This window comes from Mesorhizobium sp. B2-3-6, assembly GCF_006442305.1.
Lineage (GTDB): Bacteria > Pseudomonadota > Alphaproteobacteria > Rhizobiales > Rhizobiaceae > Mesorhizobium.
The window spans coordinates 57,672-115,342 of record NZ_VFVW01000001.1 but is presented as its reverse complement, the minus strand read 5'-3'; the positions used below and the strand labels follow the sequence as shown (position 1 = coordinate 115,342).

Sequence of the window (57,671 nt, the reverse complement as noted above, 5' to 3'; positions counted from 1 at the left end):
CGTCATGAACACCTTCTTTGTGCCCCAGCTCGGCAGCATGGTCTATGCCATGAACGGCATGCAGACCGAGGTCAACCTGCAGGCTGATCGCGAGGGCGAGTATTTCGGCCTGTCGGCGCATTTCAGTGGCGATGGCTTTTCGGACATGAATTTCCGTGTCAGGGCAGTCTCGGCTGACGCCTTCGCCAGTTGGGCCTCCTCCTTGCATGGCGGAGGCGGCGTGCTCAACGCCAGCGCCTATCGCCAGCTTGCCAGGCAAAGCATCAACGCGCCGGCATCCTCGTTCGGCCATGTGCAGCCGGGCTTGTTCGATGCGGTCGTGCACCAGACGCTACCTCCGGGGCCGGGACCTGCTGGAACCGCCGCCGGAGAGCCGCAGGTGAGCCCGAAAGCTGAGCCCAAGGCGGGAGCGCCGCCCATGGCTCACCAGCACGATGAAGGAGGATGACGATGCTCGGCAAGCTCGACTGGTCGGCCGTTCCCTTTGACCAGCCTATTCCGCTCGGCGCGGCCCTGATCGTCTTCCTCGCCGCCGCCGCCGTTCTGATCTGGGTAACGATCAAAGGCTACTGGCCCTACCTTTGGCATGAGTGGATAACCTCCGTCGACCACAAGCGGATCGGCGTCATGTATATCGTGCTGGCGGCGCTGATGCTTCTGCGCGGCTTCGTTGACGCCGTCATGATGCGCACCCAGCAGGTGCTCGCCATCCACGGGCCGGGATACCTGCCGCCGGAGCACTACGACCAGGTCTTTTCGGCCCACGGCACGATCATGATCTTCTTCGCCGCGATGCCCTTTGTCATTGGGCTGATGAATTTCGTCATCCCGCTGCAGCTCGGCATCCGCGACGTCGCCTTCCCGACGCTGAACTCAGTGAGCTTCTGGCTGACCGCGACCGGCGCGCTGCTCGTCAACATTTCGCTCGTCGTCGGCGAGTTCGCGCGCACCGGGTGGCTACCTTATGCACCGCTGTCGGAGACGACCTACTCGCCAGGCGTCGGCGTCGATTATTATTTGTGGTCGATCCAGATCTCCGGCGTCGGCACCCTGCTCACGGGCGTCAACCTGGCGACCACCATCCTCAAGATGCGCGCGCCAGGCATGGGCTATCTGCGCATGCCGATGTTCTGCTGGACCTCGCTTGCCTCCAACATGCTCATCGTCGCCGCATTCCCTATCCTTACCGCAACCCTCGCCATGCTAACCCTCGACCGTTATCTCGGCTTCCATTTTTTCACCAACGAAGCCGGCGGTAACCAGATGATGTTCGTCAATCTCATCTGGGCCTGGGGTCACCCCGAGGTCTACATCCTCGTGCTTCCCGCCTTCGGGATCTATTCGGAGATCTTCTCGACCTTCTCGTCGAAACCGCTGTTCGGCTATCGTTCGATGGTTGCGGCGACGATGTTCATCTGCATCGTCTCCTTCATGGTCTGGCTGCACCACTTCTTCACCATGGGCGCCGGCGCTGATGTCAATGCGGCTTTCGGCATCGCCACCTCGGTTATCGCCGTCGGCACCGGGGTCAAGATCTACAACTGGCTCTTCACCATGTATGGCGGGCGCGTGCGCTTCGAAACGCCAATGCTGTGGGCGCTAGGCTTTGTCACCACTTTCATCATCGGCGGCATGACCGGCGTGCTGCTCGCCGTTCCGCCGGCCGATTTCATGCTGCACAATTCGCTCTTTCTCGTGGCGCATTTTCACAACGTCATCATCTCGGGCGTGCTGTTCGCGGCCTTTGCCGGCTTCACCTACTGGTTCCCGAAAGCCTTCGGGTTCCGGCTGCATGAGGGTTGGGGCAAGGCGGCGTTCTGGGTCACGCTTGCCGGCTACATTCTGGTGTTCGTGCCGCTCTATATCGTCGGCCTTCTCGGCATGACCCGCCGCCTTCAGCATATCGACATGGATATGTGGGCGCCGTGGCTTGTCGTGGCGGCCTTCGGAATCGTGGTGATGATCGTCGGCGCCGCATGCCAGATCACGCAGCTCGTCGTCTCGATCAGGCATCGCGACGAGTTGCGCGACGAGACCGGCGACCCTTGGGACGGGCGCTCGCTGGAATGGTCGACATCCTCGCCGCCGCCCGTCTTCAACTACGCGCGGCTGCCGCATGTCGAAAACGAGGAGCCCTACTGGACCATCAAGCAAAGGGCAATGGACGAGCAGAGTCAGGAGACCGAAGAGGACTACGAGGCGATCGAGATGCCGCGCAATAGCCCCACAGGCTTCGTCACCGCCTTCTTCAGCACTCTGATTGGCTTCGCGCTCATCTGGCACATCTGGTGGTTGGCGGTTGTCGGCTTCATCGGGGCCTATGCCACCTTCGTTGTATTCGCCTGGCGCGAGCATGGCGATTACGAGATCCCTGCCGACGAGGTCGGCCGCATCGATCTTGACCGCAAGGCAGCCCAGCTTGCCTGGATGCGTAGACGCGAGCGTGTGGCATGAGCGACATCCCCGCCGGCACCGCAACGCGCGATCCCTACCGGCTGGGCCGCACCGCAGGGCATGGCCATCACGTGTTCTCGGCGACCGGCCACGGCGAGGGAGGCCCGGCCTCGAAGTTCGTCACGGTTGCCTACGGCTTTTGGATCTTCCTGTTGTCGGACATCATAATGTTCTCGGCTTTCTTCGCCGCGTATGCCGTCCTGTCCAATTCGGCGGCGGGCGGGCCAACAGGCAAGGAGCTGTTTGAGTTGACGCGCGTCGCGGCACAGACGGCGCTGCTGCTCACCTCGAGCTTCACCGGCGGCCTTGCGATGCTCGCGACCCACCGCCGGTCAATGGCCGCCACCCAGTTCTGGTTGCTGGTGACCGGCCTGCTTGGTGCAGCCTTCCTGTTCCTGGAGGTGCAGGAATTCGCGGCCATGGTGAATGAGCAGGCGGGCCCATCACGCAGCGCCTTCCTGTCCGCGTTCTTCGCCCTTGTGGGCTGCCACGGAACTCATGTTGGACTTGGCCTGCTTTGGCTCGGCACCATGATGGCGCAGCTCTGGATAAAAGGCTTTCTTCCCGACATATTGCGCCGGCTTCACTGCTTCAGCCTGTTCTGGCACGCGCTCGACATCATCTGGATCGCCATCTTCACCCTGGTCTATCTGCTGGGAGCGTCATCATGAGCGAAATGGACAGCCGGAACGAGGACATGCTTGACCGCCGCGATTCCGCACCAGGCGAAGAACGCAGCGAGGAACACGAGGTGGCGGGAGGCCTTTCCGGCTATCTGCTGGGCTTTGGCCTGGCAATCCTGTTGTCAGTGGCGTCCTTCATTGCGGCACAAACCGATCTAATTTACCAGCCGGCCGTGATCTCGGCCCTGACGGTGCTTGCCATCGCACAAATGGGCGTCCATCTCGTCTTCTTCCTGCACCTGACGACAGGACCTGACAACACCAACAACGTGCTCGCGCTCGCTTTCGGTGTGCTGATCGTGACCTTGGTCGTTTTGGGCTCGGTGTGGATCATGAATCATCTCAGCCAGAACATGGGAGCGATGGATGCGCAACAGGCTCACATGATGCCATAACGCGGTTCCAGGTCTGTGGCCTGGGCGCAAAACCGCCTGTCCGTCGGTTCGGTTACCTTGCGCATAGCGTCTGCACTTTCAGGCGTCGAAAATCCATAGGTGCGGAGAGCGGTGAGGAGCTGGTCGAGCTGTTTGGCCCGGCAATGTCTATATCGGCCCGCTCACGGTCGGCGGCAGAATGAGCTGCTGCCCATGGTCGCAACGTCTGTGCCTTCCATCATAATTTCAGGAACTAGGAACATAGGGGCCTCGTCCGAGTTCCATTGAAAGTGTGGGAACATAGCTCAGTTTGCCAAGGGATCGGGCGAGGATTCCTTGCTCTGTGAGCGCTCCCACTTTCCACATTGTGTTCAACGAATGCTCCGGATCATGGGTCGCCCACAGCTTTCCTCCCTGGCTTTCAGCCTCCTGGTACTCGTTAATTGTGCATTGCTGCAAAGCAGGGCCTGGGCACAGCTACCCTGCCCCGCCGACCACGCCAAGCTCCTGGCTGCCCTCAAGGCAAACGTCAAAGCAAGCGGAGGCCCCGCCAATGGCGGCTTCGAGACCAATGAATGGGCGGCGATCGTTACGCGTGACGGGACAGTTTGCGCCGTTGCTTTCAGCGGCCCCACCAGCGATGCGCAGTGGCCCGGCAGCCGGCTGATCGCAGCCGAAAAGGCCAGCACGGCCAACGGGCTCAGCGTTGCCCAGATGGCTCTCTCGACGGCGAATCTATATGCTTCTGTTCAGCCGGGTGGCCCCTTGTTCGGCTTGCAGCTTACCAATCCTGTCAACCAGGCAGCCGCTTATGCCGGCGACAGCAAGAACTTTGGGAGTGCGAGCGATCCGCTGATTGGCAAGCCGATCGGCGGCGTCGTGGCATTTGGCGGCGGCCTTGCTCTCTACGACGGCAAAACGATTGTCGGCGGGCTTGGCATCAGCGGCGACTCCTCCTGCGCCGATCACAATGTCGCTTGGCGCCTGCGTGCGGCCCTGGGCCTGGACAAGGTTCCGGCGGGCGTCAACCCCAACGCCAAGGACGCCATCGTCTACGATCTCGATCCTGGCGGAAAGAGCGCCTCCGGCTGGGGTCATCCGTTGTGCGCGGGAACCGAGGCGGACGTCGCGGCCGAACTCGGCGCCGGAGTGGGAGGTTCGATCCGCAAATGAGGGGATCTCTGAAAGTGGCGGGGAAATACGCATCTGCGACACCAGACGGCCGAGGAGCGGAAAGGGGCCGCGGTTTCGACTTTAGGCCGTTGAAGTGGCTGGTGCTGGCCGCAGGCTGCTCATTGCTGAACGCCGCGGCCGCGCAGTCCGCGGTGACACCTGCCATCACACCGCCCGCCGCGGCCGCGCCACCTGATGACGGCCAATGGACAATGCCGGCTAAGAATTATGCCTCGACGCGCTACAGCGAACTGGCGGACATTAACGAGGACAATGTCAAGAACCTTCAAGTTGCCTTCACTTTTTCGACCGGAGTGAACAAGGGTCAGGAAGCGGCGCCACTCGTCGTCGGCAACACGATGTATATCGTGACACCTTTTCCAAACATCGTCTACGCGCTCGATCTTTCCAAACCGGGCGCGCCGATGAAATGGAAGTACGAGCCAAATCCTGAGCCTGCCGCGCAGGGCGTTGCCTGCTGCGACGTGGTCAACCGCGGTGCGGTCTTCGCCGACGGGCGCCTCTTCTTCAACACGCTGGATGGTCACACGATCGCGCTGGATGCCGCCACTGGCCAACCGGTCTGGAACGCGCATGTCGGCAACATCAATATCGGCGAGACCATAACCATGGCGCCGCTTGTGGTGAAGGGCAAAGTGCTGGTCGGCAATTCCGGCGGCGAGATGGGTGTGCGCGGCTGGGTCAAGGCGCTGGACGCGGGCGACGGACATGTCGTCTGGACGGCTTACGGCACCGGACCGGACAAGGACGTGCTGATCGGGCCGGATTTCAAGCCGCATTACGACATGGACAAGGGCAAGGACCTTGGCGTGACCACATGGCCGCCGGAAGCCTGGAAGATCGGCGGCGGCAACATGTGGGGCTGGATCTCTTACGATCCGGACCTCAACTTGATCTATCACGGGACCGGCAATCCAGGGCCGTGGAATCCGGACCTTCGGCCCGGCGACAACAAATGGACCTCCGGGATTTTCGCGCGCGATCCCGATACCGGAGCCGCGAAATGGTTCTACCAATGGAGCCCGCACGACCTGCACGACTACGACGGCATCAACGAGCAGATCCTGCTCGATATGAATTGGCAGGGTAAGCCGCGCAAAGTGCTCGTCCGCCCGGAGCGCAACGGCTATCTCTACATTCTGGATCGGACCACCGGGGAAGTCCTGTCAGCGACACCCTATGGGGTCGTCAATTCCAGCAAGGGCGTCGATCTGAAAACCGGGCGCCTGATCGAAAACCCGGACAAGAAAACCGGCACCGGCAGGGTGATCCGGGATATCTGCCCGACAGCATCCGGGCTCAAGGATTGGCAGCCATCTGCGTTCTCGCCGAAGACAGGACTGCTCTACATCCCACACAACAATCTGTGCATGGACGAAGAAGGCCTCGAGGTGAACTACATCGCCGGCACCCCCTATGTCGGCATGAATGTGCGCATGATCCCGGGCCCGGGTGGCAACCGCGGTGCCTTCACCGCCTGGGACATCGCGGCCGCAAAGCCGGCTTGGAACCTTAAAGAGAATTTTCCGGTGTGGAGTGGCGCGGTCGCCACCGCCGGCAACGTCGTGTTCTACGGCACAATGGAGGGCTGGTTCAAAGCTGTGAGCGCAAGGACAGGGGAATTGCTTTGGCAGTTCAAGACCTCGTCCGGGATCATCGGCCAGCCGGTCACCTATCGCGGCCCCGACGGGCACCAATACGTCGCGATCCTGTCGGGCGTCGGCGGTTGGGCCGGCGCGATCGTATCGGGCGACCTCGACCCGCGCGACGCTACCGCCGCGCTCGGCTTCGTCAATGCGATGAAAGACCTGAAGAACGCGACCACGGCGGGAGGCACGCTCTATGTGTTCCGGCTCCCCTGATGCTTTCGAGTTGAAGGCAGTTCGAAGACGCGAGGCGAACGGGCGTCTTGTGGTCGCGGTGGTAGCGTTTGCCTCGCTGCTCTTCGCGGTTGCCGCCGACGCACGTGAACTCAAGGTATGTGCCGACCCTAACAACATGCCGTTTTCAAACGCCGCTGGACAGGGCTTCGAAAACAAGATTGCCCAGATCATCGCCAAAGAGCTGGATGCAAGACTTTCCTATACCTGGTGGGCCCAACGCCGCGGTTTCGTTCGCAACACGCTCAAGGCAGGCCTGTGCGATCTCATACCTGGCACTCCCGCCAATCTCGAAATTCTCCGCGCCACCGCTCCCTATTACCGCTCGACCTATGTCTTCGTGACGCGGCGGGACAGTCCCGAGATCACGTCTTTCAACGATCCACGCCTGCGCACTCTGCGCATCGGCGTGCAGCTCATCGGCGATGACGGGGCCAACTCCCCACCGGCCCAGGCACTCGGCCGCCGCGGCATTGTCGGTCATCTCGTCGGCTATCCAGTCTATGGCGACTATTCGGCTCCCAACCCGCCCGCGCGCATTGTCGAGGCGGTGGCCAGCGGCGAGATCGATGTTGCCGTCGTCTGGGGCCCGCTCGCTGGTTATTTCATCGCCAAGCAGAAGACACCGCTGCGCATCACGCCCGTGACACCTCGAATCGACGGGCCTCAATTGCCAATGGTCTACGACATCTCCATGGGCGTCCGACGCGGGGACGACGCGCTGCGCGACGAAGTGGATGCAGCCCTTGCCAAGCACAAGGCTGAGATCGACGCGACCCTGGCCCGATACGGTGTGCCGCGCCTTGATACCGGCGGGAGCGCGGACCGATGAGGCGGAACCTCACCGTGCTCTTGTCGGCGATGCTGGCCCTTGCCGCTTGCCAGCGGGAAGAGCGCGACACACGTCCGCAATCGGCCCTTGGGTCCGGCCAACAGCCAACGCCGGTGACTGCGCTGGAGCCAGGCGGCCAAAGGCCGCTCCCGAGCGACAACAAGGCGGCCAGCTTCGAGGCCAACGCCTTTCATCTCAGCGAGGGCAAGCGCCTGTTCAGCTGGTTCAATTGCTCGGGGTGCCATGCCAATGGCGGCGGCGGCATGGGACCGGCGCTGATGGATGAGAAGTGGGTTTACGGCGGCTCGATCGAGAGTATCCACGCAACGATCCGGGACGGGCGGCCTAACGGCATGCCTAGCTTCCGAAACAAGATACCCGATGATCAGATTTGGGAGCTTGCAGCCTTCGTACGTTCGCTGAGCGGCAACGCCCCCTCCTCCGCCGCACCGCAGCGTAACGACGACATGATGGTCCATCCGTCGGAAAATCGCCTCCCCGATGCCGCGACGCTGGGGAAATCGCCGTGAAACGATTTTTTCCCAAAGCGTGTTGCGCAGCCGCTCTCCTGGCGCTTTCAGGTTGCTGCGGCTGGCAGTCCGCTCTCGATCCGAAAGGCCCGGCCGCGGGCGAGCTAGCCTGGCTGATCTGGTTTTTCACTGCCCTGTGCGCGGCCGTGTGGATGCTGGTGATGGTCGTGCTGGTCGCTACCCTGTTCCAGCGAGTTCGAACAGGAAAAGATCCGCTCGTGCTCGACCTCGCCTCCGAACATCGCAAAATGCGCGTGGTCTTGACCGCGGTTGGGGTGACTGCGGCGATTCTAGTTGGGCTGACCCTGTTGAGCTTTTTCGCCAACAGGACGCTTGCCGGGATCGGCTCGGACGAGGCGCTGACGGTCCGCGTGACCGGCCACCAATGGTGGTGGGAAGTGCGCTACGAGAATGCTCAGCCAAGCCGCATCCTGACGACGGCGAACGAGATCCATATTCCGGCCGGCGAGCCGGTTCGGCTTCTTTTGACTTCAACAGACGTAATCCACTCCTTCTGGGTGCCGAGCCTTGCCGGCAAGCTCGACCTCATCCCCGGACATATGAATGTGCTGGACATCAGGGCTGACAAGCCAGGCGTCTATCGTGGTCAATGTGCTGAGTTCTGCGGCGCGCAGCACGCCAACATGGGCACCTTCATCATTGCCGAGCCGCGGCCGCAGTTCGATGCCTGGCTGGACGACCAGTTGCGGCCTGCCGCCGCTCCGACCAATGCCGAAGCCAAGGCCGGCGCGGATCTTTTCCTCCAGCGGCCCTGCGTGATGTGCCACAGGATCGGCGGCACACCCGCAGGCGGCACGGTAGCGCCCGATCTTACCCATATAGCCAGCCGGCAAACTCTCGCAGCCGGAACGCTGACGATGAGCCGCGGCAATCTCGCCGCTTGGATCACCGACCCGCAAGGCATCAAGCCCGGCTCCCACATGCCTGTAACGGCTCTCAATGGCGACGAGCTCAATGCCATCATTGCCTACCTCGAGGGGCTGAAATGACCAGCGCCGACCTGACGAGCGGACGTGACCTGCGGGCGGAGGCGCAAGCAAAGGGAGATCTCGCTCCCGAGCATGACGGACCGCGCGATACCGGCATGGAGCAAGCCGATCTCCAGCGGTGGCTGGAGCGCACCTGGCGTACGCCCCCGGGCATCATCGGCGCGCTGTCGAGCGTCGACCACAAGGTGATCGCCAGGCGCTATCTGATCACTGCCTTTGTCTTTCTGTGTCTGGGCGGGCTCAACGCAGTGGCTATGCGTGTTCAGCTCTCGGGACCACAGCGTGGGCTGATCGGGCCGGACCTCTACAACCAGCTGTTTACCATGCACGGCGTCACGATGATGTTCCTGTTCGCGGTACCGATCGTGCAGGCGACCGGCATTTATCTCGTGCCGCTGATGGTCGGCACCCGCAACATCGCGTTTCCGCGGCTGAATGCGTTCAGTTATTGGGTCTATGTTTCGGGCGGCCTGTTCGCCTGGGTGTCTTTCGCTCTCAACATGGCGCCGGACGTCGGCTGGTTCGCCTATGTGCCGCTGTCCGGTCCCGAATTCGCCCCTGGCAAGCGCGCCGACGTCTGGGCGCAGATGATTACCTATACCGAGGTGTCTTCACTGGCTGTGGCAGTGGCGACGATCGTCACGATCTTGAAGCAGCGTGCTCCCGGCATGTCGCTGGACAAGATCCCGCTATACGTCTGGGCGATGCTGGTCACCTCCTTTGTCATCGTCTTCGCAATGCCGGCGGTGATGATCACCTCGACATTCCTGATCCTCGACAGGCTGGTCGGCACACACATCTTCAACCCGGCCGAAGGCGGTGATGCCTTGCTGTTCCAGCATCTGTTCTGGTTCTTCGGTCACCCCGAGGTCTACATCATCTTCCTGCCGGCGACCGGCATGGTCTCCTCGATCATCCCGGCTTTCGCCCGGCGACCGGTGTTCGGCCATCTCGGCATGGTTCTGTCGTTGATCGCGGTCGGCTTCCTGTCCTTCGGCCTGTGGGTCCACCATATGTTCGCGACAGGCCTGCCCAAGCTCGGCGCCAGCTTCTTCACCGCTTCCAGCATGATGATCGCTATTCCCAACGGCGTACAGATCTTCTGCTGGCTGGCAACGATGTGGGACGGCAGACCGGTGATCCGCACGCCAATGTTGTTCGTGTTCGGCTTCTTCTTCATCTTCGTCATCGGCGGTCTCACCGGCGTCATGCTGGCCTCCGTACCGCTGGATCTGCAGGTGCACGACACCTACTTCGTCGTCGCGCATTTCCACTATGTGCTGATCGGCGGATCGGTATTCCCGCTGCTGGGTGCGGCCTATTTCTGGTTTCCTAAAGTCACCGGCCGAATGATGAGCGAGCGCCTGGGCCGCTTGCATTTCTGGCTGGCCTTCATTGGCTTCAACGCCGCCTTTTTCCCGATGCACATCGTGGGGCTGTGGGGCATGCCGCGACGGGTCTACACCTATCCGGCCGAGCTTGGCTGGGGGAACATCAACCTGTTCATAACAGCAGGCGCGGTGGTCTTCTTCCTGAGTTTCGTCCTGTTCACCTTCAATCTTGTGCATGGCGCGTTGAAAGGCGCAGCGGCAGGCAACAATCCCTGGGAGGCCGGCACCCTGGAATGGGCAACGCCCTCGCCGCCGCCGAGCTATAATTTCGCGCGCATTCCGGTCGTCACCAACGCGGAGCCACTCTGGGCCGAGCGCGACGCTCTTCCCGTAGCGACCGGGCTTCGCGTCGACGCGCGCGAGCTGCTGGTCTCGACAGTCGCTGAAGCCCATCCCGACATTCGCGAGAAATCGGCGACACCGTCGATCTGGCCGCTCTTTGCAGCGTTCGCCGTAGGCGGCACGTTTCTCTATTCGATCTTCACCCCCTGGGCCATCGTGTGGGGCGCCCTGCCAATCGCCGTCACCTTGATCGGCTGGTTCTGGCCAAAAGGTGATCCGGAGGACGAGGAATGAACGAGCGTCCCGTCACAGATGTTTCCGGTCTCCCCACCTTTGGGCATGGTCCGCGCAGCCCGACCTGGTGGGGCACGCTCGCTTTCATGGCTCTGGAGGGCACCGGCTTTGCGCTCGCCGCAGCCGCCTATCTCTACTTGGCGGTCTCTTGGCCTGAATGGCCGTTGAGTGCACCGCAGCCGAACCATTGGCCAGGAACGATCGTCACGCTGCTGCTGATCGCCAGCCTGGTGCCGAACCACATCCTCGATCGCTATGCCAAGCAATGCGCCATCGTGCCGGTGCGGATCGGACTGGTTGTCATGTCGCTGCTCGGCCTCGCCCCGCTCCTTGTGCGCTGGTTCGAGTTTCCGGCCTTGAACGTTTACTGGGATACGAACGCCTACGGCTCGATGCTTTGGGTGCTGCTCGGGCTCCACACCACGCATCTGATAACAGATGTCGGCGATACGATCGTGCTGACGGTGCTGATGTTCACGCGCCATGGCTATAGCGGGCGACGCTTCGGCGACGTCGGCGACAATGTTTTCTATTGGGATTTCGTGGTCGCAACCTGGCTTCCGATCTATCTGCTGATCTACTGGGTACCGAGGCTCGGCTGACATGCGCGCGGTCCGGTTGGGAACTTCCTGGGGTGGGCTTTTGTCGGGCCCGTTGGCTTGGGCGGTCTCGACGCAACTGAACTACTCGCTGGTTCCCTGGCAATGCAATCACCAGGTGCCGGTCGTGCTTCCCTTAGCGTTGCTGCTCGCCTTGTTCTCGCTTCTGGGCGGTGCTCTGTCCTGGCAGGCAAAGCGGCAAGGCGGCGCTGCTTTCAAAGCAGAACGCACGCGCGGTACCGAGCATTTCGTCGCCGATCTCGGCATGCTGGCGGCTCTCCTGTTTGCACTGGTCATCATCATGCAGGGAAGCGCCGCACTTATCCTGGACGAGTGTCTGCGATGAACCTGGCCACGCTCTTCTCCACCTCGATCTGCTATGGCTCCGGCGCGCCCGAGGCCGGATGGACACTTGCGCTTCCCATCACGGCCCCGCTGACGGCCGTCGCGCTCATCTACATGGCCGGTGCGATGCGGCTGTGGCGCCGCAGCACTCGCGGCCGTCCGCTACGGATGCGTCAGGCGCTGCTGTTTGCCGCCGGCTGGAGCGTACTGACGGCAGCGTTGGTCAGTCCGATCCATGCTCTCGGCGAGCGGCTGTTTGTCGCGCACATGATCGAGCACGAGTTGCTGGTGGCAGTGGCGGCGCCGCTGCTGGTCATCGCCTGCCCCGCCCCTGCTCTGCTGTGGGCATTTCCCGTAACGTTTCGGCGTGCCCTGGGTATGGTTGGGCATGGCAAATCGCTGCGAGCGCTCTGGACCTTTGCGAGCCGGCCTGTCACCGCAACGATTGTTCACGGGATCGCGATATGGGTGTGGCACATTCCGGTCCTGTTTGAGGCAGCGCTCGAGCATGGCGTGCTGCACTATGCCCAACATGCGAGCTTCCTCGGCACAGGCCTGCTCTTCTGGTGGGCGTTGCTGCCGCGCCCAAGCCAACAGCAGACCTATGGAAATGCCGTGATGCATCTTTTCTTCACCTCCCTGCACACCGGCCTGCTCGGCGTCCTGCTTCTTCTATCGCCGAAGCTCTGGTACCCGGAGAATGCTGCCGGGGCGGCAGTGTGGAATTTAAGCCCGATCGAGGACCAGCAGCTTGCCGGGCTCGTTATGTGGGTCCCGGCCGGCCTTATCTATGGCGGGGCAGCGCTATTGCTGGCCGGCCTCTGGATAACGACGAGCGGAACCAGGAAGGTCGCGCATGCGCCCTGGCCCATCTAAATTGATCATCGCCGTGTGCATTCTGCTGGTCGTCGCGGGCGGCGCGCTCGCATTGTGGGCCGACCGAGCCCGTCGGGTGCAGCAAGAGGCGGATGCCGCTACCGGCGGCGTCGGTGCACGTGCGATACCGATCATGCTGGCGAATGGCTGCGCCGGCTGCCACACCATCACCGGTGTACCCGGTGCGGTAGGCCACGTCGGCCCACGCCTGGACGCCAGTCTATCTGACAGGATCTATGTTGGCGGTGTGCTGGCTAACAATCCGGAGAACATGATCCGCTGGATACGGTCAGCAAGGGACATTAATCCGCACACCGCCATGCCATCCACCGGCATCACCGAGCAGCAAGCGCGTGACATCGCCGCCTATCTCTATGCTTTGAGATAGACCGCCGCTTCGGCGGGACCACGGGCTGCGCCCAGGACCATAGCCGACGACGGGGAACAAAGCTGCCCGATCACGGTTTGGACAGCAGCCGGCGCAGTACAAATTCAAGTCCGCCGTGCTGCTGGGCCATAAGCCCCAGCCAAGAGCCCGCTTCCCCCTCCCTCAAGAGCGGGCTCTTTCCTTGTGGATCGGATGCGGAGCGATCAGGGGCGAGGACTGAGGCGACATGAAGCAACTTCTGTCAGATCTCGCCGCAATGGCCGAACCCGGCTTCTGGATCGCCTTGGGGCTTTTAGCCCTGCCTTACTCCGTGGGAGTAATCTTCCTGATCAAGACATGCCACTGCCTCTGATCGCCCAGCCGTCCGGTCGTACGGGCTTTATTACCTGCCAGCGCAAGATGTGAGTGACCATCACGAACTGGGATCGTCGCCAAGGCCATCCGCGCCGCTCGAACACCCATAAGGTTGCCGACCATGCGTTGGAGGAAGCATGCATTGCCGCGGGAGGAGCCTCCCGCACTTGTATGTCGCCTTCGGTGGCCCTGAACGATGCACAGAAGCGCGCGTTCACAGCATCGAACTGGCCGGTTGAACATACCGCGACGTTGGTCGAAGGAACCGGATTGCGGCGAGCACATTTCTCCCCTTTTTCGGTCACATTTTATCGGGCGGATCCCACTCACACCGATGCGGCAACCATCGAGTCTGAGGACACACTGGACAAATCGTTCTGTTGCTGGCGGCGAAACCAGTCCAGGGTGAGGCGCACACCCTCTTCAAGAGGTATTTGACAGGCCCAGCCGGGGATGATCCTCCGCGCTAGAGTTAAGTCCGGACAGCGGTTCGTCGGATCTTGGGGGATCGGATCAACATGCACGATTTTGGTGCCTGGCACCAAGCCCGCGACGTAACGGGCAACATCGACAACGGAAATCTCGCGATCGTTTCCGATGTTCAGGGGACCAATATAACCATGCTCCTCCCCCCAGAAGAATTGTTCTAGGCCGTCCACGATATCGCTGACGTATCCCCAACTCCGCGACTGCAAGCCGTCGCCAAAAACGACTATAGGTTTGCCGAACAGCGCATTCGTGATGAAATTTGATACTGCACGTCCATCGTCAGGTCGTGTCCTAGGTCCGTAGACGTTGAACAATCTTGCAACTCGAATGTCGAGCCCGCTCAATCGGTTACTCTCAAAAAGCAGGGCCTCGGCGCAACGCTTACCTTCGTCATACGATGAACGCGGCCCCGTGCAATCAACGGAGCCCCTGTAAGTTTCCGGTTGCGGCGTTACCAGCGGATCGCCGTAAACCTCAGACGTGGACGTGAAACAGAAACGGCCCCCGGCGCGAAGAAGGGTCAGAAGCCGCATAGTTCCTATTACGTTGGCCGAGATGGTTCGTACCGGATCTTGCATATACCAGGGAGGCGAAGCAGGCGAGGCGAGATGATAGATCTCGTCAAAAAGGCTCCCCTGCTGAAAATCTTCAACAGCCACATCTACCACGACCAAGCGAGGGTCGGCGATATGATCCAGATTGGCACGCGTACCAGTCCAGAAATTGTCAACAGCAACAATTCGATTGATTTCTTGCCTTAACAACAGTCGATCAACCAAGTGGGATCCGATGAACCCGGCTGCTCCCGCGACAAGAACACTTTTCATTTCCGACCCAAAGCTTTGCAGCTTGCTCAGGAGCTATGAACGCTGACTCGTCAAGCCGTCTGAATTGCCAATGAGATGTCACTCCCTCCACGCAATGATGGTTCGCGCAACGCGCATCGCCCGAACAACCCAAATCCGCGCAAATAGTACCACCCCATTGGACAATGGCACATCTTAAGGACCCTGTCACCAGCGGTGCAGTGCATACACTACACTGTAAAAACGAAAGATTTCTGTAGCCTGACTATCTTCGATGGGCATAACATCACCACAAGTTCAATAGGGAAATGTATCCTCGACAACCCAGCACAGGTGGGAGAATAGCGGTAGAAACTCAGACGGCCCGGGCAGGTGTTCGTTCGCATCCGGATCGAACGTAAAGTCCGTGTGCGAGAAATGCCCTCCGTCTGGTTGGACTTATCGAACAACGGGGATATGCGGCGCGATCTCGCGCCTCCGGAGGATCTGGTCGAGCATTGAGGGCGGCTGCTATGCGCTCTCGAATGGTGAGGCTCGTGAACGGCAGGCACCATCAAAAGTGCTGATTGCACTGCGCGGAAATGTAAGCCTCAATGGGGCTGTCAAGGGAGGCGGACGCCATCATCGTGTCGGACCAGACAGGCGCGCAATCAGCTGTCGTGACAATCATCGATCCGTCCCGCAAGCGAGGACTGTTCGAACCTTCCGAGCTTTGGCGATATCGGGAAGTTGTGTTCTTCCTGGCCTGGCGTGATTTCAAGGTCAAATACCGGCAGACTTATCTGGGCATCCTTTGGGCAATGCTGCAGCCGCTCGTTGCTATGTCGGTCTTCAGCATCTTCTTCGGCAAGCTCGCAGGCATTTCGTCCAACGGCGCGCCATACCCGCTATTTGTTCTGTGTGGGCTTGTGCCATGGAGTTTTTTTTCGCGAGCCGTCGCCAGCATGACGGGCAGCCTCGTCAGAAACCAGGAGCTGGTGAAACGCGTCTATTTCCCGCGTCTGATCATTCCCATCTCCACGATGGCCTCATGCCTGACCGATATGCTCGTCGGCTTCGCTCTTTTGTTCGCCGCCATGCTGGCATTCGGAAGCTGGCCGGCACCACAAGCAGTCTTCTTGCCGCTGTTCGTGCTCGTAATGGCTGCGTCAGCGACTGGAGTGGGCGTGGCATTGTCGGCGATCAACGTTCGCTTTCGCGATGTGGGCTATCTGTTGCCGTTCAGCCTTCAGATACTTCTGTTCATGACCCCGATCGTGTATCCAGCCAATCTCGTCCCTCAATTGTGGCGGCCGCTCTATGGTCTGAACCCAATGGTTGGGACAGTCGAAGCCATCCGCTGGAGCGTGCTGGGCACGCCTGCGGACTGGCTCATGATCTCGATATCAACGCTCTCCTCGCTAGCCCTTCTCGTTGCCGGACTGACTATCTTCTCAAAATCCGAACGCGCGTTTCCGGACCTGATCTGAGTGATGACCGACATCGTGATCCAGGCTGCCAATCTCTCCAAGGCGTATAGACTTGGTGTGGCGAACAACAGCTTCCCCACGCTGCGAGACGCGCTCGCCAGCAAAAGGCGGGGTCTTCGCGGGGAGGCCGATACAAGCCACCGCAAAGGTGCGGACGAGCCGTTCTGGGCGTTGAAAAACGCCTCCTTCGAGGTGCACGCAGGCGAAGTCCTTGCCGTGATCGGTCCCAACGGTGCAGGAAAGAGCACCATTCTCAAGATACTGGCGAAGATCGTGGAGCCGACTTCCGGCCGCGCGACGATACATGGACGGCTGGGAGCTTTGCTGGAGGTCGGCACGGGGTTCCATGCCGAACTGACCGGCCGTGAGAACATTTATCTCAACGGGGCCATACTCGGCATGCGGCGCATCGAGATCAATTCCAAGCTTGACGAGATCGTGGATTTCTCCGGGGTCGAGCCGTTTCTCGATACGCCTGTCAAACGATACTCAAGCGGCATGTACTTGCGTCTGGCCTTCGCGATTGCCGCCCACGTCAATCCCGACATTCTGGTGGTCGATGAGGTCTTGGCCGTCGGCGATGCCACGTTCCAGAAGAAATGCATCGCCAAGGCAGCGAGCATCGCCGGGACAGGCCGCACCGTGCTGATCGTCAGTCACCAGATGCCGGTTCTGCAGCGACTTTGCACCCGCGCAATCCTTATCGACGGCGGGACGATCCAGGCGGACGGTCCGACTCAGGACGTGGTCCGGGATTATCTCCAGACGCTTGAGGCCCGCGCAGGAACCGATCTGAGTGTGCGATCCACGCGCACCGGGCGCGGCCGCCTCCGTGTGGTCGGCATCGAAGTTTTCAATGAAATGGGTCCCGTCGCGTCCGGGCAGCCGGCAACTTTTCGGCTTCAGGTTGATGGGCCGCGCGAAACATTGCAGTGCCTTGTGACTATCATTGATGATCTGGGGGATCCTGTGACCTCCTTTGATAGCCGGGAGCATTCCCTGCATGACCGTCACGGCGAAGTCTACACGGTACATGTGGACAGCCTTATGCTGAGACCAGGGCGCTACAGGATTGACGTAGCGCTGGTGGCGGACGACAGGGTGGTCGAAGACCATGTCGAGACGGCCGCTGTGTTCGATGTCATGCCCGGTTTGCTCGACGATCGACCGGTCAGCGCCCAGCCTGGCTTTGGCAATGTCAGCTTCCCGCATCGATGGGTGGTCAGGAAGTGACGCCTGTTTTCACCTGGCCACGTGCGCAAGCTGTCGCCAAACCCTGCGCCGCTGCTTTGCTGTCCACATCATGATCTTCAGGGCAAGCCGTTCGGCTTTGCTTCCGATCGTTGCAGGCGTGACATAGGGCGCGCGTGCCAGCCGCAGCGCCAATTGGAGGCGGAAATCCCGCGTTCCACTTTCCATCATATGCTCCGCGATCCAGTCCAGAAAAGCGGCGCGGGCGGGGTGTTTCCCCATCCGATCGTAGAGCCCTCGCTGAGTGGCAATCGCCGAGGCCGAACAGGAATGCTGCCGGTAACGTGCGAGAGTTACAGGAGTGATAAAGGCTGGGAATCGCAGGAATAGCTTCGCCCACAGAGCCTGGTCTTCATAGAGCTCAAAGTGCTCCTCAAAGCCACCAACCGTGCTAATCGCGCTTCTCCGCAAGAGCACGGAACAGGTGCACGGCACGTGGCCGTCCTGCATCAGCAGCAGCCGACCCAAAAGCCGGGGAGGCTGATGTAAGCGTGCGGCAAGTCCATCCGTCGGCTCGACCCAGTCGGAGCGCGCTCCATCCGGGTACCACCATTTGGTCGGCCCGAAAATCATTGCGGCATCCGGGTTGGCATCGGCTGCCGCCAGGACCGTCTGCAGCATATGCGGCTCGTACAAATCATCTGCATCCAGGAAGGCAAGCAAATCGCCGCAGCTGGCCGCTATTCCGGCGTTTCTCGCTGCCGCGGCGCCACGCTTGGATCCGGGAGGCCTGCGCAGCACCTTAATTCGAGGATCGATTGCCGCGGCATCATTGGCGATCCTGATACTGTCGTCCGTCGAATTGTCGTCAACCAGCAAGAGCTCCCAATCTGCAATCGTCTGGGCCCGGACGCTGGCGATCGCTTCACCCAGATTTGACGCCGCATTGAGGAAGGGGGTTATGATCGTCACCCGCGGCACGGAAGTCATCGCTGCAGCCGTCTTACGATGCTTCGCTTGCTCGTCTTCCAGGTTTCGCGCGCGAGCACTTTCCAGATTGCGGAACGAATGCGGAAGGAGGCGCCCTGATCCGCCATCACCCCATTCAGCCATCTCAGAAACGTGATACGCGCGGCTTCGTCAGCGCCTGCCCTGGCAGAAGCGGCAGAGCAGCTTTCGACGTGCTGGCGGTATCTCGCCCAGGTCTGGCCGGACACGTAGACGGGCGCGAATGCGAGCGCCTTCGCAAAGAAGGTCTGGTCTTCGAACATCAGGCGGAAGCTGTTCTCGAATCCCCCGAGCGTTGCCAACAAACTTGAACGCATCAGGGCGTTGCAAGTTGTCGGCGTCTGGGCTTGGTTCTGCAGCAGCAGTTCCAGCAGCACGGGCGGATCGTATCGGGCGTTCGGTTCGACTCCGAGCGGGTAATAGTAGTCCGCACGACCAGCAAGCTTTGCCCAGCTATGCCAGATCAACGTCCGGCCGTAGATTAGACCGAGCGCCGGATCGTTTTCCATGATGGAGACTTGTTCGGACAGCTTTTCGGGCAGCCATGTATCGTCTGCATCGAGAAACGCGACATAGGCGCCCCGCGCCTCGGCCAGCCCGCGGTTGCGCGACGCGCTGATACCATGATTGCCCTTGTCGGGATGGGAGAGTAGTCGCACCTTGCCTGGCAAGCGCTGCGCATAGTCGCGCACGATGACAGATGACCGGTCCGTCGAGCCATCGTCGACGACGAGGAGTTCCCAGTCGGTGAAGCTTTGACCTACAACGCTGTCAATAGCTTCTCGGAGATATTTCTCGCCGTTGAACACGACGATGATTCCCGTGACGCGCGGTTCTCGGCATGCATGGTCAGCCATGGCAAAGGACCGCGCGCCGGAACTCTATCTCACCCCAATCAGCGACCGTGACCCGCGGCAGTCGGAAAGGGTCGACCCTGAGCCCAGCTTCACGCGGCAGGGTGGTTACTGCATAGTCCATGCCAGCAGATCTTACCGCTTCGGCGGTGCTGTCGTCGAAGTCTCCGAAGGGGTATGCGAATCCCGCCACCCTCCGCCCTGTAATCTCTTCGCATTGTTGACGGCTAGCAGAGATCTCGCGTTCAAGACTGTCCCGTTTCAGCAACGGCAGGGATGGATGCGTGCAGGTGTGGGCACCGATCGAAACGCCATCGGTGTCGGCGAGATGCCGCAGCTCCGAATGAGTCATGGCGCGGTCACGCCTTCGGGGGCTGGCGTCGGTTCCTGCCCATCTTGCCAGCTGCTGCAGCGCCCTCCTCCGTTCGTGTACTCTCAACGGCTTCAGCAGTGCGTGCAAGCCGAAATGGAGCGCCGTGCGGCTGATGACGAGATTCGATTTCGCGCGCGTGGCGTCCTCCGTCACGAGCCAATCATAGTTTCGGCCTGCGATCTGGATCGCGAGCCTCTCCGGGAGAGCAGGCGTTTCCAAAGTGATGCGCGACAGAATATCCCACCAGAACACTGAGGGGTCGCTGAGCGCGTGGGTAGTGACGAAGACGGTCACAGGAGCGTTCATGCGTAGCATGACCGGCACGGCATTTTGCACGACATCCGCATAACCGTCGTCAAAGGTAACTGCCGCGGCATTTCTCGCTGGCTTTCCGTCCCGAAGCCGTTGTGCCAGCCATTGCAGGGGAACAATATCGCGCGCCTTTGTCAGGATTTCGATTTGGCGTGCGAAATTTTGTGGCGAGACCGAGAGTTCCCAAGGATCGACGCGTGGTTCTCCGACGCGATGATACATCAGCACGAGCGGCCGGTTGTAACCGGCAAGCAATCGGCCCCGTCGCAGGAGCTTGCTAAGAGCTTGACGCACTGTCACGCCGCTCGTCGCCTGAAAGCGCGCGCGGCGACAATCACCGGGCAACATGGGTCATGCACATCGAGCATTGCCGAATTCAGCTCATGCTCCGCCAAGCCATAGAGAAACCCGGTAGCCGAATAGGCGTTTCCATAGTGGCGGACTTCGACATTCTCCACCCCGAATCTGTCTGAGAGAAGCCGGCCCAGCGCCGCCGGGGTTATCGACCAGAACCAGCTCTCGCCCCATTCTCCTCGGTCAATCGGGCTTACCCAAGGGACCGTGACCAGAAGCACGCCTCCCGGTTTCAGCATCCGCCATAGGGTTGCAACCGCGACAGGCATGTTGAAAAGGAGGTGCAGGGTCTGGGTGAGCACGATGCAGTCAAATGTCTCGAGCGGCAGGTCGTCGCCGTTGGCCAGATCGCCAACGAAGGTCGTCAGCGGGTGGCCTTCATATCGGTTTAGAACGTCGCTCCTGGCAACTCGACTGCCTCCGAAGCGGGTCGTATAGGCGTTGTCCCCGATCTCCAGAACCCTGCCGGATATGTTCAGCGAACATGATGCGAGGAAAGTCTCGACATAGCGGCGGTCCACTGGCTTGCCGCGATCAAAACCGAAATTTGTACTGAAGGGCAGCGGGCGGCTGAGGTCACCGAACCGGACGCCCGATCGGCGCCGACTTGACCAGCCCTTGAAACGCTGCCGCAGCATCATGGTGGTCTGCAATGGCGCTGCGAGCGAAACGGCAATGGTGTTCAGGAGCTGACCGCCGAGCGAAGAACGGGATCGAACCGCTGTACTAAGCTGTCCCAGTTGCATGTGCGCATAATAGCGTTTCCAATTTTCGACGCCCTGATGGTAGGCGGCCGTCCAGTCTGGATTGGTCCGCGCAAGATTCCTCTGCCGGCCAAGGACTTTGAGCGCCGCGCGCAACATCATCGGATTGCTGTTGGACATATTCGTTGCGTGCCTGCGGTAATCTGCGAGACACTCCGGGGTGCATGCGGCCTTGTTTGCCCGAGACAGGCGAAGGTAGACGTCGTAATCCTCGCAAGCCCGCAGGGATCGGTCAAATCCGCCAGCAGCCTCCAATGTGCTACGCCGATAGAGCACTGTCGCATGCATTCCAATCAGGTTGCCGGTCAAGAATCCGGCATACGGGTCCTCTCCCACCGGCCTCAGCGGAACTGAATTCCTGACTGCGCCGGCCTCATCGATGTAGCAATAGGCTCCATAGACAAAGGCGCAATCCGGACTGTCATGGAACAAAGCAAGATTGGTAGCGAGCGCCGTCGGGCGCAGCCTGTCATCGGCATCCAGGAACGCGATGAATTCGCCACGTGCTGCCTTCATTCCCGTATTGCGGGCAGCGGCTAAACCCTGGTTTTCTTGGCGGATGTAGTGGACGTCGACATACCGGCGAACAACATTTTCGGGATTGTCCAACGAACCATCGTCCACAACGATGATCTCATCGGGCCGCACGCTCTGGTTCCGGACACTGTCGATCGCTTCCGCGAGAAATCGAGCATGGTTATAGGTCGTAATGACAACCGAGACACAGGCTGCGGCGGGTCTGACGGTCATCTTTCGCCCACTTGGCTCTGCGCAGTCGGGTAGCCGGCAAAGGTTAGCCATGCGACTGAGCGCCGACATGCCTCCTCGAAGCCGACCACCGGCTGGTATCCGAGCTCGCGCTCGGCCTTAGCCGACGGGAGTTTCACCCGACACCGGTGCAACAGCGCACGTTCTTCAGATACCTTGATCTTTGGAGCCATAGGCGGCCTCTGATCGAGCCCTGATTTCCGCCACTCGGCATAGCCTACCTTTAGTCCGCTACGAACGGGTCTCGGGAGGCTTCGGACAAGCCGCCGGTAAAGGTCGCCATCTCTCAGCCATTGTGTCCAGTTCGGCGCGAATGACAATGGCGCGGAAACCGAAATCGCAGCCAGGTCGAAGCCCAATGCCTCGGCTATCGGGCGGCAAAGATCTGCCCAACTTATCCTTTCGCGGTCCCCGACCAGATAAGTTCGCCCAGCCGCCTCGGGCACTTCGATGGCAAGCTTGATCGCATGAACGACATTGTCGACATAAGCGCTGTTGCAGATGCCATGGCCGCCATCCACCAGATAGGCAGAGCCGTCGAGGAGATCGTTGGCGAAGCCCCCCGTCCAGCTGGAGCGCGGGCCAAAGACAATTCCGGGCCGCAGCACCACCACCTGGACTGCACCGTCCCGTGACAATTCCCCGAGACGACGTTCAGCACGAACCTTGGCATTGTTGTACTCGACCGTCTGGCCGTCGTGCAGCGCGCTCGTTTCGTCCGTTCCGGGCAGCGGCGATTGGCCATGAACGGATGCGCTACTGAGGTAGACCAGGCGAACGACGCCCGCAGCGGCGGCGGCAAGATAGACAGGCTCGACGGCATCGACGATCGTGCGACTATCACCGGCAACTGCATGAACAACGGACTGACAGCCAAGAAGGGCCGCAGTAAGAGCCGGAACGTCATGCGCGTCCGCCACCCTTCCATCGATCGCAAAGCGGGACAGGCTGGCGAAAGCACTCGGCCTGCGAACGATCGGCCTCACCTCAGCCCAGCCGGAAAGATGCAGCAACTCCACTGTCCGGCAACCTATGAAGCCGTTGGCGCCAAGCACGGCAACAGTGCCGGTCATTGTCTGGTCTCGGCGGAAGCAATGACGTGGCGAAAGTCTTCTGCTCCGAGCCAAGGCATGTCCAGCCGTTTCCGTCTGGCATAGCATTCCTCGATTCGCTTGAGCACGTTGCGCCCCGCTGTGGCTGACCCGGAAAGGAGGGTTCCATTTCGGACCGTGTCGACCAAGTCCGAAATCTGATCGCAGAACGCGTCGACGAAATCGCGCGACCGGTCGTCGGTGTTGGTGAAGGAGGCGGTGGCTGCCGTGCGGCATCCTTTCAAGGCGATCTCTACAAGCTCCGTCTCATTGACTGCCCAAGAAATCGAGCCACGTTCGCCCTCAAGACGGTAAAGGTTCGGACGAGCCCAATCACGGCTCAGCCGGACCGTTGCCTCGAAGCCGCCAAAACCTAACCGGACAAGGCAGTTCGCCTCGACGCCGCCCATTGCGTCATCGGCGTAGTGGATTTCATGGGGCTCTCCGAACCACCAGGTCAGGAGGTCAAGGCAATGCGTGCCTATGTCCTGAAGCACGCCACCGCCGGATTCCGCGGGGCTGAAATAGCTCGTCGAAGCGACAGGCCACTGGAAAGGGCCACCCTCAAAACAACAGACACCTTGAATTTTTCCGATCAATCCGCCCTCGACCATGGCCTTTATCGATCGGGTGGCAGGGAACTGCCTTCTGACGAGGCCTGTTGCCACATGTAGATTGTTGGCTGCCGCTACCGCCAGGATAAGGTCTGCGTCGGAGCTGCTCGTGGCCATCGGCTTCTCGCACAGAACATGCATGCCGGCCCGCAACGCCTGCATCGACTGATCAAGATGGTATCGAGGCGGGGAAGCGATGATCGCCACATCGGCGCCCACAGCCAGAAGGCCGTCGAAACTGGCTGCAACCTTCGCTCCGGGCAGCCGCGCCTGTACGACCGCGGCGGATTTCGCTTCGGGATCAAAGATGGCTGCGACTGCGATCTGGCCTCTGCCTTGAAGGCGCGACAGCGCTTCCGCATAGTAGAGCTTCGTGACGGCGCCACATCCGGCCAAAACGAGACGGACAGGCTCACCTTGCCGCAGCCGTGCCGGCTGCCGTTGCACAGTTTCAATTTGGGCGGACAATCTCGCCTCCCTGCTTCGCAACGAGCCACAGCATACGTCCAATTGTCTTGAGCGACGGATCGAGGTGGAAGGCTTCACTCATTTGCGCGAGGCATCCAGCCCAATCACCAGAGCTAAGCAGCCGCCGTCCGGTTTCGAGAGCGCTTTGCGAATAAGTCCGCCGAGCCGATGCGGCGACATCGTCCGCGAGTTCGCTTGGAAGATAGCTCTTGAAAATATCAATCGCCATTCGCGTGTAGGCCATGTCCGCGGCATTCCGGATATGGCGCCCTGTGTTCGATTGCGGGTGCATCCGATAAAGCGCAAGGGCTTGCGGTTCGTACCAGACAGGAAAACGAGAAGCGATGCGTATCCACATCTCCCAGTCTTCGCTGCATTTCAGCCGCCGGTCGAAGCCGCCGAGTTCTTCGTAGACCGCGCGTCGGACCGCGATGGACGGCGTCATGATGCGCTGTTCGAGCGCCAATCGGATCACCGCATTCTCAAGCCTTCCGGAGACTGACTGCATTGCAGGTTCGATCGACAACTCCTGTCCGTGGGCGTCCATGAAGACCGTCCGGCAGAACGCCGCTCCTACTCTCGGATCCGCATCGAAACCCCGACCGAGCAATTCGTAAAATTCTGGTCGGACGGCATCGTCGCCGTGCAGGAGATGGACAAGTTCCCCCTGGGCTCGGCTCAGACAGGTATGGAAGTTGCCGATGTGGCCGAGGTTTTGCGGCTGGCGGAAAAAGCCGACACGCCTTCCCCCGATTTCGTTCACGACTTTTTGCGGATCGTCGGACGAACAATCGTCAACCACTTCGATCTGCATATGAGCCGGGTCAGGGGCTTGCGCGAGCACGCTTTGCAGCGTTGAGGCAAGAAAGCGGGCGCTATTATAGACGGGGATCATCACCGACCACTTCGGACGAACAGCCGCCTGTGGCAATGACGGGACCGGATCGCGATTCTCGAAGTTGCGGAAAGCCGTCATCTCCCGAGCACCGAGGATTTCAGCAGGAGCAGTGCCAACCGCGCGATATCGCGTTTCGGCACGTTGTTTCCGCCAGTGCCGCTTCGCAGCAATCGTAGGAAGCACGATCTGGCCGACGGCAAGTCACCTCCGTTCAGATACTGCTTCGACCATTCGTAAAAGTAGCGGGAACAGCCGCCACGGGCAAACTGTGCCCCACGGGCATCCATGACATTCGCCATTCGCCGGTAGAATCCCTCGATCGCATCAAGCCTGAGCGGGCTTGGCAGCGCCGATACAAGCCCACCCGGGTGCAGACGATAGATACCTGCCACCTCGTCGACAAAGGCGAGGTCTGCTGTCTTTGCGCAATGCACATACAGCGGCCAATCAGTAATCGGAAAGAAATCTGCATACCAAGACGGTACATCCCGAACGCACGCGGTTCGCATCATACCGCCGCAAGTGGCGAAGGGATTGCCTTCCCAAATTTCCCTTTGTGTGATTAAGGGCTTCTGATCCCGTGGCGTCCACCGCCGCGACGTGATCTCGTCGCCGTGCGCCACGAGCGCATTGTAAAATATGGCCGAGAGCTCAGGATGCGCGTCAAGATGGGCCACCTGATCTCGCAGCTTGGTCTTGGATGTCCACAGGTCGTCGCCATCAAGGATCGAGACATAGCGCCCGCGCGCAACCCGGAGTCCTCTCGCAACGACCTCGTTGGATCTCAAATTGCTGCCAGAATAGATCGCCGATAGTCTTTCGGGATAATCGGATACATACCGCTCCACGATCTCCCGGGTACCGTCCGTCGAAAAATCTTCGCTGATCAGGATCTCGACACCGGATTCCGTATCTTGCATGAGAACGCTGTCGATCGCTGCCGCTACGTAGCGAGCGTGATTGTAGGTGACAATGAGCACGGTCACACTGACCGTCGGTTCATTCACTGTCCGCTCAAAAGTGCATTCTGCCCTCTGAGCCAAATTGCGGCCCGACGACATCTGCTCTTCCGACAGCAGCAGCTTCTTCATTCCAAGCCTCTAAGGAGAAACGGGCTGTCTGAGCCGCTGCCCTCTTGGGGCATTGCAAAGGTTCCTCGTTCGGGATGCTGCGCCAAATAGCCTCCGCAGGGTCCAAGTTTGCTGTCCATTGCAGCCAGATTGTTGAGCAAGGCACGGTAATCGGTATTCTCGCCGCGATCGAAAAGCTCATCGACAGCGTAGTCCCAGAACGGTTTCCCGATCCCCGAGCTGCGGCCTTCGCGTTCCAGTTTGGTTCCTTGTTTCGCCTTGCGCCGGAAAATGGCAAGCGTCGCACCGACGACTTTCGCGAACTGCGAGGGCGATCGCCAGAGCACTCTGGCGAAGTTCATGCCGACGGCAGCAAAGCGGCGCCTTTTAAGCCCGAGCCTGGCGATCTCGACATCGTTACGGAACATCACATCCGATAGGATCGGGCTCACCATCTCGCTGCAGCGAGCAAAGAGGCTCTCGAGCACCATCCGACGCGAGATGAGCATTCGGACGAAATCTTGCGACATGGCTCCTGGCGTTCGGCGGTATCCGACCAAGTGCTCCTTGACGACATCGAATCGGTATTTCGAGGCGATACTCAATTGGAGGAAGAAGTCCTCACAACCCTCCGCACCGTTTTCGCGCAGTCGCGAGGAATAGCCACCCATTTCGAGTAAGACATCGCGCCGGAACATTGCCGAACTTCCGTGACCGATAAAGTTCTGTCCGAGATGCTGCATGAATACCCATCCGTGCGGGTGCATGCGCTTAGGCGTAATGATCGCCTTATCATCGGCATCAATCGTCCGGTAAAGCGTATAGACAAGCCCAACATCATTGCCTGCTGCAGCGAAAACACGCAGCTGCTTTTCGAGTTTGGTTGGGTGCCAGAGATCGTCGGCGTCTATAGGTGCTATATAGATGCCCTTGCTTGCACGTATCCCCGTATTCCGCGCCGACGCGACGCCACTGTTCTTCTGTTGGAGCAGCTTGATACGCGGGTCGTCATTGGATAGTCGGCGGACGATTGATGCAGTTTCATCAGTCGAACCGTCATCAACGACTATTATTTCGATGTTTCTGTAGGTCTGGTTTATCACCGACGCCAAGGTGCGTTCGATAAATTGTTCTGCGTTGTAGGCAGGGATAATGACAGCCACGAATGCGTGAGTAGGACATTGTGAGTTGCTCGTAGAACAACTCCCCTTGGTGCGGCCACTTCCCTTCACTGTCACCCGGCCTCTGAGCTCTGCATGTACTGCTAAACGGCCGCTGTCCGGCTCACTAACATTTGGGGCCACGCACACTGGACGGCCCTCGCGCGGCCTTCTTAGGTGGCCGATCCATTCTCTTTGTGCCACAGCCCATAGCGTATTTTCCTTTCGCCCCTGGCCGACTTGGGGTTCGAAAACTCACGCAATAGCCCACGCTGCACCCTGACTAAGTGACCCAAAATGATCTCGCCCGTGCGTAGAGCCGCCCACGCAGAGTGGCGGATCCGAGAGTATCTGCTGTTTCCTGCAATCTATGCCCCTGGATGGCGAGTAGATAGATCGTCAAAAGCGGTACCCGTTAAGGAAAATTCGCGACCGTTTCGGGATGCCGCGAGAATAAACGGTCTCTTTGCTGCGCGCGTTCACGAATGTCACGAGCTGACTGAATCGCACCCAAGACTGCGGAAATTCGCCTTCCATCTGGAGTTCGCCCCTGGGACCGGACAAATTGAACAAGCAGGATTGCCGGCTGATGGCGCGCGATCAACCTACTACGATCAGCCCGACACCGCCGTGGATGACACAGCGCTCGTCGAGACGATGGGTCAAATCTCCGACAGCTTCGAAGCTTACGGCTATCGCCGCATGCAGGCGGCGCTGGCAGCGCGGCATCGTCGTCAGCCCCAAGAAGGTCAAGCGGTTGATGCGCGAGCGTGATCTGCAGCCCAGGATCAGGCGCCGCTTTGTCGCTGGCTGCCTCCGCCCGCCCGATGATGAAGAGCGGGGGTGCCTCGCCCTGATCGATGCGGCACAGGAATTTCCAGATAGACCTTACTGCCATCGTCGAAGGGCGCGCGTCGGCCTCACCCGGTGCCCCGGCGACGGCCGCCTTCAGCGGCAGGACATCGCCGTATATGTCACGACCTTTGCCGGGAAGAATGCTTGCGAATCGCTGCGGAGATCGCCGCCAGGCCACCCCGCAGTTCGTCCTCAAGAGGATAGAGGAAGCCGACACGCATGTGGTTGCGCGGCATCTCGAACCAGTGGCCCGGACCGACATAGGTGCCATAGCTTTCCAGCAGGTCTGCGTAAAAGTCGTCGAAATCGAATCCCGGACCATGACGGAAACGGGGGAAGCAGACCACGCCGCCCTGGGGCTCGACCCATTCGATCAGCTCGTCGCTCTCAATCCAATCGCGCATGATGGCAAGGCGTCCGGCTAGCACTGGCGCCTGCGCGGCGAGGAAGGCGTCGCGGCCTTCCAGGATGCGGGCGCCGATCCACTCGTCGACGACGCTGCCGCAGATGCCGATCTGCTCCTTCGCCGCCAGGAAGCGCTCCATCAAGTGCACGTCGCGCGTCATGATCCAGCCCACGCGGATGCCCGGCGCGCCGTAAGCCTTGGACAGCGAAGCCACACTGATCGCGGCGGGGCTGAGCGAGGCGGCGGGGGGCAGCATCTCGCCATGGGTCAGGTCGCGGTAGGTTTCGTCCACCAGTAGCCTGCATCCCGCCTTTTCGACCAAGGCGATCAGCGCGTCCAGTTGAGGGCGGCCGATCATCGTGCCGGTTGGGTTATGCGGGCAGGTGATGCTGACATAGCGGGTGTTCGGGCGCAGAGCGCTGGCGACGGCATCGATGTCGAGGCCGAACCGATCGTCGAATTTGAGGTCGATAAAGGTGATGCCGCAGCCGATGGCGCGCGGCGTCTCGATGTTAGTGGCATAGTTCGGCCGCACCACGACAAGATGGTCGTCGCGCGATAGAAGCGTGGTGGCGATGATGAACAGCGCGCCAGCGGCGCCGGCGGCCACCAAAACGTTGTTGGGGCCGAGGCCCTTGCCCTGCGCGGCTACCAACGCCCGAAGCTCAGGGTCGCCGCGATGCTCGCCATAGGGCAGCAGCAGGTCAGGGACGGAGAGATGGAAATCGGACAGCTTACGGTCTCGTACGGAGCTTTCCGACAGGTTGAAGCGAATGCGGTCATAGCCGTATTCCTCCGGTGATTCCTTCTCGATCACCATGCGTGCGTAGTCCATGCTTTCCCCCGTCAGGCTGCCAGCCGGGCGACGGCCAAAACGGCCTGGTCGACCTCGTCTGCTGTGGTGTAATGCGATAGGCCGAGCCGAGCGACTCCGCCTTGCTCGCGCAGGCCGAGCAGGCCGGAGGCTTCATAAGCGTAGAAATCGCCGGCCCAGCCGAAGATGTTTTCGCCCGCCAGCGCGGCTGCGATCTCCTGCGGCGACCTCTTGGCCAGCCGGAAGCTGAAGGTGGGCACACGGGCGTCCAGCCGGTTGCGGCTGGCGATGCCGCAGAGCTTGAAACCGGGAATGCCGGCAACACCCGCCAGGAACCGGTCCATCAGTCCGGCTTCGTAGTCGGTCGCCGCCTCCAATCCCGCCACGATGCGCTGGCGCAGCGGCGCGGCAACGTCGACGCCGGCGCACTGCTCGCCGAGCCAAGCGATGTGCTCGATCGCCGCCTGCGTGCCGGCCTGCGCCTCGAAGGAGGGAGTGCCGGGGGTGTGGCGCCACGGCATGTCGAAGGAGGCGGGCCGCACCTTGAGCGGCGTGAGCCGGTCGCGCAGCTCCGGCCGTATATACATGACCCCGGCGTGCGGACCGAAGAACTTGTAGGCAGAGCATGCGAGCAGGTCGCAGCCGATCGCCGACACGTCGAGGGCCAAATGCGGCGCCGACTGCACGGCATCGACCATGGTGACGGCGCCGGCAGCTTTACCAGCAGCCACGATACGGGCAACGTCGTTGACGGTGCCGAAGATGTTGCTCGCGTGATTGCAGGCAACCAGACGCGTGCGCGGGCCGATCAGTTGGTCCAGCATGTCGTAGCGATATTCGAAGGTTTCGGTATCGAACTCGAGCCAGCGGACGGTGACGCCACGTTCCTCGGCTGCGATGATCCACGGGCCGACATTGCCATCATGGTCCATGCGGGTAAGCACGATCTCGTCGCCCGGTTTCCAGTCGCGTGCCACCATGCGCGAAAAATGGAAGATCAGCGAGGTGCTGTTGAGGCCGAAGACGATCTCGTCCGGCTGTGCACCGAGCAAGGCGGCCGCCGCTGCATGCGCTCCCACCAAGATGCGGTCGCTATCACGCGAGGTGTGGAAGGCACCGCCCTCGTTGGCGCAGCTTCGCAGCATCACCTCGCTCATGCGCTCGACCACGCGTGCCGGTACTTGCGAGCCGCCCGGCGCGTCGAGATAGATACGTGGCTTGCCGTCGTCGGTGATCGCCAGCGCCGGGAAGGCCCCGCGCACCGCCTCGATGTCCCATCGTCCAGTCGTCATGGAATTCCCTTTCAGGTCGGTCGCACCGCCGCGATCGCGGCCGTCAGTTCGTCGTAGTCGAAATTCCCGCCGCACAGCACGATCGCATTGACTTGGCCGCGGTACCGTTCCGGGTGCTTCATCAGCCCTGCCAGCGCTAGGCCGGCTGCACCCTCGACCAATAGATGCTCTTCGATCGCGAGACGGGCGAGCGCGCCGGCGATCTCGGCTTCGGAACAGATGACCACATCGTCGACGACCGACCGGGCGAGGCCGAGCGTGACTGAATCCTCATCCATGCCGCCGGCGACGCCGTCGGCCAACGTCGGCAAGTGCTCGACATCGATCACCTTGCCCGCTTCCATCGACGCTGCCAGCGCCATGCTGTTGGCGGCCGCGCAGCCGATGATCCGCGTGCGCGGACTGAAGGCCTTCATCACGGCGCCGATGCCGCCGATCAACCCGCCGCCGCCCATGGCGATGAAGACATTGTCGATACGCGAATGCTCTTCCAGCAGTTCGAGCCCGATCGTGCCCTGGCCAGCAACAACGTCGGGATCGTTGTACGGAGATACGTAGACGAGTCCCTTCTCCTCGCCCAGGCGGCGCGCGTGCGCCTCGGACTGGCCGCTTTCGTCGCCATGCAGGATCACGTCGACGCCAAAGGACCGTATGCGCGCCAGTTTGGCCTTCGTGACATTGTGCGGAAGCACGACCGACAATTTTCGGAACAGGCGCGACGCCGCGAAGCTGGAGGCTATGCCGTGGTTGCCGGACGAGGCGGTGACGAACGGCCGGCCCCCGGTCGCATCGTCCATCGCGGTCAGCTTCGAGAAGGCGCCTCGCGCCTTGAAGGAGTTGGTGAACTGGAAATTTTCGCATTTGAACAAAACGGTGCTACCGATCGCGTCGCCGACGGCGGACGCGCCCAGCAGCGGCGTCTTCGCGATGTGGCCGCGGATGCGGGCATGCGCCCGCACGGAACGCGCGGCAGCGGCGGCGATGTCACCTTCGTTCGACATGGTTCTGTCCTGGGTCAAGAGTTTGCGGCTGTGCCGGCGCTCGCGAGGATGGCGCTGGCGATTGCCGCGTCCTCTGCGCCGAGGCCGGTCAGGTCGGCGATGCTGATGTCGCCAGGCTTGCGCGTCAATGAGCCAGTCCGCAGCGATACGCCGATCTCACCGATCCGCTCTGGCTCGACGAGGCCGGCCACGATGGCATGAGCGAACTCGCCATGGTCGATACTCTGCAGGGCCGAATCGGCGAGCAACGTGTCGGCGCGCGCGACCAACGTATTCTCCAATTCCTGTTTGCCGGGCGCATCGGCTCCGACGGCTGTAATGTGCGTGCCGGGCGCGATCCATTCAGCGCGTACCAGCGGCGCGGTCGCGGGCGTCGTGGTGACAATCACTTGTGAATCGGAACAAAGGTCGGCGAGCGAGCCGACTGGCGATACCTGGAGGCCAAGGTCGGCCACGTCGGCGGCGAAGCGTCCCGCCGCCGCTGGGGAGCGGCCCCATACCGCGACCGAAAGCGGCTCGCCGTGAGCCAGCGCTCGCAGCGCGCGTAACTGAATGCGTGCCTGGGTTCCGGTGCCGACGATGCCGAGGCGCGTCGCGCCCTTAGGCCAGCACAGCCGGGTCGCCAGCGCGCCGGCATAGCCAGTGCGCCAGTCGGTCAGCATGCCTTGGTCGAACAGCAGCGCTACCGGTTCGCCTGTCGTGGCCGACAGCGCCACCATCATGCCGTTGCCGCTTGGAAGGCCCTTGGTCGGATTGTCGTAGAACCCAGTCGCGACTTTGACGACGAAGATCGACGCGCCCGATACATGGGCGCATTTCACATGGCAATCGCCGTTCGCCGCCGCGAATCCCATATGCACGACGGGCGGCTGCTGGACTGCCCCGGCGCTGTAGGCGACGAGGCTTTCGCGAACGGCCGCAATACCGGCGGCGTGGTCGAGCCGCCGCAGGATCTCCGCCCGGTCGAGGATGAGCGGCATGTTTGCGGCTGGCCTAGCCATGGTCGTTCCGTTCAGGCCGCCGAGCGGGCAAGGCCGCGCAGGAAGAGCTGCACACGTTCCAACCCGTCTTCCAGGACATGCGCCGGCGCGCCGATGCCGACGCGGAAATAGCCGTCCATGCCGTAGACGTCGCCCGGCGCGACAAGCACGCCCTGCTCGTCCTTGACGCGATGCGCCAGTTCGGTCGAATTTATCGGCAAGTGATAGCGCATGAATGCCATCCCGCCTGCCTGCGGCGGCGCCAGCGAGACCAGCCCCTCGTTGGCGCGGACCCAGCGCACCATCATGTCGACATTGCGTGACAGGAGGTCCCGGCTGCGGTCGAGGATCGCCTTGCGGCGCGCCGGCTGCAACACCATCGACGCGACCAGTTCGCTGACCGCGCCGGTGGTGATGGAGGTATAGTCCTTGCGCTGCCAGGAGGCATAGATCTCGGCGGCAGGGCCGACCAGCCAGCCGATGCGCAGGCCCGGCATCGCCATCGCCTTCGACAAGCCGTTGGTGACGATGGCTTTCTCATAAAGGTCGACGCTGCTCGGCGGCTCGACGGTACCGTATTCGGCGCCCTTGTAGACCTCATCCGTATGTAGCCAGATGCCGTTGGCGCGTGCGATGGCCACAATTTCCCCGAGCAGGTCCGCCGGCACCACGCGTCCGGTCGGATTGTTGGGCGTGCAGAGCGTGATGACCTTGGTGCGGGGCGAAATCGCCGCGCGGATACTGGCCGGATCGGGCAGCCAGCCCAGTTCCTCGCGCAGCGGCACATCACGTACCACCGCGCCGAGCGCCTTCGCCCATCCCCTGATCTGCAGATAGTTGGGGACGACGACGATGATCTCGTCGCCCGGCTCCAGCAGCGTCATCGCCATCAGAAAATTGGCTTCGGCCGAGCCGTTGGTGACCATCACCTCGTCGGCCGTACGATTCTTGTATGTGGCCGCGATCGCCTCGCGAAGGACGACGGCACCGTTCGTCCAGCCGTAACCGAGTTCGGCGGCAAGCACCTTTTCGCGTTCCTCCGGGCTCAGCAGTTCGTTGAGCGAATAGGGGTGTACCCCGCTATCGGAGAGGTTGTACTCGACGATGTTCTCGTAGAGCGACTGGATGCGTTCGAGGGTGAATTCTTCGATCTGCATGTGTGTACGATTCCTCTTCTTCAGGAAGCCGCGCGGGCCGGTGAGGTCGCGTTGGCCAGGATGCCTAGCACAGTTCTGTGCAACTCAGGTGTGGCGCTGGCCACGACGGAACGGCGGCCGGAACGGATCGTCAGCTCGCCGCCCTGCCAGTCGGTCATGACGCCACCGGCGTTACGCACGATCGGGATCAGTGCGCAATAATCGAAGGCGTCCAGCCCCCCGTCCACATTGATGTCCAGCGCGCCGTCGGCGACGCGGCCATAGGCATGGCAACCGCCGCCATAGACGCTCCAGCGCACCTGGCGGCGCAGCCTCTTGTAGGCGGCCGTATCCTTGTCGTCGAAGGATTCCGGGTTGCCGTTGCCGACAAGGGCCTCGCTAAGGTCCTGGCAGGCGCGCGTGCGTACGGGCTTGCCGTTGAGGGTGGTCGGCGAACCGTCGGCGCCCAGCCAGCGCTCGTTGGTGACGGGATTGTCGATGACCCCGAGCATGGGAACGCCGTTGCGGGCCAGCGCGATCAGCGTGCCGAAGGTCGGAATGCCGGTGATGAAGGCTTTGGTGCCGTCGATCGGATCGATGACCCAGACCCATTCCGCGTCGAGGCCGACGGACCCAAATTCCTCGCCGAGGATGCCGTGGTCGGGATACGCCTCCTGGATGCGCGCGCGCAGCCTCTCCTCGACCTCCCGGTCTACCGCGGTGACAGGGCTTGCATCGCCCTTGGAAACGAAGCCGTGTTGCTCGCTGAGCGCTTCCTGGATTGTCGCCCGGCTGACGTCTGCCAGCGAACCGGCGAAAGCCGTAAAGGTCTTGGGGTCAGATGCCGGCATTGTCGGCTCCCTCTATGAGTGGGGTTGCGGGTTCGCCCAGAGGACGCGTGTGTCGTGAAAGCCTGTATTCGAGGGCGCGCAACGCCGTGGTGAGCACGTAGGTAATGGTGAGGTAGATAAGCGCCGCGGTGATGAAGAGCTCATAGGGCGCGAAGGTGCGGGCGACGATCGTGTTGGCGGCGCCGGTCAGCTCCATGACGGTGATGGTCGAGGCGAGTGATGTGGATTTCAGCATGCTGACCACCTCGTTGCCGTAAGCCGGCAGGGCGATGCGGAAGGCGCCCGGCAGGATGATCGTGCGGTAGGTCAACGCCGTCGACATGCCGCAGGCACGCGCCGCCTCGATCTCACCGGCTGGCACCGCCTCGATGGCGCCGCGCAGGATGTAGGCGGTGTAGGCGGCCGTGTTCAGGCTGAAGGTCAGAATGGCGCACACCCAGGCCTGGCGCAGATATGGCCACAGAAAGCTGTCGCGAACGACCTCGAGCTGGGCGAGACCGTAATAGACAAGGAAGATCTGGACCAGGAGCGGCGTGCCGCGGAAGAAGTAGATGTACCAGTGCAGCAGGAGGCGCACCGGCGCCGGGCCGCTGACGCGCAGGATGGCGACGGGAAGTGCCACCGCCATGCCGCAGAAGAGTGAGGCGACGAGCAGTTCGATCGTCGTGACGGTGGCCGACAGCAGCGCCGGCAGGCTCTCGACCATAAGCTCGAAGTTCATCGCGCCAGCTTCCTCTCGCCGCGCGTCGCACGCCGTTCCAGCGCGTCGACAATCGAGGTGTTCAGTATGGTGAGCAGGAGGTAGATCAGCGCCGCGGCGAGGTAGAAGCGGAAGGGTTCGCCATTGACCTGCGTCGCCATGGTGGAGATGCGCATCAGCTCCTCCAGCCCGACGATGGAGATAAGCGACGTGTCCTTGATGAGCGAGATCCAGTTGTTGCCGAGGCCGGGCAGCGCGTAGCGCCACATCAGCGGCAGGCGGATGTGGATGAAGCTGGTCGCGGCCGACATGCCGAAGGCATCTGCCGCCTCGATCTCGCCCTTGGGAATGGCGAGATAGGCGCCGCGCAGCACCTCGGCCGCGTAGCCGCCGAAGACCAGGCTGAGCGCGAAGACGCCGGCCGGCATCGCCGGCACTTCGAGAAAGCGGATGCTGGGGTCAATCATCTTCGCCAAGCCGGTCAGGGCCACCGTGCCGCCGAAATAGGCGATGAGGATGATGAGGAGTTCGGGCGTGCCGCGCACGACCAGAGTGAAGCCCCGGCCGATGGCGCGCAGCACACAGTTCGAGGAGAGCTGTGCCAGCGCGCCGAGAATGCCCCAAACGAGGCCGACCGCCAGCGACAGCAGCGCGACCTCGACGGTGGTCATGAGCCCGCGCGCGACCTCCAAACCCCATCCCTGGAAAATGTCCATCTGCCGCTCCTGCGGTGGCAAGAAGAAAGACGCCGGCCATCGGGTGAAATGGCCGGCGATGAACCGTACGGCTCGGCCTAGTTCGATGCCGGCAGCACGCTGAACGACCAGTACTTGTCGTTGATGGTCTTGAACGTGCCGTCGTCGATCATGGCCTTCATCGCCTTGTCGAGCTCGTCGCGAAGGCCGGCATCGTCCTTGCGCATGCCGATGCCCACGCCTGGCCCGAAATACTTCACGTCCTTGATCTCCGGACCGATGAATTTGTAACCCTTGCCTCGGTCCTTGTTGAGGAAGTCGTTGGCGAGCTTGATCGGGCCGGCGAAGACGAGATCGGTCCGCTTCGAGGTCAGGTCGAGCAGCATGTTGTCGGCCGTGTCGTAGAGCTGGATCGTGGCCTCAGGAAAGTTGTCTCGCATGTAGTTCTCGTAAGTTGAGGCACGCTCGATCCCGATGGTCTTGCCCTTGAGACCATCGGGGTTGGGCTTGCCGTCGTCCGTCAGCGGCTTGGCATCGCTTCCGTCCGGACCGACGAACCGGGCGGTGGAGGAGCGGTACGGGATCGAAAAGTCGATGCTCTTCTTGCGCTCGTCGGTGATCGACATCGACGCGGCGAGAAGATCGAACTTGCCGGCGACAAGGCCCGGAATAAGCGAATCGAAAGGCATGCAGACAAAGGAGGCGTCGGCGCCGAGGCGCTTGACAACTTCCTTCGCGACATCGATGTCGAAGCCGCGCAACTCGCCGTTCGCGTCCTTGTAGTTGAACGGCGGGTATGTGCATTCACTGCCGACGCGCAGGTCGCGCGCCGAGACCTGCGTGGCGAAGGCGGCGAGGCCGGCCGCAAGCATCAAGACAAGTTTTTTCATCATGTTCCCCTGTTGTTTGTCCTGTTCAAAGAACGCGCTGCAGGAAGGCCCGGCAGCGCGCCGATTGCGGATCGCCGAGAACCTGTCCCGGCGGGCCACGCTCCTCCACCATGCCCTGGTGGAGAAAGAGCACCTCGCGCGAGATCTCGCGCGCGAAACCTATTTCATGAGTGACGACGATCATCGTGCGTCCTTCTTCGGCGAGCGTGCGCATGACCGAGAGCACCTCCCCGACCAGTTCCGGGTCGAGCGCGGAGGTCGGCTCGTCGAACAGCATCAGCTTCGGCTCCATCGCCAGCGCGCGGGCGATGCCGACGCGCTGCTGCTGGCCGCCGGAAATATGCGCGGGGTAGTGGTCGCGCTTCTCGAACAGCCCGACCTTGGCGAGATAGGCCCCGGCTCGCTGCCGGGCCTCCTGTTTGGACAGGCCGAGCACCTTCATCGGTGCAAGCATCACGTTGTCGAGCACGGTGCGCTGGCTCCACAGATTGAAGCTCTGGAAGACCATGCCGATGCGGCTGCGGATGCGATTGATCTGGCGCGCATTCAGCTTCGCGCGCCCCGAACTGCGATCCAGCGTCAATTCCTCGCCTTCCACCGCGATCGTGCCGGCGTCGGGAATTTCCAGAAGATTCATGCAGCGCAGGAAGGTGCTCTTGCCTGACCCGCTGGCGCCGATCATGGTGATCACGTCATGGGCATGGGCGACCAGGTCGACGCCTTTCAAGACTTCCAGAGCGCCGAAGCTCTTACGGATGTTATTTGCCCGCAGAACGGTGTTTTGGTCCATGTCCACTTGGTGCCCTTGCCTCCCGATCGGCTGGACACGGAGATTGTCCCGGAAGCGCGGCTGCCCAAAGAGCCAATTTCGCCGACGGGCAGCGGACCAATTCCAGTCCCGTGGGCTGTGAATGCGTCGTCAACCGTGTTCGAGGATAGTCTGCGCGAGGATGTCGACGCAACGCGGGATGCGGCGGACCGACGTGTTGCCGAAGCCCAGCACAAGACCCTTCGGCTTGGTTTCCCGGCGTGCGTAGCGCGAGAGTGGTGGGCAGTCCAGCCCCTTCTGGAGCAGTGTTCGCGATACGGCCACGTCGTCAAACGGTTCGCGTGCGTGGACGGTCAGGTGCAGGCCGGCGTGAACGTCGGGAACGTCGAAGCCGTCTCGCAGCTTTGCGCGCAGGCATTGTGTCAGGCAGGCGGCGCGATCGCGGTAGATGGTGCGCATACGCCGAAGGTGCGAGGCGAGTCGCCCCTGGTCCATGAAGTCGGCGACCAGCGCCTGGTCCGGTAGCGGTGCGTAGAAGGAGAAAATACGCTGGGCGAGGGCGAACGCCTCGACCAGCGGCATCGGCGCGATCAAATAGGCGAGCCGCAGGCCGGGCGCCAGCATGCGGTTGAACGAGCCGGTATAGATGACCCGCCGCGGATCGCGCGCGTAGAGCGTCGTCTGCGCTTCGCCCGACCAGCGGATCTCGCTATTGGAATCATCCTCGAATATCCAGCCGGGCCGGTCCGCCGCCCAATCAAGCAGCTTTTGCCGGCGATCCGCCGTCATCGTGCAGCCGAACGGCCATTGCTCGGTCGGGGAGACAACGGCCATACGCGCCTCTCGGACCATCACGCCGGCGGCTTCTGTGTCGAAGCCTTGCCTGTCGAGCGGGGCGGGAACGGTGACAAGGCCGAAGGCTTCCAGCGTGGCGATCTCGGGCATGTGGCAAGGATCCTCGACCAGAACGGTGTCGCCGCGGTCGAGCAGAACATGAGACGCGAGAGCGGCCGCTTGCAGCGTATTGCCGATGACGATGATCTGTTCGGGACGACAGTTGATCGCTTTAGCCTCCGCCAGATAGCCCGCGATGCGGGTGGCCAGCAGTGGCGCGCCGCGCGAATAGTCATAGCCGGTGTGGGCGCTGGCGTGCTCGCGCCAGCGGCGGCTAGCGATCTGAGCGAACTCGTCATAGGGGAACTCGTTCAGCGCCGGCACGCCGGCGCTGAGATCGTAGGTCTCGATGCGTTCGGCTGGCAGGTTCATGTCGAGCAGCGCCTGGCCGCGGCGCGAGGGTGCCGGGAGCGCATTTGGACCTGACACCGGTGTGACCGCCGTCTCGGCTCGGGGGTGATTGTCTTCCGGCAGCATGGTTTCGACGAAGGTGCCGGCGCCGATCCGACGTGCGACATAGCCCTCCGTGGCAAGTCGCTCATAGGCGAGGACAACGGTGTTGCGCGAGAGCCCGAGTTCCTCGGCCATGACGCGGCTTGGCGGCAGGCGCGCTCCTGGCGCCACGATGCCATCCCGTATCCAGCGGCGCAACTGCTCGAAAAGTTGCTCGTTCAACGGCGTGCCACGGCTGCGGTCGAAGACGATCCTGTTCCAGCTGGGATAGTTGAAAGCGTGCATGTCTGTTCACCGGCTACGGCGGGACCTCACGAGCGGCGACGCAGCCATAAGGATGATCTTCCTATCGAATTGAAATCACCCTATCACATGACGAACGATGAGCAGAAAGCCTTCTCTGCATGCGTCGAATGCCAGCTTTCAGCCACTGGCAGCGTTCACCAAATGGCCGAGATGCACGCGCAAATTGTTCACTGCTCCACTCGTGAAGTGGAGCCGCTGTTGATCACACCGCAGTTGCCTCGGCAAGTTCGAGAGCATCTTCTACATCGACTCCCAGATAGCGGACCGTGTTCACGATCTTGCTATGACCGAGCAAAGACTGGATGGCTCCCAGAGGATAACTGACCTCAATCCAACAAGCATGTTTCTGACAGCTCAGCCTCCGCACGTCGACAGAGCCGGTTTGGGCTGGCCCGGTCCTTTCCGAATGATTCTCTCTGCTTGCTCAGCCGCCGCCAACGGTTTGTGCCCCTCCGAGCACAGGAACCGTTATTGACCGCTGAATGCCGCAAAGCTTTTTTCGAAGCGGTCGACGACATCCTCGACATCGGACATTGCCAAGCAAAGCGGCGGACACATGCGGATGACATTGCGGTACGGTCCCGAGCGGCTGGCGACGAGCCCGTTGCGGCGCGTTTCCTCGAAAATGGCGAGCGTCTCCTCCGGCGCCGGCTCTTTCGTCGCGCCGTCCTTGACGAGTTCGATCGCAAGCATAAGCCCACGGCCCCTGATATCGCCGATGATTGGAAAGCGCTCCTTCATGTCGTTAAGGCGACCCTTGAGCACCGCGCCGACATCCCGGGCGTTCTCCCGGAGTCGTTCCTCTTTTATGACCTTTAGCACGGCTCGGCCGGCCGCGCATGCCACCGGATTGGCGCCATAGGTGTGGAACAGAAATTTATCGGCCATGGATTCAGCGACATCTCGCTTGGCGATGACCGCGCCGAGCGGGATGCCGTTGCCCACACCTTTGGCGACGACGACGATATCGGGCACAATGCCATGGGATTCAAACGCCCAGAAGGCATCGCCGGTTCGGGCGACACCGGATTGCACTTCATCAATGATACAGAGACCGCCGGCCGCGCGGACACGCTCGACAGCGCCGGCAATGTAGCCCGGCGGCATCGGCACGATGCCGCCATAGCCCTGCACCGGCTCGATAATCATGCCGGCCAGCCCGCCGCTGGTTGAACTCGCTATGGCGCGCTCGACCTCGTCGAGATAGGGCTGCAAGCCTTCGCCGTGAATGCCGCGATACTGGTTGGGCTCGGCCACGAAAGTGACCCCGCCAAGCTGGGGCACGGGATGGCGAAAACCCGCTATCCCGGTCACCGACTGCGCGCCGAAAGTGGCGCCGTGATAGCTCGAGGCAAGCGCCAGCATGTCGATGTTGCCGGTATGCGAGCGCGCCATCAGCAGCGCAAGATCGATCGCTTCGGCCCCGCTGTTGGTGAAATGTACGACCCAATCGTGACCGGCCGGCATCGTTGCCACCAGTTCCTCCGCGTACTGAGCCGGAACCGGGTGGTAGAACATCGTCGTGCAATGCGTCAGTTCCGCCAGTTGCTCGGTGGCCGCCTTGACCACCTGCGGATGCGCGTGGCCGACCGAGATGCAAAGATTCATGCCGAGCAGGTCGATGTATTTACGATCCTTCTCGTCCCAGACATACTGGCCCTTGCCGCGCTTGAGGATCAGCGGGTCCTTGTAAGGAACGAACTTGCGCTGCGTGGCCGAATAGAAGCGGTTCCGCCGATCGACGATGGCCTCGGTCGACCAGTCGATGTCCAGGTTGGAATGGACGTGCGGAGCGTTCATGCCGTGTCTCCCGTGTTGCGAACTCCTGGATTGAAAACACGGAATGCGCGGCGCGCACACCGCCAAACCTCCTTATCAGGATAACTGATGGAGTTGATTAGTCATGCGACGAGGGGCGATCGACGGCATAGCAGTCGGCGGGAAGGCCAGGCAAGCGGGTGCTGATCGCGTTGGTCAGCACTTCCGCGGTACGCGTGGCGAAAGCCTCGGGGAGGTTTCCGAGCTCCCGCTCGCGCGCGACCAGAAGGATGTTGCGCGACAGCCCGGTGAACGGCAAGGGATGGACGTCAATCTCCATACCCTCCGCCAGCCCGTCGATGAGCAGGGTCGGCGTCAGGATCGCAAAGCCCATGCCGGCCGCGACCGGCGCCATCACCACGCTGGAGCGGTCACCTTCCATGGCACGCGGGATCTCGATGCGCAGGCGGCTCAGATGCTGGTCGACGCGCAGGCCAACCGGCGTCTCGCGCGAGAAGCGCACGAAGGCGAGCTTCTTGGAGAGCTTGACGATGTCACCGACATCGCCGGCAAAACCCTTTGGCGTCACCAGCAGGAATTTTTCGGTCATCACAGGATAGCGCGTCAGTCCCTCGATCTCGAACAGCTCGCCGGAGGTGACGGCGAGGTCGGCGCGGCGGGCCCGCAGCAAGGCGACGTGGTCGGTCGCCAAACCCGCGAACAGGCTGAGCTCGGGAATGCCGAAACCCTTGCGGGCAAGGACCGAAAGCGCCGGCGCCAGTGTTGTCGCGATCGACGCCAGAAGCGCGATGCGCAACAGCGGCAGCGGTGCTGCATTGACGCGCCGCGCGTCGGTGCGCAGGCCCTCGACCTCGGCCAGTATGGCAACGGCGCGGCGATGCAGCGCGATGCCGGCTTTGGTGAGCTCGATCGGCCGCAAATTGCGATCGATCAGGCTGACGCCGAGCGCGCTTTCCAGGTTCTTCAGATGCTGCGAAGCGGCCGATTGAGTCATGCCCAGCATCTGTGCCGCCTGGGTGACGTGCCTGGTCTCGACGATGGCGACGAAAACCTCGATCGATCGGAAAAGGTTGAAATCGAAACTGCCGCTCTTCACCCGCAACTCCGCCCGTGAAGCATCATAAGTTTTCCTAATGTTGCGAAATTTGGGTTGAGCGCAAGTAGTTTAGCGGGAAAAGATCGCGCTGTTCCAATCCAGCGAAGGTATCCCACAAGGTGAATGGCAGCGCACGCATCGTGATCATTGGCGGCGGTGTCATTGGCCTCGGCATAGCCTATCACCTTGCCGAACTGGGCGTGAGCGATGTCGTCCTTCTGGAGCGCCACCAACTGACCAGCGGCACATCCTGGCACGCCGCCGGAATCGTCGGTCCGTTACGCGCCAGCCTCAACCTGACAAGGCTGGCGCAATATGCGACCGAGCTGTTTCCACGCCTCGAGGAACTGACGGGCCAGGCGTCCGGCTACCGCCGCACCGGCGGCCTGTGGCTGGCGCGACGTGCGGAGCGCATGGACGAACTGAAGCGCATCGCGCATTTGGGCAATGTCTGCGGCCTCACCGTTGGGATTGTCGATCAGGCGGGCGTGGCCGAGCACGTGCGCGGCATCGTCACCGATGGCGTCGAGGGCGCGCTGTGGGTCGAGGAAGACGGCCAGGCCAATCCAGTTGATATCTGTGCGGCCTATGCAAAACGGGCCCGCGCCGCCGGTATCCGCATCCTCGAGGGGTTAGCCTGTTCGGGCATCGTGACCCGCAATGGCCGGGTCGCTGGCGTCAAGCTGGCCTCCGGCGCCACCATCGATTGCGAGACCGTCGTCAACTGTGCCGGCGCCTGGGCGCGCGATATCGGCGCGCTCGCCGGCGTTCCTGTGCCGCTGCAGGCCGTCGAGCACATGTATGTCGTGACGGAGCCGAGCGCCGGCCTGCAGGATCCGTTTCCCATCCTGCGCGACCTCGACGAAGGCATCTACATCAAGGGTGATTCGGGCAAGCTGGTGCTGGGCGGCTTCGAGCCGAACGCCAAGCTCTTCGACGTTCGCGGACCGGTTGGCGACAGGCCATTCCTCGAACTGCCCGAGGATTGGGAGCAGTTCGAGCCTTTCCTGTCGGCCGGGCTGAAACTCCTGCCGGCGCTGTCGCAGACCGGCATCAGGCACTTCATGAATGGCCCGGAGAGTTTTACCCCCGACACGCGGCCGCTGATGGGCGAGTCGCCCTATCTGCGCGGCTTCTATGTCGCCGCCGGCTTCAACTCGACAGGCATGATGTCGTCGGCCGGCGCCGGCAAGGCCATGGCCGAATGGATCGTCGACGGCGAGCCCAGCCTCGATCTGTGGGCGCTTGACATCGCCCGTTTCGACCGCGCCGCCGCGGCGCGCTCTTTCGTCGGCGCCAGGATGGAGGAAGCGGTTGCCGACCTCTTCCGCATGCATTGGCCTTACAAGCAGGCCGCCGCCGGGCGCGAGGTGCGGCGTTCCGCCTTTCACCGTACGTTCGCCGAAGCGGGTGCTGTGTTCGGCGCGCCGACCGGCTGGGAGCGACCGCTCTGGTTCGGCGGCACGGAGACGCGCGGCTATTCCGTCGGCGCTCAGAAATGGTGGAGCCCGGCCAAGGCCGAAGCCGAGCGAATGGCGCAAGGCGTTGGCCTGTTCGAGCTTTCGCCCTTCACCAAGATCGATGTGCGTGGACGCGACGCGATCCAGCTGATGCAAAGCCTGTGCGCGGGGGACGTCGACAGGCCCGAAGGCCGCGCCGTCTATACGCAGATGCTCAACGCACGCGGCGGCATCGAGGCCGATGTGACGGTCACGCGAGTCGACGAGCACGGCTTCCGGGTTATTTCAGGTGCCGCGACCAGACAGAAAGATTTTGCCTGGATCGCGCGCCATGCTGAGGATCTTGGTCTCAACGTCTCGGTCTTCGACGCCACGTCCGCGGAGGCCGTTCTCGGGGTCATGGGGCCGAATTCGCGGGCGCTGCTGCAGAGCCTGACTGACGTCGATCTTTCGGACGCAGCCTTCCCGTTCTCGACTTCGCGCCGCATCGACATCGGCACCGCGAATGTGCGGGCCACACGTGTCAGCTTTGTCGGCGAGCTCGGCTTCGAGCTTTATGTGCCGGTCGAACACGCCGAGAGCCTGCTTGCCATGATCGTCTCAGCGGGCGGCGCCCATGGCCTGACCTTTTGTGGCCACTACGCGCTGGATGGCTGCCGGTTGGAAAAGGGCTATCGCCATTGGGGCCATGATATCGGGCCGAAGGACACGCCGCTGGAGGCGGGCCTGTCCTTCGCGGTGTCCTGGAAGAGGGATGATTTCATCGGCCGCGATGCCCTGCTGAAGCAGAAGGCCGATGGCCTGAAGCGCCGGCTCATGCATTTCGCCGTCGACGGCGACAATCCGCTTCTGCTGCATGACGAACCGATCTATCGCGACGGCAAACTTGCCGGGTTGACGACGTCAGGTGGCCTCGGCGTTCGCACGGGGCTCAGCCTTTGCCTGGGCTACGTTGCCTGTGATCCAGGCGAGACGAAAACGCAGCTGCTTGCCTGCGACTACCAGATCGCGGTGGCCGGTGCGCGCTACAGGCTGCGCCCACTCGACAAGCCACCCTATGACCCAACCGGATCGCGCATGCGCGTAAGCGCGGAGGAAAATTCATGAGACAACAGGCCCGCGTGGTCGTTATCGGCGGCGGCGCCATGGGCGTGTCGCTGCTCTATCACCTGGCCAAGCGCGGCTGGAGCGATGTCATGCTCGTCGAGAGGCAGGAGCTGACAGCAGGCTCGACCTGGCACGCCGCCGGGCTCTGCACGCATTTCGCCCACAATGCGACGATCATGGAGATGCGCGCGCATTCGGTGCGGCTCTATCGCGAAATCCTGACCGCCGAGACCGGGTTGCCGACAGGTTTCCACCCAAGCGGCGCATTGCGCATTACGCGCTCGCCGGAGCGCATGGACGAATTCCGCCATGTGCAGGGGCTTGGCCGGTTCGTCGGCCATGACTTCCACATTCTCAGTCCCGATGAGCTCAAGCAGATCTATCCGCTCTGCCATACCGACGGCATCATAGGCGCGATCTACGAGCCCAATGACGGTCATGTCGATCCGACGCTGGCGACCAACGCAATGGCCAGCGGCGCGCGCTCGCGCGGCGCCGAGATCGTGCGCCACAATCCGGTCCTGGCAATCGAGCGCAAGCCATCGGGCGAGTGGCTGGTCCGCACACAACAGGGTGACATTGTCGCGGAGCATGTGGTGAACGCGGCCGGCACATGGTGCCGCGAGATTGGCGCCATGATGGGGCTCGACCTGCCCGTGGTGCCGATGCTGCACCAATATGTCGTGACCGATACCGTCCCCGAGATTGCCGACCGGATCGCCGCCGGCGCCAAGGAACTGCCGATCATCCGCGATCCGGAAGAAAGCTGGTATCTGCGCCAGGAGCGCGACGGCTTTATCGTTGGCCCCTATGAAAAGTCGGCTCACCCCTGGGCGGTCGATGGCGTGCCACCAGAATTCGGCATGGACTTGCTGCCGCCCGACCTGGATCGGGTCGAGCACATCATCGCGCTGGCGATGGAGCGTGTCCCGGCACTCGCCAATGCCGGCATCAAGACGGTGGTCAACGGGCCGATCACCTTCACGCCGGATGCCAATCCGCTGGTCGGTCCGGCATTCGGCCCCGGCAATGCCTGGCTGCTCACCGGCTCAAGCATGGGCGTGATGGAAGGCGGCGGCGCCGGTCGCTTTCTCGCCGACTGGATCGTCGACGGATCACCGCCAATGGATGCGCTTGCCATCGACCCACGCCGCTTCGGCAATTATGCCGACCGCGACTATCGCATCGACAAGGCGGTGGAAGGGTTCGGCCTGCAATTCGGCATCCACTATCCCAACGAGGAACGCGAGGCCGGCCGCCCGCGCCGCACGACGCCGGCGCTCGAACTTCAGAGAAGCCAGGGGGCAGTGCTGGGCGCCGCCTATGGCTGGGAGCGGCCGAACTGGTTCGCTGCCAACGGCGCCGACCGTGACCCGCCACTGACCTTCCGCAAGCCCGGCTGGTTCGACGCGGTGCGCGGCGAGTGCCGTGACGTGCAGGCCAGCGTCGGCGCCATCGACCTTTCGGCCTTCTCCAAATTCGAGATCGGCGGACCAGGCGCCAGCGCCTTCATGGCTTCGCTCGGCGCCAACCGACCACCGGAACGTCACGGCCGCATCGGGCTCATTCACGCGCTGACGGCAAAGGGCGGCGTGGCGTCGGAATTTACCGTGACCCGACTCGGCGACGATGGGTTCTACTTGACCAGCGCAGCACTTGCGGAGCGACATGACGAAGGTCTGCTACGCTCACGCGCCGCAGCCTTTCCAGGTGTGACGATCGACAACGTCACCGAGAGGCGCGGCGTGCTCGGCGTGATGGGGCCGCGTGCCCGTGACCTCTTGGGAAAGATCTGCGAAGCCGATCTATCGAATGCTGCATTCCCCTGGCTTTCCGCGCAGATCATCCGCGTGGCCGGCATCAAGACGGCAGCGCTCCGGGTCTCTTATGCCGGTGAGCTCGGATGGGAACTGCACGTTCAGTTGGCGCAGTTCGGCAAGCTCTACGAAGCGATCACCAAGGTCGGAACGCAGTTCGACCTGCGTCCGTTCGGCATCTACGCGCTCAACGCGATGCGGTTGGAAAAAGGTTATCGTGCTTGGGGCGCCGACCTGACCACCGAACGTACGCCGCTGGAGGCTGGGCTGGGTGCGCTGGTCAAGACTGACAACCGGACGTTCGTCGGCCGTGAGGCGATGCTGGAGCGCATCGGCGAAAGCGCCTGGTCCATGCTGCTGCTCGAGATCGATGACGACGGCGAGAGGCTGCCGTTCTACGCCCACGCCGTGATGCAGGCGGGGCGCCCGGTCGGGGTCGTTACCTCCGGCAGCCACGGCTTCCGCACCGGCAAGACCGTTGCGCTCGCCTATCTGCGACCCGGTGTTGCGGCTGAAGGCCTGACCGTCTCGATCCTCGGCAGGGAACTGACGGCGCGGGAGCTGAAGAAAGCGCCTTACGATCCGGACAATCTGCGGCTGCGCGGCCTTCAGGCCGATGCGCCGGCCGCCTTCATGCCTGCCTGATCACGGAGACGAAAATGGACAAGGACGCGATGATCGACGCTCCAGCGCCACGAAGCGGGGGCCGAGCGGGAAGGCAAGGCCAGCGCCTGGCCCAGCAGGCGCCGCGGCGTCCCTACATCAGCCGGCGGATCGGCACGTTCAATATCCTCGACGAGGAAGGCCTGAGCCTGATCGAGGCGAATGCCGACCGGCTGCTCAAGGAGGTCGGCATGGAGTTCCATGACGATCCCGAGATCCTCGACATCTTTCGCGATGCAGGCGCCGACGTGCAGGGCACCAGGGTTCGCTTCGAGCCCGGCATGTGCCGCAAGATCGTCCGCGCCACCGCGCCTTCGCAATTCAAGCAGCACGCCCGCAACCCGGCCAACACGGTGGTGATCGGCGGCGACAACACCGTGCTGTGTCCGTCGTGGGGGCCGCCCTTCGTCCACGATCTCGATCGGGGACGGCGCTACGCCACGATCGCGGACTTCCGCGATCTGGTGAAGATCCATCAGATGATCCCGCATCTGCATCATTCGGGCGGCGTCGTTTGCGAGCCTGTCGACCTGCCGGCCAACAAGCGTCATCTCGACATGCTCTACACCCACATCCGCCATTCGGACCGTGCCTTCATGGGCGCGTTCATCGGTTCGAGGCGAGCACAGGACGCGGTTGACATGGCCAAGATCGTCTTCGGCGAGGAGTTCGTCGCCAACAACGCTGTGCTCTACAACGTCTCCAACACCAATGCGCCGCTGGTGCTCGACGCCAACATGTCGGGTTCGCTGAAGGTCTGCGCCCGCAACAACCAGCCGGTCGCCTGCACGCCATGGACGCTGGCCGGCGCGATGAGCCCGTGCACGGTCGCCGGCACGCTGGCGCAGGTGCTGGCCGAGGCGCTCGCCTGTCTCAGCCTCGTACAGCTGATCAACCCCGGCGCGCCCTGCCTGATGGGAAGCTTTGCCAGCACGATCTCGATGCAGAGTGGAGCGCCGACCTTCGGGACGCCGGAAGCGGGCAAGATGGTGCTCGCCTGCGGGCAGTTGGCGCGTCGCGTCGGCGTTCCGTTCCACACCGTCGGTTCGCTGTCGGCCTCAAAGCTTCCCGACGCACAGGCCGAGCAGGAAGCGACATGGGGCATATTGATGTCGATGTTTGCCGGCGCCAACGTGATCAACCACGCCACCGGCTGGCTCGAGGGCGGACTGGTCACCGGTTTCGAAAAGACGGTCATCGACGCCGATCTCTGCGGCAAAGTCGCCAGCCTGTTCGAAGGCATCGATCTGTCGCTGAATGCCCAGGCGATGGAGGCGATCGAAGCGGTCGGGCCGGGATCGCATTTCCTGGGCAGTGCGCATACGCAGTCCAATTTCCTCTCGGCCTTCTATCGCTCCACCAGCAGCGACAACAATTCCTTCGAGCAATGGAACGAGGACGGCCGGCTCGACGCCGCGCAACGCGCCAACCGGCAATGGAAGAGGCTGCTCGACGACTACCAGGATCCGGGGCTCGATCCGGCGATCGACGAAGCGCTCCAGGCCTTCATCGCCAACCGCAAGGCCAGCGAGCCGGACCAGGCTTATTTCTAGAGCCGGCACCGCATCTTTGATGGCCCGTTCGTGAGATGTTGACCGGCCGAATTCCGCGAGAAGATCGTTCCCAAACGGCTTTATCTGGTTCGTCCTTGCACGATACGGTCGATGATCATGGCGCAGAGAAGTATGGCGAAGCCCGCGAGCAGTCCCTGCCCGACAGCTGCGTATTGAAGCGCATTGAGGACATCTTCTCCCAACCCTTTGGCGCCGATCAGGGAAGCGATGACCACCATTGAAAGGCACATCAAAATGGTCTGGTTTATGCCGGCCATGATGGAAGGCATCGCTAGCGGGAGATCGACCCGGGTCAGGAGAAACCATCTTGTTGCACCATAGGCTTGCGCGGCCTCTCTAATGGCCGGCGGGACACCCTGCAAACCGAGCGCAGTCAGGCGCACCACTGGCGGAGTACCGAAAATCAGCGTGGCGATGACGCCGGGCGGCTTGCCGATGCCGAACAATGCGATCACCGGGATCAAATAGACAAATGCCGGCATGGTCTGCATGAAGTCGAGCACCGGCCGCACGGCGGCATAGACGCGCGGTCGGCGTCCGCACCATATCCCAAGCGGAATTCCTATCGCGAGGCAGATAATGGCCGATGTGCCCAACAGGGCGACTGTTTCCAGGCTCTTTTCCCAAAAGCCAAGCACGGCAAGATAGGCGAGCGCAGCCGCGGTGAAGATGGCGACGCGCGGCCCCGCCAGTTGCCAGGCCAGGGCTAGAATGATCGCCATCGTCACTGGCCAGGGCATGCCCGTCAGTCCATAGGCCAAGGCATCCAGCACCAACGATATTGCGCCTGTGATGCCGCCGAAAAAGCCCTCCCCGAGATGCGACACCGCTCCCATCAGGCTGTCCAGACCCGATGACAACGCGGCCTGCCACTCGCGATTCGAGGGCGCGGCAATCAGCCAGACGGCTGGTGTCGGCGCGGCGAAGCGATAGACCGAAAGCCCATAGGCTGCGATGCAGAAGGCAAGGGCGCATAGCGCCAGCGGATGATTGAGCCCGCGCTGAAGCGTCGGGTTCGAACGCCAGCGCGCGAAGCGCCGCTCCAGCATCCGGTTGGCGAGGAAACCGGCGATCAACCTGGCGAAGAGCAAAGTGACAATACCGGACCCGATTACAACCGGCGCCTTCGCCTTTGCGGCGTCGGCCCGCATTCTGGCCGTGTTGGCAGCTTTCTCCAGAGCGGCCGCTGATGATCTCAGGCCAGCTGCATTGTCCGCCCCCGCTGCCTCGGCGGCTTTTGCCTGTTCCGCGCGCGCCTGTGCCTGCTTGGTCACGCGTTCGGCTCGTGCTCGCTCTGCGGCGCCGAGGTTACCAGCCGCGCCGACGCCGATCTGAACCACCGCAAGCGTCTCCAGGAAGAAGATGAGCCAGAACAGAAGTGTGATGCCTCGGGCAGCGGCCCAGACCGGCCCAAGCAGTGCGGCCGCCAGGTTGAACGGCCAGACGGCACCGGACGCCCGCCGGATGCGGGCGAACACATCGATATAGTAATCGGGGTTGCGGAGGACGAATTCCCGAACGAGTCCTTCCTCTGCCGGTTGGGCGTACTCTATCGATTGCACAGCGACAGGATCATGGGCGTTCACGGATTTCGCCCTTTCGCAGACCGTGGAGCAGGATCTGCCTGTCGACGATGCCGACGACAGACCCACCGGGATCTGTCACAGCAAGCGGTGCGGCATCCCGTGCCGCGAGTTCGACGAGTTCGGCCAGGGATTCTCGAGAATCCACCCTGCGCAACCGCTCGACGTCCAATTCCGGATGAGACCGGCTCTTGAAACTCTCGACCGACTCCATGATGCGCCCGGCGGTGATCACCTTCAGGCGCGAGATGTCGGCGACGAATTTCGCGACATAGTCGTGCTTCGGAGATGTGACGATCTCCTCGGGCGTGTCGGTCTGGACGATGACGCCATCTTTCATGATCGCGATGCGATCGCCGATCCGGATCGCCTCGTCGAGGTCATGGGTGATGAAGATCACTGTCTTTCCCATCGAGCGCGAGAGGGCCAGGAACTCGTCTTGAAGTTGCCGCCTTATCAAGGGATCGAGCGCGCTGAATGGCTCGTCCATGAGCAGGATCGCTGGATCGGCAGCCAAAGCGCGGGCGAGGCCGACGCGCTGCTGCATGCCGCCTGAGAGCTCATGGCAGTAGCGATCCCCCCAGCCCGACAGGTTCACCTTGGCAAGTGCCGCCTCGGCCGCGTCAAATCTCCGCTGCTTGGTCGCGGCTTGGATCTCCAGCGGGAGCGCGACGTTGTCGCGTACGGTGCGATGCGGAAGCAGACCGAAGCTCTGGAACACCATGGCGATCCTGCGAGACCGCAATGCCCTCAACTCAGCGGGCGACTTGGCCATGACGTTTTCACCGTCGACGAAAATCTCGCCGGCGGACGGCTCGAGCAGGCGGTTTATATGGCGGATCAATGTCGATTTGCCACTGCCCGACAGGCCCATGACGCAGAAGATTTCACCCGGCCGAACCGAAATGTTGACGTTGGCGACGCCCACGACACATCCGAAGCGCCTGGCCACTTCGTCCTTGTCCAGGCGGTCGCGCAAAATTGCCATCATCGCCACTGGCGCGCGGGCGCCAAAGATTTTCCAGACGCCCTTCAAAATGATGGCGGCACCGTGGCTTGCCGCGTCTCCGCAGTCCGCCAGGCCGGGTCCTCCCGGCGCAATGATCGGTGCGGTGTCCACCGTCTACCGCTCCCGTCCGATCACGGATTTGAGCGGCCGGGCAACAGTGCAGGCCGGTTCAGAGCCTGCAATGCCGGCCCTGGACTTCAATGACCGAACCACTTCGCCACGTCGTCGGGGTGGGCTTTGATCCATTCCTTCGCCACATCGCCTGCCGGCTTTTTGTCGACGATGATTGCATAGGCCCATTTGCTGATGTCGTCCGGATTGAAAGTAATCCGATCCAGGGCGGCGGTCAGTTCCGGTTGCCGCTGGGCCAGCGAACCAGCATAGGCGATGTGCACGGTGGTGTCAGCATATGCCGACGACACTTTCGATTTTTCGAACCATTGAGGATCCTCGCTCGGCTGCAGCATCATGAACTTGGCTGGGTCGTGTTTCGGTTCGGTGAGAAAGGCAAGCTTGTAGCGGGCGAAATTCTGGTGTGGGCCGTAGCAGTAGCCGACCCATGGCTTGTCTGCCTTCGCGGCCCGGTCGAGCGATGCCGCGGCCACCGCTTCGTCGGTCACCTGGAGATCGAAGAAATCGGCGAATCCATAGTCGCGGGCCCGCACCTTTTCGATGTTTGTCGACTGCCAGCCTGACGCGCCGATCCAGATTTCGCCCTTGCCGTCGCCATTGGTGTCGAAGATCTTGGCGTTGTCCGGATTGGTGAGATCCGCGACATCCTTGATGCCATATTTGTCGACCGTGACCTGGGTGACGCAATAGCCTTGCTTGGCTTCGTAGCCGTTCTGCGCGAGTTTCACCGTGCCGGCGCCTTTGACATATTTGTCTACCAGGCCCTGCTGGTTCGGCAGCCAGACATCTGGCCAGATGTCGACCTCCCCTTTGTTGCGATCCATGGCTTCCCAAATGACTGGGACTGCGGTGGTGGTGACGGTGGAAATGTCGAGCCCAAGCTCCTGTTCGGCCGCGTTCTTGATGACGTTCATGACCGCCGTTGCGGTAGCATAGTTTGGATCCGGCATAGTCACGTCTGCACCGAACGCCGACGATACCGGCGCCAACAATAGAACGCCCAGAGATGGTGCAAGAAGTCGGTTTTTCATATCGTTCCCCAGTTGAGTTGCGCTGATTTTTCTCAGCTTATTGGTCAAGTTAGCGAAACGTGCAGGCAATCCATCCCAAATTGTGCCGCATTAGCAAAAACGATGAAGCGCATTAGGCGGTCGTTGAGATTCCGATACCCGCTCTGTAGGCAGAGGGTGTCTCCATGCTCAGGCCGTCACGTATATGCTCCCTGCTTCGACGGAGACTGGGAACGTCCTCGCGCGAACGGACGGGTTGACCAATGCTGCGCCCGACCTGATGTCGAATTCCCACCCATGCCAGGCACAGCGAACGATTTCATTCTCACGGTGATAGATGAATTCGGCTCGCTCGACGGGAGCAGTCGTTCCGCATTGCGGTCCCTCACAAAGGGGGGCCCCTCGATGCGGGCATACATTCAGCAACGCATGGAAACTATCGCCGATCCGGAACACGCCGATCGACAGGCTGCGCACCTTGGCGATGAACGGCGTTCCGACCTGGATCTCGTCGGCGCGACAAATATAAGTCTTCTCAGCCATGTCAGGTCGTCACGCTGCAGCAGCGGCTTGCGGGCGGGGAATGCGCTTGTAAACGTCCAGCGCATTCTGGCCGAGCACCTTGCGGCGCCATTCCGGCGGGATGTGCAAAGTGTTGACGTCATCGTAGTCCCAATGGGGGTAGTCGGACGCAAACAGCAGCGTGTTCTCCCCGTCCATGGCCTCCAGGATCGCCCAGAGGTGGTTGACATTCGAAGGCTGCTCCAGCGGTTGGGTGGAAAAGCGGATGTTGCGCCGGCAATATTCCGACGGCAGCATTTTCAGCCATGGCGTCTCTTTTCGCAGTGCTTTGTAGTCGGCATCCAGGCGCCACAGGACCGACGGGACCCAGGCGACGCCGCACTCGATGATCACGAAGTAGAGGTCCGGCCATTTCTCAAAAACGCCATGCGCAATCATGCTTGCCACATGCGACATGGCCGACATGTGCAGGATCGCATGGGTCTCCCAGAAGAAAGTGGTGGGCGCTGGCGCGACAGCGTTCCAGTTGATGCCGCCATGTCCACCAAGATGTATGGCGAACGGCAAACCGACCTCGGCACAGGCCTCGAAGATCGGGTGATAGAACGGGTCGCCATACGGCCGCACAGAGCCTTGGGAGGCCAGAACTTGCGCCATCCGAGGATGCTCGCCGAGGCGCCGGATCTCCGCCGCCGCAAGGCGCGGGTCTTGCGGTGCGATGATGATGGAGCCCATGAAGCGGCTGTCTTTCGGCAGCCATTCATTGATCTGGTAGTCGTTGTAGGCGCTTACCAGCGCGCTAGCGTAATAGGGATTTGCCAGTGTCGACGCTTCGATGGGCTCGTCGCCAGTTAGGATTGCCACTCCGACATTGTATTTATCGAGGTGCTTCTCCTTCATGATCAGGTAGTTGTCCGCCTCCACCTTCGGTCGCACATCCTTGCGGGAGAAATCCTGCGGATGAAACCAGGGGCGATGGCCGTGCGGAAAAGCGCCGACCGGGCCGGTCTTCTCGCCCTCGATGAACATGTCTTTCCAGACACCGGACAGGTAGGGCTCCAGCACCGTCGCGTTGGACCAATAGTTGTGGCAATCGCAATCGACTATGAACATTTTTCCCTCTTCCTTTGATGCGGCCGTCACTGACGCCGTGGCTTCTGCACCGAACTTCCGCTTTGATAGTGCACGGATCAAGCGTATGAACAGCTAGATACGATCGCAAAAATCGATGGCTCGCCTATGCAGTTGGAACAAATAGAAACGTTTCTCGACATCATTGAATCGCGAAACTTCAACCGGTCGGCGGAGCGCCTCGGACTGACGCAATCGACGGTCAGCACCCGTGTCAAGAACCTGGAGGCCGCCGTGGGGTCCGAACTCTTCCATCGCGGCCGCGCCGGTGCCGAGCCGACCGCGGCAGGGCGGCGGTTTGAGGTTTACGCGCGGTCAATGCTGTCGACCTGGTCCCAGGCCCGTCACGACGTGCGCGCCTTTAACAGATTCGAAGGCAGCCTTCGGGTCGCTGCCCAGGTTGGAATGACCCGCTCGATCCTGCCTGGTTGGTTGGAAATGCTGCTGCAAGTCTTGCCGCGGTCCTCGATCCATGTCGAATCCGACTACTCGCCGCAGATGATATCTGATCTGAGCCTGGGAAACCTCGATATTGCTGTTGTTTATGCTCCACGCTACCTGCCCGAGATCACATATGACCAACTGATGGTTGAGGAATATACAATGGTCTCGACCAAGGCACGCCGGCTTAGCGATGTAAGCCCGGACAATTACATCCGGCCGGGTTACACCGTTGCGCTCGAGAAGGCTCATGCCGAGGCGTTGCCAAATCTGACTGCGTGCCGGCTTTCGATGGGCTCCGAAACGCTGGCCGACAATATGCTGAGGCGCGCAGGCGGCACCTGCTACATGCGCGCCGACGATGCGCGTCGCTTCGCCGCCGAGCAACCCTCCCACATTGTGGAAGGTGCTCCAACTCTGCATCAGCCCGTCTACACCGCAATTCTCGCGCGACGCCGGCATGAGCCAAACATAAAGAAAGGCATTCGCGCGCTTCATCTTGCGGTCATGTCGCTGGAAGGTTGATCGATATTGTCGATCATAGATGCTTGAGGTTCCTCCTGTATCGAACGTAGGCCTGCTGGCATTCTTGGCCCCTTAATGGGAGCCAGATGATGAACGCCCTCGTTTCTTTCCCTCCCTCCTGCCGATCCGACCGCGTCAGCGGACGTCACACGCTGATCTGTCGCGGCATCGTTCAGGAGACGCACGACGTGAAGACCTTCGTCTTTTGTCCAAAGCGCGGGCAGGCCGGCCAGTTCAAAGCCGGGCAGTTTATCACTCTGAACCTCGTGATCGACGGCGCTCCGGCCGTCCGGACTTACTCGATCTCTTCGCCGCCAACCCGGGTGGGAGACCTCAGGATAACCGTCAAGCGCGTCCCCGGCGGCCTCGCTTCCAATTGGCTGCATGACAATCTCGAACAGGGAAGCGAAATAGAGATCGACGGCCCGTCCGGCAGCTTCAACTGGGATGACCTGCGGAGCGACCGGCCGCTTTTCCTCTCCGGCGGCAGCGGCATAACACCGGTGATGTCGATGCTGCGCACGCTCGCCGACAGTGGCTCCGACAAGGATGTCTGCTTCATTCATAGCGCACGCTCGCCGAAGGACATCATCTTCGGTGACGAGCTTGACAACCTGGCACGGGACCATCGCAATTTTCACGTCCATGTCGTCTGCGCCGAAGCTGTGCATAATTGGGCCGGTCCAACTGGATTGGTTGGTGAGTCCATGTTGCTGAAGTTTGCTCCCGACATTAGGGAGCGCACCGTTTATGCCTGTGGGCCCGAGCCTTACATGAACGCAGTCCGGAACGCCCTCAACAGCATCGGCTTGGATCCTGGTCGGTATCATGAGGAGAGCTTTGGCGGCCTGCTGAAGCCTGCACCGGTGTTGCAAACAGCCCAGGCCGCTTCCGTGCGTTTTGCTCGCACAGGTGTCACCCACCAATGCCGTTCGACACAGACCCTGCTCGAAATCGCTCGGAGCGTTGGTCTGTACCTGCCAAGCGCTTGCCAGCAAGGGATTTGTGGGACCTGTCGTGTGCTGAAGGTCAGCGGCGACGTGGAAATGGCTGATTTCGGCGGACTCAGCGCACAGGAGAAGGACGCCGGATATGTGCTCGCCTGCTGCACACATCCCATGGGAGCGGTGTCGATAGACTTGTAACTGCAGGCGCACACCGCGGCCGTGCAAATCACAAAGCAATTCAGTACCGATATTGTCGTGGAAGGCACCGATAAGACATCGGCAGCATCGATCTGGTGTTCGATGTCATCGGTGGCGACATCCAGAAGCGGTCTGCAGCCCTGATCCGGGGCGAGGTATGCTGGTGACCGTCGTCGGACCAGCCGAGGCGCAGCCCGCGGATGGGTTGGCGGTCGATTTCGTCGTCGAGTCCGGTCGTGGCCAGTTGAGCGAGATCGTCCAGCAGGTGCGGAACGGACGGCTGCGGACGAACATTGGCAAGGTCGCGATCTCGACGAGGCGATCGCCGCCTCAGGAAAAAATACTGTCAGAGCATTGTCACCCGACAACGCTTCACTCACAACAACGCGTGCATGTCACGACGCGATTCGCGGCCGCCCGGTGGCTGTCGCGACGACGATGGCTTCCACGAAACTGCGCTCGCCTTCGATTGTAGCAACTCTTATGTCGCGTGCGATCTCGATCCGAGCCTGATCGGCCCCGGCGCGCTCGGCAAGACCTGCCGCCAAGACTCGAATGTGGGCTTCGGCTGCGGCCATCGCCTCGTCCTCGGTGTCATAGTCGTCCAGCCGCTCGCCGGAATTGAGACGGAAAAGCCCGATCTCCGGTTGGCTGACACGCGCTTCCGCTGACATTCGCACCTGCCCAACCACGGCGCCCAACGCATTTGCGACATCGGCGTGTTCGGCAATGCTGCATTCATTGCCGATCAATTGCGGCAGCCCGGCAAAGTGCAGCGAAGCCGACGCCCCGAGGCCGATCACCGGCCGGTCGAGCGCGATCGACAGCCGCGCCATGCCGCCTCGCCCGCCAACCGCCCGCTGAACCAGCGGGTTGGCAACGGAGACGCCGCCCTCCAGCCCGTCCTCGGCAAATACCGATTCAAGAATTACTTCGGCAGAACGCCGGGTGACGGCGGCAAGAACCATCTCGGAAAACGCTTCTGCGCCTTTGGCGACACGATGCCCCTGGCCGTCGCGCTTGCGTGAGAACAATTCGGCGCCCAGTCGAGCCGCGACAGGATCCCAGTTCCCTTGCCGGCCGAGCACATGGGCTGCATCGGATGGCGTGAAGCCGACGATATGCACCAGGCCACGTGCGACGAGGCGATTGAGCGTCGCGACCTGTGACGTCGATACGAGCAACCGGTCGAGCGCGGCGGGAATTGCCGAAATGTCAGCATAGAGCCGCGTCTCGGTAACCGTCAGGCCTGCGGCTAGACGTTCGGGCACACCTGTGCGCAATGCGAAGCGGCCGTCCAGCCGGCTGGTGTTGGGACTGAGCAATTGCCGCTTGAGACCTTGGTATATGGCATCGCCATGTTTCACCGCAGCGAGCGCGAGCGGTACCAGCCGCCGGGGCCCGAGCACGATCGTCGAAGCCAACGACTGCTCATGAAGCGAAACTTCCGAATCCCCACC

At 61.9% G+C, this 57,671-nt stretch carries 52 protein-coding genes and 2 pseudogenes (2 of these 54 cut by a window edge); 24 read left to right on the top strand and 30 right to left on the bottom strand.

The genetic code is table 11. The features are described 5' to 3' along the window. The 15 genes from cyoA to FJ953_RS31060 form a co-directional block, all read left to right on the top strand. On the top strand, positions 1–448 hold the 3' end of the coding sequence (gene cyoA, locus FJ953_RS00525) for a ubiquinol oxidase subunit II (RefSeq protein WP_348640504.1). It extends 644 nt beyond the left edge of the window; only the last 448 of its 1,092 coding nucleotides appear in the window; the start codon falls outside the window, past its left edge; the stop codon is at positions 446–448. 2 nt (positions 449–450) lie between these two features. Beyond that, positions 451–2,454 (top strand): cytochrome o ubiquinol oxidase subunit I, encoded by a 2,004-nt coding sequence (gene cyoB / locus FJ953_RS00520; protein WP_181167678.1) that lies wholly within the window; start codon positions 451–453, stop codon positions 2,452–2,454. Next, positions 2,451–3,125 carry a cytochrome o ubiquinol oxidase subunit III gene (gene cyoC, locus FJ953_RS00515; RefSeq protein WP_140622727.1) on the top strand — a complete coding sequence of 225 codons (675 nt, stop codon included), beginning with the start codon at positions 2,451–2,453 and terminating at the stop codon, positions 3,123–3,125. Before cyoB ends, cyoC begins: the two co-directional genes overlap by 4 nt. Then, the gene (gene cyoD / locus FJ953_RS00510; RefSeq protein ID WP_140565671.1) at positions 3,122–3,532 is read left to right on the top strand and encodes a cytochrome o ubiquinol oxidase subunit IV; all 411 of its coding nucleotides are present in this window, start codon (positions 3,122–3,124) and stop codon (positions 3,530–3,532) included. The genes cyoC and cyoD overlap by 4 nt, the downstream gene beginning before the upstream one ends. 429 nt (positions 3,533–3,961) lie before the next feature. Beyond that, entirely contained in the window at positions 3,962–4,684 is a 723-nt protein-coding gene (locus FJ953_RS00505) for a heme-binding protein (RefSeq protein ID WP_224656130.1), read from the top strand. A 122-nt stretch (positions 4,685–4,806) separates the two neighbouring features. Further along, entirely contained in the window at positions 4,807–6,567 is a 1,761-nt protein-coding gene (locus tag FJ953_RS00500; RefSeq protein ID WP_263493954.1) for a methanol/ethanol family PQQ-dependent dehydrogenase, read from the top strand. Continuing rightward, positions 6,548–7,417: a substrate-binding domain-containing protein gene (locus FJ953_RS00495; RefSeq protein ID WP_140622725.1), complete on the top strand. Its 870-nt coding sequence runs from the start codon at positions 6,548–6,550 to the stop codon at positions 7,415–7,417. Before FJ953_RS00500 ends, FJ953_RS00495 begins: the two co-directional genes overlap by 20 nt. After that, on the top strand, positions 7,414–7,947 hold the full coding sequence (locus tag FJ953_RS00490; RefSeq protein ID WP_140565677.1) for a c-type cytochrome: 534 nt from the start codon (positions 7,414–7,416) through the stop codon (positions 7,945–7,947). Before FJ953_RS00495 ends, FJ953_RS00490 begins: the two co-directional genes overlap by 4 nt. Continuing rightward, on the top strand, positions 7,944–8,957 hold the full coding sequence (coxB, locus tag FJ953_RS00485) for a cytochrome c oxidase subunit II (protein ID WP_140622723.1): 1,014 nt from the start codon (positions 7,944–7,946) through the stop codon (positions 8,955–8,957). Before FJ953_RS00490 ends, coxB begins: the two co-directional genes overlap by 4 nt. Further along, positions 8,954–10,924, top strand: coding sequence for a cytochrome c oxidase subunit I (gene ctaD, locus FJ953_RS00480; protein WP_140565683.1), 1,971 nt, complete (start codon positions 8,954–8,956; stop codon positions 10,922–10,924). The genes coxB and ctaD overlap by 4 nt, the downstream gene beginning before the upstream one ends. Next, positions 10,921–11,526 (top strand): cytochrome c oxidase subunit 3, encoded by a 606-nt coding sequence (locus FJ953_RS00475; RefSeq protein ID WP_140500655.1) that lies wholly within the window; start codon positions 10,921–10,923, stop codon positions 11,524–11,526. The genes ctaD and FJ953_RS00475 overlap by 4 nt, the downstream gene beginning before the upstream one ends. 1 nt (position 11,527) lies before the next feature. Next, a complete protein-coding gene (locus FJ953_RS00470) occupies positions 11,528–11,869 on the top strand; it encodes a hypothetical protein (RefSeq protein ID WP_140500656.1) in 342 nt (113 codons plus the stop codon). Beyond that, positions 11,866–12,744 (top strand): cytochrome c oxidase assembly protein, encoded by an 879-nt coding sequence (locus FJ953_RS00465; RefSeq protein WP_140622721.1) that lies wholly within the window; start codon positions 11,866–11,868, stop codon positions 12,742–12,744. Before FJ953_RS00470 ends, FJ953_RS00465 begins: the two co-directional genes overlap by 4 nt. A 1-nt stretch (position 12,745) precedes the next feature. Further along, entirely contained in the window at positions 12,746–13,132 is a 387-nt protein-coding gene (locus tag FJ953_RS00460) for a c-type cytochrome (protein ID WP_224618831.1), read from the top strand. 226 nt (positions 13,133–13,358) lie between these two features. Continuing rightward, on the top strand, positions 13,359–13,484 hold the full coding sequence (locus tag FJ953_RS31060) for a hypothetical protein (protein ID WP_263486168.1): 126 nt from the start codon (positions 13,359–13,361) through the stop codon (positions 13,482–13,484). 328 nt (positions 13,485–13,812) lie between these two features. On the opposite strand, the gene FJ953_RS00455 is transcribed toward FJ953_RS31060, so the two are convergent. Beyond that, on the bottom strand, positions 13,813–14,802 hold the full coding sequence (locus tag FJ953_RS00455) for an NAD-dependent epimerase/dehydratase family protein (protein ID WP_140622719.1): 990 nt from the start codon (positions 14,800–14,802) through the stop codon (positions 13,813–13,815). Positions 14,803–15,407: 605 nt separating this feature from the next. Here FJ953_RS00455 and FJ953_RS00450 point away from each other — a divergent pair. Both FJ953_RS00450 and FJ953_RS00445 read left to right on the top strand, forming a co-directional pair. After that, positions 15,408–16,250 carry an ABC transporter permease gene (locus FJ953_RS00450; RefSeq protein WP_181167680.1) on the top strand — a complete coding sequence of 281 codons (843 nt, stop codon included), beginning with the start codon at positions 15,408–15,410 and terminating at the stop codon, positions 16,248–16,250. Between the two features lie 3 nt (positions 16,251–16,253). Continuing rightward, on the top strand, positions 16,254–17,483 hold the full coding sequence (locus FJ953_RS00445) for an ABC transporter ATP-binding protein (protein ID WP_140622717.1): 1,230 nt from the start codon (positions 16,254–16,256) through the stop codon (positions 17,481–17,483). Positions 17,484–17,492: 9 nt separating this feature from the next. On the opposite strand, the gene FJ953_RS00440 is transcribed toward FJ953_RS00445, so the two are convergent. Genes FJ953_RS00440 through FJ953_RS00400 form a run of 9 tightly spaced genes read right to left on the bottom strand, consistent with a single transcriptional unit; the run spans position 17,493 to position 27,178 of the window. Next, entirely contained in the window at positions 17,493–18,431 is a 939-nt protein-coding gene (locus FJ953_RS00440) for a glycosyltransferase (RefSeq protein WP_181165252.1), read from the bottom strand. Next, a complete protein-coding gene (locus tag FJ953_RS00435; RefSeq protein WP_140622712.1) occupies positions 18,428–19,306 on the bottom strand; it encodes a glycosyltransferase in 879 nt (292 codons plus the stop codon). Before FJ953_RS00435 ends, FJ953_RS00440 begins: the two co-directional genes overlap by 4 nt. Continuing rightward, complete coding sequence (locus tag FJ953_RS00430) at positions 19,299–20,243, bottom strand: polysaccharide deacetylase family protein (RefSeq protein WP_181165251.1); 945 nt, start codon at positions 20,241–20,243, stop codon at positions 19,299–19,301. Before FJ953_RS00430 ends, FJ953_RS00435 begins: the two co-directional genes overlap by 8 nt. Before the next feature lie 41 nt (positions 20,244–20,284). After that, positions 20,285–21,856: a glycosyltransferase gene (locus FJ953_RS00425; protein ID WP_140517474.1), complete on the bottom strand. Its 1,572-nt coding sequence runs from the start codon at positions 21,854–21,856 to the stop codon at positions 20,285–20,287. Beyond that, complete coding sequence (locus FJ953_RS00420) at positions 21,853–22,947, bottom strand: NAD-dependent epimerase/dehydratase family protein (protein WP_181167683.1); 1,095 nt, start codon at positions 22,945–22,947, stop codon at positions 21,853–21,855. Before FJ953_RS00420 ends, FJ953_RS00425 begins: the two co-directional genes overlap by 4 nt. Further along, a complete protein-coding gene (locus tag FJ953_RS00415; protein ID WP_181174992.1) occupies positions 22,944–24,047 on the bottom strand; it encodes a Gfo/Idh/MocA family oxidoreductase in 1,104 nt (367 codons plus the stop codon). The genes FJ953_RS00420 and FJ953_RS00415 overlap by 4 nt, the downstream gene beginning before the upstream one ends. Beyond that, on the bottom strand, positions 24,031–25,023 hold the full coding sequence (locus FJ953_RS00410) for a glycosyltransferase (protein WP_140622708.1): 993 nt from the start codon (positions 25,021–25,023) through the stop codon (positions 24,031–24,033). The genes FJ953_RS00415 and FJ953_RS00410 overlap by 17 nt, the downstream gene beginning before the upstream one ends. After that, positions 25,020–26,036 (bottom strand): glycosyltransferase, encoded by a 1,017-nt coding sequence (locus tag FJ953_RS00405; RefSeq protein WP_140517478.1) that lies wholly within the window; start codon positions 26,034–26,036, stop codon positions 25,020–25,022. Before FJ953_RS00405 ends, FJ953_RS00410 begins: the two co-directional genes overlap by 4 nt. Then, positions 26,033–27,178 carry a glycosyltransferase family A protein gene (locus FJ953_RS00400; RefSeq protein ID WP_181165248.1) on the bottom strand — a complete coding sequence of 382 codons (1,146 nt, stop codon included), beginning with the start codon at positions 27,176–27,178 and terminating at the stop codon, positions 26,033–26,035. Before FJ953_RS00400 ends, FJ953_RS00405 begins: the two co-directional genes overlap by 4 nt. Positions 27,179–27,472: 294 nt before the next feature. Here FJ953_RS00400 and FJ953_RS00395 point away from each other — a divergent pair, with 294 nt between their 5' ends. Beyond that, on the top strand, positions 27,473–27,949 hold the full coding sequence (locus FJ953_RS00395; RefSeq protein ID WP_140517480.1) for a hypothetical protein: 477 nt from the start codon (positions 27,473–27,475) through the stop codon (positions 27,947–27,949). Positions 27,950–28,149: 200 nt separating this feature from the next. Here the strand turns inward: FJ953_RS00395 and FJ953_RS00390 are convergent, their stop codons facing one another. The 14 genes and pseudogenes from FJ953_RS00390 to FJ953_RS00330 form a co-directional block, all read right to left on the bottom strand. Continuing rightward, positions 28,150–29,271, bottom strand: coding sequence for an aminotransferase class I/II-fold pyridoxal phosphate-dependent enzyme (locus tag FJ953_RS00390; protein ID WP_140517481.1), 1,122 nt, complete (start codon positions 29,269–29,271; stop codon positions 28,150–28,152). A gap of 11 nt (positions 29,272–29,282) precedes the next feature. After that, complete coding sequence (locus tag FJ953_RS00385; RefSeq protein WP_140622706.1) at positions 29,283–30,542, bottom strand: cysteine desulfurase-like protein; 1,260 nt, start codon at positions 30,540–30,542, stop codon at positions 29,283–29,285. 11 nt (positions 30,543–30,553) lie between these two features. Next, on the bottom strand, positions 30,554–31,543 hold the full coding sequence (locus FJ953_RS00380) for a pyridoxal-phosphate dependent enzyme (protein WP_140622704.1): 990 nt from the start codon (positions 31,541–31,543) through the stop codon (positions 30,554–30,556). Positions 31,544–31,557: 14 nt separating this feature from the next. Then, positions 31,558–32,544, bottom strand: coding sequence for an ornithine cyclodeaminase family protein (locus tag FJ953_RS00375; protein WP_140584232.1), 987 nt, complete (start codon positions 32,542–32,544; stop codon positions 31,558–31,560). Between the two features lie 11 nt (positions 32,545–32,555). After that, positions 32,556–33,680: an aminotransferase class I/II-fold pyridoxal phosphate-dependent enzyme gene (locus FJ953_RS00370; RefSeq protein WP_140622702.1), complete on the bottom strand. Its 1,125-nt coding sequence runs from the start codon at positions 33,678–33,680 to the stop codon at positions 32,556–32,558. Between the two features lie 20 nt (positions 33,681–33,700). After that, positions 33,701–34,510 (bottom strand): histidinol-phosphatase, encoded by an 810-nt coding sequence (gene hisN / locus FJ953_RS00365; RefSeq protein ID WP_140500676.1) that lies wholly within the window; start codon positions 34,508–34,510, stop codon positions 33,701–33,703. Then, positions 34,497–35,231 (bottom strand): ABC transporter permease, encoded by a 735-nt coding sequence (locus tag FJ953_RS00360; protein WP_140547246.1) that lies wholly within the window; start codon positions 35,229–35,231, stop codon positions 34,497–34,499. The genes hisN and FJ953_RS00360 overlap by 14 nt, the downstream gene beginning before the upstream one ends. Continuing rightward, entirely contained in the window at positions 35,228–35,926 is a 699-nt protein-coding gene (locus FJ953_RS00355; protein ID WP_140500678.1) for an ABC transporter permease subunit, read from the bottom strand. The genes FJ953_RS00360 and FJ953_RS00355 overlap by 4 nt, the downstream gene beginning before the upstream one ends. 77 nt (positions 35,927–36,003) lie before the next feature. Then, positions 36,004–36,795, bottom strand: a complete 792-nt coding sequence (locus FJ953_RS00350) for a transporter substrate-binding domain-containing protein (RefSeq protein ID WP_140558734.1) — start codon at positions 36,793–36,795, stop codon at positions 36,004–36,006. Between the two features lie 25 nt (positions 36,796–36,820). Further along, entirely contained in the window at positions 36,821–37,585 is a 765-nt protein-coding gene (locus FJ953_RS00345) for an ATP-binding cassette domain-containing protein (RefSeq protein WP_140500680.1), read from the bottom strand. 129 nt (positions 37,586–37,714) lie between these two features. Then, the gene (locus tag FJ953_RS00340; protein ID WP_140622700.1) at positions 37,715–39,196 is read right to left on the bottom strand and encodes a PLP-dependent aminotransferase family protein; all 1,482 of its coding nucleotides are present in this window, start codon (positions 39,194–39,196) and stop codon (positions 37,715–37,717) included. Between the two features lie 223 nt (positions 39,197–39,419). Beyond that, a pseudogene (locus FJ953_RS30715) lies at positions 39,420–39,530 on the bottom strand (integrase); the annotation flags it as partial. Positions 39,531–39,685: 155 nt separating this feature from the next. Beyond that, positions 39,686–41,017, bottom strand: coding sequence for an aspartate aminotransferase family protein (locus FJ953_RS00335; protein ID WP_140622699.1), 1,332 nt, complete (start codon positions 41,015–41,017; stop codon positions 39,686–39,688). 97 nt (positions 41,018–41,114) lie between these two features. Then, positions 41,115–42,092, bottom strand: coding sequence for a LysR family transcriptional regulator (locus FJ953_RS00330; protein ID WP_140500683.1), 978 nt, complete (start codon positions 42,090–42,092; stop codon positions 41,115–41,117). Positions 42,093–42,211: 119 nt separating this feature from the next. Here FJ953_RS00330 and FJ953_RS00325 point away from each other — a divergent pair, with 119 nt between their 5' ends. Genes FJ953_RS00325 through FJ953_RS00315 form a run of 3 tightly spaced genes read left to right on the top strand, consistent with a single transcriptional unit; the run spans position 42,212 to position 48,692 of the window. Then, positions 42,212–44,659 (top strand): FAD-dependent oxidoreductase, encoded by a 2,448-nt coding sequence (locus FJ953_RS00325; RefSeq protein ID WP_140622697.1) that lies wholly within the window; start codon positions 42,212–42,214, stop codon positions 44,657–44,659. Continuing rightward, a complete protein-coding gene (locus FJ953_RS00320; RefSeq protein ID WP_140622695.1) occupies positions 44,656–47,121 on the top strand; it encodes an FAD-dependent oxidoreductase in 2,466 nt (821 codons plus the stop codon). The genes FJ953_RS00325 and FJ953_RS00320 overlap by 4 nt, the downstream gene beginning before the upstream one ends. 14 nt (positions 47,122–47,135) lie before the next feature. After that, positions 47,136–48,692 (top strand): trimethylamine methyltransferase family protein, encoded by a 1,557-nt coding sequence (locus FJ953_RS00315; RefSeq protein WP_224618847.1) that lies wholly within the window; start codon positions 47,136–47,138, stop codon positions 48,690–48,692. Positions 48,693–48,772: 80 nt separating this feature from the next. On the opposite strand, the gene FJ953_RS00310 is transcribed toward FJ953_RS00315, so the two are convergent. From FJ953_RS00310 to FJ953_RS00290, 5 genes are all read right to left on the bottom strand, one after another. Then, positions 48,773–50,299: an ABC transporter permease subunit gene (locus FJ953_RS00310; RefSeq protein ID WP_210242372.1), complete on the bottom strand. Its 1,527-nt coding sequence runs from the start codon at positions 50,297–50,299 to the stop codon at positions 48,773–48,775. Then, complete coding sequence (locus FJ953_RS00305) at positions 50,286–51,416, bottom strand: betaine/proline/choline family ABC transporter ATP-binding protein (protein WP_348641797.1); 1,131 nt, start codon at positions 51,414–51,416, stop codon at positions 50,286–50,288. The genes FJ953_RS00310 and FJ953_RS00305 overlap by 14 nt, the downstream gene beginning before the upstream one ends. Positions 51,417–51,502: 86 nt before the next feature. Further along, complete coding sequence (locus FJ953_RS00300; RefSeq protein ID WP_140622693.1) at positions 51,503–52,537, bottom strand: glycine betaine ABC transporter substrate-binding protein; 1,035 nt, start codon at positions 52,535–52,537, stop codon at positions 51,503–51,505. 99 nt (positions 52,538–52,636) lie between these two features. Next, positions 52,637–52,990 (bottom strand): Rieske (2Fe-2S) protein, encoded by a 354-nt coding sequence (locus FJ953_RS00295; protein ID WP_140500687.1) that lies wholly within the window; start codon positions 52,988–52,990, stop codon positions 52,637–52,639. Between the two features lie 9 nt (positions 52,991–52,999). Further along, positions 53,000–54,082, bottom strand: a complete 1,083-nt coding sequence (locus tag FJ953_RS00290) for an amidohydrolase family protein (protein ID WP_140500737.1) — start codon at positions 54,080–54,082, stop codon at positions 53,000–53,002. Positions 54,083–54,208: 126 nt separating this feature from the next. Here FJ953_RS00290 and FJ953_RS00285 point away from each other — a divergent pair, with 126 nt between their 5' ends. The 3 genes and pseudogenes from FJ953_RS00285 to FJ953_RS30710 all read left to right on the top strand — a co-directional run. Then, entirely contained in the window at positions 54,209–55,066 is an 858-nt protein-coding gene (locus tag FJ953_RS00285; RefSeq protein WP_140559947.1) for a LysR family transcriptional regulator, read from the top strand. Positions 55,067–55,155: 89 nt separating this feature from the next. Then, on the top strand, positions 55,156–56,211 hold the full coding sequence (locus FJ953_RS00280) for a hybrid-cluster NAD(P)-dependent oxidoreductase (RefSeq protein WP_181172266.1): 1,056 nt from the start codon (positions 55,156–55,158) through the stop codon (positions 56,209–56,211). Between the two features lie 74 nt (positions 56,212–56,285). Beyond that, positions 56,286–56,541: pseudogene (locus FJ953_RS30710) on the top strand (zinc-binding dehydrogenase); the annotation flags it as partial. 65 nt (positions 56,542–56,606) lie between these two features. On the opposite strand, the gene FJ953_RS00270 reads toward FJ953_RS30710, so the two are convergent. Then, a protein-coding gene (locus FJ953_RS00270; protein WP_140622691.1) for a hydantoinase/oxoprolinase family protein crosses the window boundary here: on the bottom strand, positions 56,607–57,671 show its 3' portion. Its footprint extends 954 nt past the window's final position; 1,065 of the gene's 2,019 nt are visible here — the last part of the coding sequence; its start codon lies off the right edge, out of view; it ends in the stop codon at positions 56,607–56,609.

Bases quoted from the DNA above. Each gene is read 5' to 3' on its own strand.
- FJ953_RS00495 (WP_140622725.1), top strand. From the start codon at position 6,548: ATGTGTTCCGGCTCCCCTGATGCTTTCGAGTTGAAGGCAGTTCGAAGA.
- FJ953_RS00335 (WP_140622699.1), bottom strand. From the start codon at position 41,017: ATGAACGCTCCGCACGTCCATTCCAACCTGGACATCGACTGGTCGACC.
- FJ953_RS00445 (WP_140622717.1), top strand. From the start codon at position 16,254: ATGACCGACATCGTGATCCAGGCTGCCAATCTCTCCAAGGCGTATAGA.
- FJ953_RS00420 (WP_181167683.1), bottom strand. From the start codon at position 22,947: ATGACCGGCACTGTTGCCGTGCTTGGCGCCAACGGCTTCATAGGTTGC.
- FJ953_RS00395 (WP_140517480.1), top strand. From the start codon at position 27,473: ATGATCTCGCCCGTGCGTAGAGCCGCCCACGCAGAGTGGCGGATCCGA.
- FJ953_RS00280 (WP_181172266.1), top strand. From the start codon at position 55,156: ATGAACGCCCTCGTTTCTTTCCCTCCCTCCTGCCGATCCGACCGCGTC.
- FJ953_RS00455 (WP_140622719.1), bottom strand. From the start codon at position 14,802: ATGAAAAGTGTTCTTGTCGCGGGAGCAGCCGGGTTCATCGGATCCCAC.
- FJ953_RS00490 (WP_140565677.1), top strand. From the start codon at position 7,414: ATGAGGCGGAACCTCACCGTGCTCTTGTCGGCGATGCTGGCCCTTGCC.
- FJ953_RS00410 (WP_140622708.1), bottom strand. From the start codon at position 25,023: ATGACGGCTTTCCGCAACTTCGAGAATCGCGATCCGGTCCCGTCATTG.
- FJ953_RS00360 (WP_140547246.1), bottom strand. From the start codon at position 35,231: ATGAACTTCGAGCTTATGGTCGAGAGCCTGCCGGCGCTGCTGTCGGCC.
- FJ953_RS00380 (WP_140622704.1), bottom strand. From the start codon at position 31,543: ATGTCGAACGAAGGTGACATCGCCGCCGCTGCCGCGCGTTCCGTGCGG.
- FJ953_RS00465 (WP_140622721.1), top strand. From the start codon at position 11,866: ATGAACCTGGCCACGCTCTTCTCCACCTCGATCTGCTATGGCTCCGGC.
- FJ953_RS00475 (WP_140500655.1), top strand. From the start codon at position 10,921: ATGAACGAGCGTCCCGTCACAGATGTTTCCGGTCTCCCCACCTTTGGG.
- cyoD (WP_140565671.1), top strand. From the start codon at position 3,122: ATGAGCGAAATGGACAGCCGGAACGAGGACATGCTTGACCGCCGCGAT.
- FJ953_RS00390 (WP_140517481.1), bottom strand. From the start codon at position 29,271: ATGGACTACGCACGCATGGTGATCGAGAAGGAATCACCGGAGGAATAC.
- FJ953_RS00320 (WP_140622695.1), top strand. From the start codon at position 44,656: ATGAGACAACAGGCCCGCGTGGTCGTTATCGGCGGCGGCGCCATGGGC.
- FJ953_RS31060 (WP_263486168.1), top strand. From the start codon at position 13,359: ATGAAGCAACTTCTGTCAGATCTCGCCGCAATGGCCGAACCCGGCTTC.
- FJ953_RS00370 (WP_140622702.1), bottom strand. From the start codon at position 33,680: ATGCAGATCGAAGAATTCACCCTCGAACGCATCCAGTCGCTCTACGAG.
- FJ953_RS00440 (WP_181165252.1), bottom strand. From the start codon at position 18,431: ATGACTTCCGTGCCGCGGGTGACGATCATAACCCCCTTCCTCAATGCG.
- FJ953_RS00405 (WP_140517478.1), bottom strand. From the start codon at position 26,036: ATGAAGAAGCTGCTGCTGTCGGAAGAGCAGATGTCGTCGGGCCGCAAT.
- FJ953_RS00345 (WP_140500680.1), bottom strand. From the start codon at position 37,585: ATGGACCAAAACACCGTTCTGCGGGCAAATAACATCCGTAAGAGCTTC.
- FJ953_RS00340 (WP_140622700.1), bottom strand. From the start codon at position 39,196: ATGCACGCTTTCAACTATCCCAGCTGGAACAGGATCGTCTTCGACCGC.
- FJ953_RS00375 (WP_140584232.1), bottom strand. From the start codon at position 32,544: ATGGCTAGGCCAGCCGCAAACATGCCGCTCATCCTCGACCGGGCGGAG.
- FJ953_RS00470 (WP_140500656.1), top strand. From the start codon at position 11,528: ATGCGCGCGGTCCGGTTGGGAACTTCCTGGGGTGGGCTTTTGTCGGGC.
- FJ953_RS00285 (WP_140559947.1), top strand. From the start codon at position 54,209: ATGCAGTTGGAACAAATAGAAACGTTTCTCGACATCATTGAATCGCGA.
- hisN (WP_140500676.1), bottom strand. From the start codon at position 34,510: ATGCCGGCATCTGACCCCAAGACCTTTACGGCTTTCGCCGGTTCGCTG.
- FJ953_RS00435 (WP_140622712.1), bottom strand. From the start codon at position 19,306: ATGGCTGACCATGCATGCCGAGAACCGCGCGTCACGGGAATCATCGTC.
- FJ953_RS00385 (WP_140622706.1), bottom strand. From the start codon at position 30,542: ATGACGACTGGACGATGGGACATCGAGGCGGTGCGCGGGGCCTTCCCG.
- cyoC (WP_140622727.1), top strand. From the start codon at position 2,451: ATGAGCGACATCCCCGCCGGCACCGCAACGCGCGATCCCTACCGGCTG.
- FJ953_RS00355 (WP_140500678.1), bottom strand. From the start codon at position 35,926: ATGGACATTTTCCAGGGATGGGGTTTGGAGGTCGCGCGCGGGCTCATG.
- FJ953_RS00295 (WP_140500687.1), bottom strand. From the start codon at position 52,990: ATGGCTGAGAAGACTTATATTTGTCGCGCCGACGAGATCCAGGTCGGA.
- FJ953_RS00350 (WP_140558734.1), bottom strand. From the start codon at position 36,795: ATGAAAAAACTTGTCTTGATGCTTGCGGCCGGCCTCGCCGCCTTCGCC.
- cyoB (WP_181167678.1), top strand. From the start codon at position 451: ATGCTCGGCAAGCTCGACTGGTCGGCCGTTCCCTTTGACCAGCCTATT.
- FJ953_RS00290 (WP_140500737.1), bottom strand. From the start codon at position 54,082: ATGTTCATAGTCGATTGCGATTGCCACAACTATTGGTCCAACGCGACG.
- FJ953_RS00315 (WP_224618847.1), top strand. From the start codon at position 47,136: ATGGACAAGGACGCGATGATCGACGCTCCAGCGCCACGAAGCGGGGGC.
- ctaD (WP_140565683.1), top strand. From the start codon at position 8,954: ATGACCAGCGCCGACCTGACGAGCGGACGTGACCTGCGGGCGGAGGCG.
- FJ953_RS00425 (WP_140517474.1), bottom strand. From the start codon at position 21,856: ATGACCGTCAGACCCGCCGCAGCCTGTGTCTCGGTTGTCATTACGACC.